Genomic DNA, 56,962 nt, shown 5'->3' with positions numbered 1-56,962 from the left:
TAGGGGACTAATCGGGGGACAGATTTCACGTTCCGCGTCGCGGATCGCTCGTTCCCCGACGGGCTGCGTCTGCGAGTCCGCTCAGCCGGAGAAGGAGCGCCACGCTCCGGGTGCCGGCCGGAGCGGCCTGCGGACCGCCGCGGCGCGGTCGTTCCAGCCCCCGCTGAGCTCCTGCGGGGTCTCCGGCTCGGCCTCGGTGCGCGAGGTCAGTGCGGTGACGACGGCCGTGACGGCGGCGATCTCGGCGGCGTCGAGGCCGGGGGTGGAGATGACGACGGCGGGTGCGGAGTCGGAGGCGGTCATCCCGTGACGCTATCGCATGCCGTTCACGGCGCCGGTCGGCGGGGCATGGCTATGCTGACGCCGGATGCCGCCGGAGCGTCGTCCGTCCGTTGCGAACAGGAGCGTCCCCGCATGCCGACGTGGTTCCCGAGGAGCGGTGCCGCGGCGCTGCGCCCCCTGCGTCTGCTGGTCCGGAGGTCGCCCGCGGCCGTCTCGGTCGTCCTGGTCCTCCTGGCCGCGAGCGCGATCACGGGGACGCTCGTCGCCCCCGCGGGAGCCGAGACGACGTCCTGGTGGGCGGCGGGCCCGATGACGACCCTCGACGGCCGTCCGTGGACAGCGGTGACCGCCCTCCTGATCGCGGCGGACCCGCTGCAGCTGCTCCTGGACGTCGTGCTGGTGCTCCCGATGCTCCTCGCCGCGGAGCGCCGCCTCGGCTCGGCCCGCACCCTCCTCGCCTTCCTCGTGACCGGCGCCGTCGGGATCGTCGTCGGGTCCTCCGTGCAGTCGATCGGCGCTCTCGTCGGGGAGTGGTGGGCGGGCGACACCGTCGGCGACCACACCTTCGACCCGCTGATCGGCGCGGTCGGCGCCCTCATCGCCTCGACCGCCTTCATGGGCGCTCTGTGGCGTCGCAGGCTCCGGGTGACCGTCTTCGCCGTCGTGCTGATGTTCGTGCTCTACGCGGGCGACTCCGCCGACGCGTACCGGCTCCTCGCGGGCGGCGCGGGGCTCGTGCTCGGCGCGGTGCTCGCGCGGGGAGCGTCGGGGCTGCGTCCGCAGCGTCCGGCGCCGAGCTCGCACCGCGAGTCCCGGGGGCTGCTGGCGGCGGTCGTCGTCGTCACCGCGATCGGTCCGCTCGTCGCCGTCCTCTCGGACTCGGGCTACGGTCCGTTCTCGTTCCTCGGCCGATTGCTGCAGAGCGCCTTCACGGGGACGACGGACCTCGAGGACCCGTGCAGCCGCGCCCTCCGGCACTGCGCGCACCACGTGAAGCTGAGCCTGGTCGCCCCCGGGCCGATCCTGCTGACGTTCGTCCCGCTCCTCCTCCTGCTCGTCGCCGCCTACGGTTTGCGCTCCGGGCGCCGCCTGGGCCTGCTGCTGGCGGTCGGGGTGAACATCGCGATCGCGATCCTGGAGGTCTTCTCCCTCCAGCGCGCCGCCCGTCACCCCGAGTTCCTTTACTACGCCGAGTACCTGCTCTGGGTGGCGACGACGGTGCTGGTGCCGCTGGCCGTCGTGGCGATGCTCGTGATCGGGAGGAGGCACTTCCGCATCCGCGCGCCCCGTGCCGCTGCGAGGCTCTGGACGCGGGTCGTCGCCATCGCCTTCGTCGTGTCCCTCGGCGGCTACCTGGCGCTCTCGGCCGGCGTGCGCACGAGCTTCGAGCCGCTCCTGGGCCTCGGAAGGCTCCTCCTGGACGGGCTGCTGCGCTTCGTCCCGGTGAGCTTCCTCGGCGGCGCCGGACTGCTCGCCGTGCCGCGGGAGCCCGTTGCGCGGATCGTCTTCGAGTGGGTCGGCCCGGTGTTCTGGCTCGTGGTCGTCGTGGCGGTGGTCGCTCTGCTCCGGGCCACCGACGTGCAGCGGAACCGCGGCGACGAGGCGCGGTACCGCGCGCTCCTGTCCCTGCACGGCGCCGGCAGCCTCGGCCACCAGGGGACCTGGGAGGGCAACGCGCACTGGATCTCGGCCGACGGAACCGGCGGAGTCGCTTACCGGGTGATCGGCGGCGTGGCGATCACCCTCTCCGACCCCGCCTGCGCTCCCGAGCGGCGGGAGGACGTCGTGGCCGAGTTCGTGCGGTTCTGCGACGAGCGCAGCTGGACGCCCGTGTTCTACAGCATCCACGACGAGCTGCTCCCCGTCTTCGACCGGCTCGGCTGGTCGCGCCTCTCGGTCGGCGAGGAGACGATCATCGAGCTCTCCTCCTTCGAGCTCACCGGCAAGCGGTGGCAGAAGGTGCGCTACCCGCTCACGCGCGGCGTCAAGCTGGGCATCGAGGCGCAGTGGACCAGCTGGCCCGAGCTCTCCCTCGGCATGGCCAACCAGATCGTCGACCTGTCGGAGCGCTGGGTCGCCGAGAAGGCGCTGCCCGAGATGGGCTTCACCCTCGGTGGGATCGACGAGGTCCGCGATCCCGACGTCGCCCTCCTGCTCGCGGTCGGACCGGACGGCGTGCTGCAGGGGGTGACGAGCTGGCTGCCCGTGCACCGGGAGGGGCGCGTGGTCGGCTGGACCCTCGACTTCATGCGCCGCTCCGACGACTCGATGCCCGGCATCATGGAGTTCCTCATCGCCTCCGCGGCGCTGCGCGTCAAGGAGGAGGGCGCCGAGTTCCTCTCGCTCTCGGGCGCACCGCTCGCCACCGCACCGGTCGAGGAGGGGGAGGAGCCTCCGGAGCCGACGGTCCTCTCGCGCCTGCTCGAGTTCCTCTCGCGGACGCTCGAGCCGGCCTACGGCTTCACGTCGCTGTTCCGCTTCAAGGCCAAGTTCCACCCGCGCTACGCGGGCCTCTGGATGACCTACCCCGACGCGCTGCAGCTGCCCCGGATCGGAGCCGCGCTGGGTCGCGCCTATCTGCCCGACCTCTCCGCCGCGCAGGCGCTGGCGTTCGCGCGGGTGGTCGGGGCGAAGCCGGAGGAGAAGCCGTCCGAGGCGTCCGCGGCGAAGCCGGATGCTCCGGCCGCCAGGGCAGGCGCTCCTGCGGCGAAGGCGGATGCTCCGACAGCCGAGCCGGACGGTCCTGTGGTGAAGGCGGGTGGTCCTGCGGTGAAGGCGGGTGCTCCGGCTGCGAGGGCGGATGCCCGGGAAGCGGAGCCCGATTCCGCGACAGGGGAGCCGGGTGCTCCGGCCGCGGAGCCGGCCGCTCCCGTCGTGCGGCCCGATGCTCCCGCGGAGTCCGCTGCCCGACGGACCGGCCCCGGCTCCTCCGACTGATCGTTCCGCCCCTCCGCCCCGTGAGGAGGCGGTCGCAGCGGAACGCCGCGGCACGGACGGTCTCCCGTCTCCTGCCGCGGCGTCCGAGCGAGTCGGGTCAGAGCGGGATGTTGCCGTGCTTCTTCGCGGGCAGATTGGCGCGCTTGGTGCGCAGCGCCCGCAGCGCCTTGATGACGGAGACACGCGTCGCCGAGGGCTCGATCACGCCGTCGAGCTCGCCGCGCTCGGCCGCGAGGAACGGGCTCGCGACGTTGTAGGTGTACTCGTTCGCCAGGCGCGTCCGGACGGCTGCGACGTCCTCGCCGGCCTCCTCCGCCTTGCGGATCTCGTTGCGGTAGAGGATGTTCACCGCGCCCTGGCCGCCCATGACGGCGATCTCGGCGGTCGGCCACGCGAGGTTGATGTCGGCTCCCAGCTGCTTGGACCCCATCACGATGTACGCGCCGCCGTAGGCCTTGCGCAGGATGACCGTGACCAGCGGCACGGTCGCCTCGGCGTAGGCGTAGAGCAGCTTCGCGCCGCGGCGGATGACGCCGGTCCACTCCTGGTCGGTGCCGGGCAGATAGCCCGGGACGTCGACCAGGGTCAGGATCGGCAGCGAGAACGCGTCGCAGAAGCGGACGAAGCGGGACGCCTTCTCGCCCGCCTCGATGTTCAGCGTGCCCGCCATGGCGCTCGGCTGGTTCGCGATGATGCCGACGGAGCGGCCCTCGACGCGGCCGAAGCCGATCACGATGTTCGGCGCGAACAGCGGCTGCACTTCGAGGAAGTCGCCCTCGTCGACGATGTGCTCGATGACGGCGTGCATGTCGTACGGCTGGTTCGGGCTGTCCGGGATGACCGTGTCGAGGAAGCGGTCCGCGTCGGTCGTCTCGAGGTCGACCTCGGTCTCGAAGACGGGGACAGGCGACAGGTTGTTGTCCGGGAGGAAGGACAGGAGCGTCCGCGCGTAGTCGAGCGCGTCGTTCTCGTCGCTCGCGAGGTAGTGCGAGACGCCCGAGATCTTGTTGTGGGTCAGCGCGCCGCCGAGCTCCTCCATGCCGACGTCCTCGCCGGTGACGGTCTTGATCACGTCGGGCCCGGTGACGAACATCTGGCTGGTCTTGTCGACCATGATCACGAAGTCGGTCAGGGCGGGGGAGTAGACCGCCCCTCCCGCGGCAGGGCCGCAGATGATCGAGATCTGGGGGATCACGCCGCTCGCCGCGGTGTTGCGGCGGAAGATCTCGCCGTACTTGCCGAGGGCGACCACGCCCTCCTGGATCCGTGCTCCGCCGGAGTCGAGGATGCCGATGATCGGGACGCCGGTCTTCAGGGCGAGGTCCATCACCTTGATGATCTTCTCGCCGGCCACCTCGCCGAGCGAGCCGCCGAAGATCGTGAAGTCCTGCGAGTACACGGCGACCTGGCGGCCGTGGATGGTGCCGGTCCCGGTGACGACGGCGTCGCCGTAGGGGCGCTTCTTCTCCATGCCGAAGGCGTGGGTGCGGTGGCGCACGAACTCGTCCAGCTCGACGAACGAGCCCGGGTCGAGGAGGGTGTCGATCCGCTCCCGTGCGGTCATCTTGCCCTTGGCGTGCTGCTTCTCGATCGCCGCCTCGCCACTGGCCGTGACGGCCTCGTGGTAGCGGTTCCTGAGGTCCGCGATCTTCCCCGCGGTCGTGTACAGATCGGGCGCGGGACGTTCGGTGTTCGCGGTCACCCGCTCACCCTACCGGCGGGGCGGACGCCTCCTCTTGTCGCACTCGCACAGGGAGGGCCGCTCCCGACGGGAGGATCCGTACAAGGGCGGGACGTCGCGAGCGGCGCTCGGAGCGGCCTCGCGGGAGCCGCCGCTACCGTGGCGGCATGCTCCTCCCGCTCTCCTCCGCCGTCTCCCCCCGCGTCCTCGCGCTCGAGTCGGCGGGGTCGACGAACGACGAGCTCCGCGAGCGGGCGGCCGCCGACCCCGCCGCGTGGCCGCACCTCTCCGTCGTCGCCACCGGCGACCAGCGCGCCGGGCGCGGCCGGCTGGGGCGCGTCTGGCAGGCGCCCGCGGGCCGCACGCTCGCGGCCTCGACTCTGGTCGACGCCTCCGCCCTCGGCGCCGAGGCCTCCGGCTGGCTGCCGCTCGTGGCCGGCGCCGCTCTCGCCCGGGCCCTCGCACCCCTCGTCGACGGGGACGTCGCCGTCAAGTGGCCCAACGACGTCCTGATCGACGGCCGGAAGGTCGCGGGGATCCTCGCCGAGCGCCTGCCGGACGGGCGGGTCGTCGTCGGCACCGGCGTGAACCTGCTGCTGACGGAGGCGGAGCTGCCGGTCCCGACCGCCACCTCGCTCGCCCTCGCCGGAGCACGGACGACGAGCGCCGACGAGGTGCTCGCCGCGTTCCTGACCGGATTCCAGGGGCTGCTGGCTCCGCTGCTCGCCCAGGGCGACGCCGAGGCCTCCGGAGCGGCCGCCGCCGTCCGCGCCTCCTGCGGCACCCTCGGCACGCGCGTCCGGCTCGAGCTGCCCGACGGCACGCAGGAGGAGGGGACCGCCGCCGCACTCGCCCCGGACGGCTCGCTCCTGCTCGAGCAGGGCGGCGCGCTGCGCTCGTTCCCGGCCGGCGACGTCACGCATCTGCGCTCCTGATGGCCAGGACCGACCCCGCCGACCGCGAGCTGGCGCGGCTGACCCCGCGCGCCCGCCGGGCGGTCGCACCGGTCGTCGGCCTCCTCCTGCTCACCTGGACGGGCTTCTACTTCGCCGCGCAGTTCGAGCTCGCCCTGCAGCGCTGGATCATCGGGCTCGGCACCGCACTTCTGGTGCTGCTCCTCTGCGCTCCCGGGATCGCGGGCTGGGCGAGCGTGCGCTACCGCGTCACCGCCTCCGGCCTCAGCGCGCGCCGGGGCGTGGCGTCGATCCGGCGGGCCGAGGTGGTCTTCGATCGGAGGATGGAGGTCGTGGTCGAGCGCTCCCTCGGCCAGCGCCTCGCCCGGTGCGGTGACGTCCGGATCCTGCAGGCGGAAGCCGAGGTGTTCGTGCTGCGGGACCTGCCGGATCCGGAGCTCACGGCCGACCTGCTGCGGGAGGCGATCGGCGCGGCTCCCGCTCTCGAGCCGGAGTGGCCGCCGCCCGCGTGAGCGCGTCGGGGCCTCGGTAGCATGGAGCCGCCCCGCGCCAGCGGGCGGAGACGGAGGAGCGCCATGCGCGTCGGCGTGATCGGGGGCGGCCAGCTCGCACGGATGATGATCCCCGCGGCGGTGGAGCTCGGCATCGAGATCGCCGTGCTCGCCGAGAGCGAGGGCGCCCCGGCGGGGCTCGCCGCGACACGGGTCGGCGACCACCGCGACGAGGCGACCGTGCTCGCCTTCGCCGAGACCGTGGACGTGGTGACGTTCGACCACGAGCACGTTCCCCAGCCGATCCTCCGCGAGCTCGTCGCCCGCGGCGTCGCCGTGCACCCCGGCCCCGACGCTCTGCTGTTCGCCCAGGACAAGCTGATGATGCGGCGCCGCCTGACCGAGCTCGGCGTGCCCGTGCCCGAGTGGGCCGAGGTCTCCTCCGCCGAGGAGCTGGGGGAGTTCCTGGCCGAGCACGGCGGCAGCGCCGTGGTGAAGACCGCGCGCGGCGGCTACGACGGCAAGGGCGTGCGCGTGGTGCGCGGCGCCCACGAGGCGGACGACTGGTTCACCGCCCTCGCCGAGGACGGCCGGGGCGGCTCGCTCCTGGTCGAGGAGCTGGTGGGCTTCCGCCGCGAGCTCGCGCAGCTCGTCGCCCGGCGTCCCTCCGGCGAGAGCATCCTCTGGCCGGTGGTGGAGTCGGTGCAGCGCGACGGCGTCTGCGCCGAGGTGATCGCTCCGGCCCCCGCGTCCGCCGGCCGGCTCGCATCAGCCGCGGCCGAGATCGCGCAGACGATCGCCGACAGCCTCGGGGTCACCGGCGTCCTGGCCGTCGAGCTGTTCGAGACGACGGACGACCGGATCCTGGTCAACGAGCTGGCCATGCGCCCGCACAACAGTGGCCACTGGACGATGGACGGATCGACCACGTCGCAGTTCGAGCAGCACCTGCGCGCGGTCCTCGACCTGCCGCTCGGCGCGACGGGCTGCCGCGATCCGTGGACCGTGATGGTCAACGTGCTCGGCGGCCCGGTGGGGGAGTCGCTGACCGACCGCTATCCGCGGGTGCTCGCCGATCACCCGGGCGTGAAGGTGCACAACTACGGCAAGGAGCCGCGACCGGGCCGCAAGGTCGGGCACGTGAACGCCACCGGCGACGACCTCGACCTCGTGGTCTACGAGGCTCGCGCGGCGGCGGCCGTTCTCACGGACTGACCCGTACGATGGTCGCCGTGACGAGCCTGCCGACCTCCCCGACCCCTGCCGGAGCCCTCTCGTGAGCGCGGACGCGCTCGTGAACGGGCCCGCGCCGCTCGTCGGCGTCGTGATGGGCTCGGACTCGGACTGGTCCGTCATGCAGGCGGCGTCCACCGTCCTCGCCGAGTTCGGCGTGGCGCACGAGGTCCGGGTCGTCTCCGCGCACCGCACCCCGGAGGCGATGATCGCGTACGGCCGCGAGGCCCGCGGCCGCGGCCTGAAGGTCGTCATCGCCGGAGCGGGCGGAGCCGCCCACCTCCCCGGCATGCTCGCCGCCGTGACCTCGCTCCCCGTCGTCGGAGTGCCGGTCCCGCTCGCCCGACTCGACGGGCTCGACTCCCTCCTCTCGATCGTGCAGATGCCGGCGGGCGTCCCCGTCGCCACCGTCTCCATCGGCGGAGCGCGGAACGCCGGACTGCTCGCGGTGAAGATCCTCGCGACGGCGGACGACGCCCTCTCCGCAGCGCTCGACGACTTCGCCGCCGACCTCGAGGTGCAGGTCGCCGCGAAGAACGACGCCCTGGTGGCGGGCCTGTGACGGCCGTCGCCCTGCCGCTGCGGCACCCGGACGTCGCCTCCCGCGCCTTCATGACGCGGCGGGCGTGGTGGCTGCTGATCGTCAACCTGCTGGTGCCCGGGTCCGCTCAGGTCCTCGCGGGCAACCGCCGGCTCGGGCGCCTGGGGCTCGGCTTCACCCTCGGGCTCTGGGTCGCCCTCCTGGTCGCGGTGCTCCTCTACTTCGTCTTCCCGACCGGCCTCTACACGCTCGCGACCTTCGACCTCTCGATGCTCGCGCTCCAGGCCGCGCTCGTCGTCTACGGGGTGGTCTGGGCCGTGCTGACGCTCGACACCCTCCGCCTGATCCGCGTCGTCCGGGTGCGCCCGCGGATGCGCGGAGTGCTCGCGTTCGCGACGATCGCGCTGATGGCGGTCTCGGTCGGCACCACCGCCTACGGCACCTACCTGCTCGGCGTGACCCGGGGGACGCTGTCGTCGATCTTCGGCGGTGGAGCGATCGAGCAGCCGATCGACGGCCGCTACAACGTGATGCTCCTCGGCGGCGACGCGGGAGAGGACCGCGACGGTCTGCGCCCCGACAGCATCTCGGTGGTCAGCATCGACGCGTCGAGCGGCAAGGCCTCGATCATCGGCGTCTCGCGCGAGTTCGTCGACTTCCCGTTCCCCGAGACCAGCCCGATGCACGAGCTCTACCCCGACGGCTACGACACCGACAACTGCGCCGTCGACGTCTGCAAGCTCAACTCGGTCTACACCGAGGTCGAGCTGAAGCACCCGGAGCTCTACCCCGACGCCGTCGACCACGGCAGCGAGCCCGGCATCGAGGCGATGCGCGACGCGGTCGAGGGCATCCTCGACCTGAGGATCCAGTACTACGCGCTGATCGACATGGAGGGCTTCGCCCAGCTGATCGATGCGCTCGGCGGCATCGACATCGACTACGTGGCCGACGAGCCGCTGCCCCTGGGCGGGCTGCCCGACTCCGACGGCGTGATGCAGGGCGTCAACCAGTGGATCGATCCCGGGCACTGGCACTTCAACGGCGAGCAGGCCCTCGCCTACGCCCGGTCTCGCTACACCACGAGCGACTACGACCGGATGGCGCGCCAGCGGCAGGTGCAGGAGGCGCTGCTCGCCCAGTTCGAGCCGGGCAACGTCCTCGCCAAGTTCCAGGACGTCGCGTCCGCCGGGTCCCAGGTCATCAAGACGGACGTCCCGCAGGGGATGCTCGGCTACTTCGTGCAGCTGGGGCTCAAGACGAAGTCGCAGCCGGTGGATCCGATCGAGCTGGTCCCGCCGGCCGTCGACCCGGAGGACCCGGACTACGACGTCGTGCACTCGCTGGTGAGCGCCGGACTGTCGGGCGACTCCGCGCCGTAGACGGCCGGGTGCCGCACGCCTCAGAGGTCGGCGTGCAGCGCCCAGACGCGCTCGGCGGAGTCGCGCCAGCTGAAGGCGCGGGAGCGGTCGCGGCCGGCCACCGACATCCGCTCGCGCAGCCCGGTGTCGGCGAGCACGCTGCTCATGGCGAGGGCGAGGCGGTCCGGGTAGTCCTTCGCGTCGCCGCGCTCGACGGCGACGCCGGCGTCCGCGGCGACCTCCATCAGCGCGGGGTCGTCGGAGTGCACCACCGGCACTCCGAAGTGCATCGCCTCGAGCACGGGCAGGCCGAAGCCCTCGGCGATGCTCGGGTAGACGAAGAGGGTGGCCCGCGAGAGGACGACGGCGAGGTCGGCGTCGCTGAGGACTCCCAGGGCGCGCACGCGCGTCTCGTCGAGGCCCTGCTCGTCGGCGACGGAGGCCACGTCGAGGTCGCCCCAGCCGGTCGGGCCGACCAGGAGCAGCGGGATCGCCGGGGCGGACGCTCCTCCGAAGGCCGCGATCAGCGAGACCAGGCCCTTGCGCGGCTCCAGCGTGCCGACGCTCAGCACGTACTCCGGGGGGAGGCCCAGCGCCGTGGCGCGCTCGTCGGCGTCCTCCGGGACGACCAGGCCGGAGCCGACGGCTCCGCCGATCACGCGCAGTCGATCGCCGAAGTCCATCAGCTGGGAGAGCTGGTGGGCGACCGCGTGAGTGGGGACGACGACGGCGTCCGCGTGCTTGCGGGCGCGCTTGGCCATCGCCCGGTGCCACTTCGCGCCGTGCGGGGTGAGGGTCTCGGGATGCGTCCACGGCACCGTGTCGTGGATCGTGACGGCGATCTGCTCGCCCTCGCTCCCGTCGTGGCTGCGCAGCGGGGCGAAGAGGCTCGGGGCGTGGATCATGCCGCCGCCGGCCGGGATGGCGATCCCGTACTGCCAGGCGCGCGAGAGCTCGCGGCGCCCGAGCGGCAGCCGGTGGATGCGCGCGAGGCCGGGCAGGCGCAGGCGCAGCTCCTCCTCCTTCTCGGGCGGGTGGGCGGAGACGACGGCCTCCACCTCGCAGTCGCGGGGAGCCGTCGCGATCAGCTCGCGGGTGAGCTCCTCGGTGTAGCGGCCGATGCCGCCGGGCACGCGGGCGAGCATCTGGTCGACGACGACGCGGAGAGTGGTGGTCACGGGGTCACCGCCTCGAGGGGTGCGGCGGCGAGCGCGTCCTGCCAGGAGCGCAGCGGCGGCAGGCCCGCCCGGCTCCAGCCGTCGTGTCCGAGGACCGAGTAGGCCGGACGCGGAGCGGGGCGGACGAACGAGCCGCTGTCGGTCGGGCGCAGGCGCTCGGGATCCAGGCCCGCCTTGGCGAAGACGGCACGGGCGAAGCCGAGCCAGGTCGTCTCGCCGGAGCTGGTGCCGTGGTAGACGCCGGCCGGGGCCTCCGCGTCGACCAGCTCGATCAGGCGCGCGGCGAGGTCGGCGGTCCAGGTGGGCTGGCCGTGCTGGTCGTCGACCACGGTCAGCGTCTCGTGCGCGCCCGCCAGTCGCACCATCGTCTTAGCGAAGTTGCCGCCGTGCTCGCCGTAGAGCCAGGCCGTGCGGACGACGTACCCGCGGTCCGGGTTGGCCTCGAGCACCAGGCGCTCGCCCTCGGCCTTCGTGCGGCCGTAGGCCGAGATCGGGTTCCGGGGGTGGTCCTCGGAGTAGGGGGTCGTCGCGGAGCCGTCGAAGACGTAGTCGGTGGAGACCTGCACGAGTGCGGCTCCCGTCTCGGCGGTGGCGAGGGCGAGGTTGCGCGCTCCGACGGCGTTGACGCGGTGCGCCTCCTCCTCGTCGGTCTCGGCGTCGTCGACGCAGGTGTACGCGGCGCAGTTCACCACGGCGTCGTGTCCCGCGACGGCGGCGCGCACGGCGTCGAGGTCGGTCACGTCGAGGTCGGAGCGGCCGAGGGCGGTGCTGGGGCGGGAGCCGAGGGCCGCGCGCAGGTCGGTGCCGAGCATGCCGGAGGCGCCCGTGAGGAGGAAGGTCACCTCCTCATCATGCCCGAGCGGTCCGTCGGCCGACGGTCGGCGCTCCGGCACGCCGCCGGGTGGCGCAGAGAGGCGTCGCGGGCCCGTGACACGCCGTCGTTAAACTGGCGACCGTGCAGATCCGAGAGCTCGACATCCCCGACGTCTACGAAGTGACTCCGCGCCAGTTCCCCGACGATCGCGGGGTCTTCTACGAGTTCTACCGCTTCGACCGCCTGGCCGAGAAGGTCGGGCACCCGCTCTCGCTGCGGCAGGGCAACACCTCCGTCTCGCGGCGCGGCACCGTCCGCGGCATCCACTTCGCGCAGATCCCGCCGTCGCAGGCCAAGTACGTCTCGTGCTTCTCCGGCGCGGTCCTCGACTACGTGATCGACGTGCGCGTCGGGTCGCCGACCTTCGGGCGCTGGGAGTCGATCCTGCTCGACGACGTCGACCGCCGCTCCGTCTACATCGCCGAGGGCGTCGCGCACGCCTTCGTGGCGCTGACCGAGGGCGCCGTGGTCTCGTACCTCGTGAACGCCACCTTCGACCCGGTGCGGGAGAAGGGGATCGACCCGCTCGACGAGCAGATCGGCCTGCGCTTCCCGGAGGAGGCCGGCGAGCTGCTCCTCTCACCGAAGGACACCGACGCACCGACGCTGGCCGAGGCCGAGGCGCAGGGCCTGCTGCCGACCTGGGACGAGGCGCGGGCCTTCTACGCGGAGCTCGACTCCGCGTCCTGACCGCCGATCCGGCGGACGGGCCGCCCGGCGCCGGCCAGGCGGCACGCCCGACCGGACCGGATCAGCTCTTCGAGCGCAGGCGCATCAGCGCGACCCGGGCGCCCAGCCCGGCGCGCACCGCCGCACGGATCGGCGCCTGGTACCAGGCCCCGTACTTCTGCGCGAGGTAGAGGTAGGCGCTGCGGTGGTGGACCGCGAGCATCCGCGCCGAGGCCAGGCGGGTGGAGTGCCCGCCGAGGTGGGAGACGACCGCGTCGGCGAGGTAGACGTTGGTCCAGCCGCGCTGTCCGAGCGAGTCGCCCAGCTGGACGTCCTCGAAGTACATGAAGTAGCGGTCGTCGAACCCGCCGATCTCCTCGAAGGCCGTGCGGCGCACCATCACGCAGGCGCCGGAGAGCCAGCCCGCCTCCATCCGGCCGTGGCGGAGGGTCTCGACCGCGCGCGAGCGCCGGTAGGTCGCCGACCAGGGGTTGCCGGGCCAGACGTGGGCGAAGACGGCGTGCCCGACGCCCGTGCCGAGCGAGGGCAGAGCGCGGGCGGAGGGGTAGATCGTGCCGTCGGAGTCGAGGATCCGGGGCCCGATCGAGCCGATCCGGTCGTCCGCCGTCGCGGCGGCGTAGAGGGCGTCGATCGAGCCGGGGAGGAAGACCGTGTCCGGGTTGGTCACCAGGATCCACTCCACTTCGGGCCCGAGGCGGTCGACCGCGTAGTTGACGGCCCGGCCGTAGCCGAGGTTCTGCCCGGTCTCGTGGAACTCGACGTGGGGCAGGCGCTCGACGACGCTGCGGACGGAGTCGTCCGTGGTCAGGTTGTCGACCACCACGATGCGCACGTCGTGCTCCGTCGCCTCCGGCACGGACTCGAGGCACGCGCGGAGGACCTCACCCGAGAAGTGGGTGACGACGACGACCGCGATGGGCAACGTCGAGCGGGCGATGGGAGCCTCCGGGTGGTGCGGCGTCGACGGGAGGAGTGCCCCGTCGGAAGAACTCGACGAGGCTAGCACGCGGCTCGAGCGGGGCCCGGGAGCCTGCGGCCCTCAGCGGACGATGTCGACGGGCTCGGTGCTGACGGCCACGGCGGCGGGGGAGACCGTCTCGATCGCGGGCAGCGCATCGTGCGCCGGACGGCGGAAGACGACGAACTTGTACATGCAGAAGTTCCACACCAGTCCCACGAGGACGGCGACGGCCTTGGCGATGTTGATCGCGAGGAAGGCGTTCTCGCCGGAGCTGGGGAGGAAGAGCAGCGAGTTGCCGAAGCGGGTGTCGAAGAAGCCCTCGAAGCCGTAGATGATCGCCGACTGCAGGACCAGCGAGCTGAACCCGGTGACGAGGAAGAACTTCGCGAACGTGGCGACCGAGACCCTGCCCGGGTGGCGGAAGACGAAGAAGTGGTTCAGCGCGTACGAGATCGTGATGCCGACCAGGACGGAGAAGACGTTGGCGACGAGGGTCGGCAGACCGAGCAGGAGCACGAGCGTGTTGAGGATGAGGAAGTCGATCGCCGTGTTGGTGCAGCCCGCGATGAGGAAGCGGACCTTCTGCGATTCGAGGAGTCTCTTCATCTGCGGTGCTCTTTCCCGTCCCCCTCTGGCGTCGATGCCCGACCGTCGGGCTCCGACGGGCGTCCATCGGGGCAGGCGAACAAGGGGTGAACCGCCGTGCACTGTCGTCCATCGTAACCGCGGACCCCTGCCGGGCGGTCGAACGGCCGGTGCCATGTTCCTGAGAGAGTGCGCGGGCGGGGCGGCGGGCCGCGGGGCGCGCTCGGAGGCTCGCGAGCACCGCCTCGTTATACTCGCAGGGCTCTCACCGGTCAGCCGGTGCACCGGAAGAACGGATCCTCCCCGCCTCATGCGCTCCCTCGCCGTCGTCGTCCCCACCTACAACGAAGTCGCGAACATCGCGACGGCGCTGCCGCGGGTCGCGCTCGCGGCGTCCCGCAACCCCGACTTCCACGTGACCGTCGCCGTCATCGACGACAGCTCCCCCGACGGCACCGCGGACCGCGCGCGCGAGCTCGCGGCCGAGCTCGGATCCGACACCTTCGAGGTCCTCGTGCTCTCGCGCGAGAAGAAGGAGGGGCTCGGCGCGGCGTACATCTGGGCCTTCCAGCACCTCCTCGCGGCCGAGCGCCGCTACGACTACCTGCTGCAGATGGACGCCGACCTCTCGCACGACCCGGACTACATCGACGCCTTCCTCCTCGAGGTGCGCGCGGGCGCCGACTTCGTGGTCGCCTCCCGCTACATCGCCGGCGGGGGCACTCCCGACTGGACGCTCGACCGCAAGCTGCTGAGCGGTGGCGGCAACCTCTACACGCGCCTCTTCCTCGGCTCGAAGATCACCGACTGGACCGGCGGCTTCAACCTCTTCAGCGCGGACCTCCTGCGCACCCTCCACCTCGAGACGATCCGCGCAGCCGGCTACGGCTTCCAGATCGTGCTCAAGTATCGGGCGCTGCGCCGGGCCCGCGGAGTGAAGGAGATCCCGATCGTCTTCCTCGACCGCACGGTCGGCAACTCCAAGATCCCGAGCGACACCCTCCTGAAGAACCTCCTGCTCGTCCTGGCCATCCGGTTCGGCGGGAAGCACCGGTGACGGCGGGTCCGACGGGATCCCCTCGGACCCGGAGGGCCCTCCTCGAGCTCGCCGCCCTCGCCGTCGTCGTCAGCGGGACCCTGCTCGTGCTCGGATTCATGGTCGGCACGCCGTGGCGGCCGCTGCTCTTCCGCGACGGCGACTCGCTGGCGCTGCCGCTGATCCTGCAGTCCTTCGCCGAGGGCCGCCCCGCGGCGTGGGTGATGACGAGCCAGCTCTTCCTCTTCCCCGAGCTCCCCGTCTTCGGCGTCGCGTGGCTGCTGACCGGTGGCGATCCCGCGGCGGCGCTCGCGGTCAACGCCGTGCTCAACGTCGTCCTCCTCTACGGCGTGCTCCGGATGCTCGCGCGACGGCTCGTCGCGGACCGGCACCGCCGGCTGCGGCCCGCGGCCGCGCTCGCCGGCATCGCCGTGCTGCTGGTGCTCTGCTTGACGGAGGGCCGCGCGCTCAACAACGAGGGGGCCCTGGCGACCACCTTCCTCCTCACGACCTACTACTACGGCGCGGTGCTCACAGGCCTCGCCGGGCTCGCCGTCGCTCTGGGCGCACTGCGCGAGCGCCGTCCGGCCGCGCGTCCGCTGCTCCTGGTCGGAGCGGCCGTCGCCGCGACGACCCTCTCCGATCCGCTCCTTCTCGTGCAGTTCGTCGGCCCCCTGCTGGTGGTCCTCGTCGTGCTGCTGGTGCTCGCTCTCGCTGCTCCCCGAGCGGTGCTGATCGTCGCGGGAACGGTCCTCGGGGCCGCCGCGCTCGGGGCCGCGCTGCGGATACCGCTCGGCTTCCTGATCGGGACCGACGCCGGCGGGTACCTCCGGCTGCCGCTCGCCGGGACGGCCCTGGACGACCTGATCGTGCAGTTCCTGGTGCTGAAGGCGCCGCTGATCGGCAAGCTCGAGGTGGCGCTGCTGGGTCTGCTGCTGCTGGCGGCCCTCGCCGTCGTCGTGGCCGGTGTCGCCCGACTGGCGCGGGGAGCCGCCCTCGACGAGGCGGCCCGTGCGCGCTTCGCGGTATGCGCGTTCCTGCCGGCGCAGACGGCGGTGCTCCTGGTGGTGCAGGTCTTCACCGGCAGCTCGGTCAGCCGCTACCTGATGCCGATCCCGGTGACCGCGACCGTGGTCGTGATCGCCCTGATCGGCCCCGCGGCGGCGCACCGGCGTGCTGCGGGCGCGCGGCTGGCACCGGTCGTCCGCGTCGTCGCTCCGCTGGCCGCCGCAGGCCTCGTCGTCGCCGCCGTGCCGGCCACAACGGCGGTCGCCTCCGCGGCGGCCGAGGCGCGATCGGACCCGGACGCCGACTGCCTGGAGCGCTGGATCGACGGCCGCGAGCTCGCGGGCGTCGGCTCGTTCTGGTCCACGCGGCCGCTGGACCTCTACGGGCCGGCCTCGCTGCACGTCCAGCAGGTCAACTTCGACTTCACGGTGCAGCTGTGGATGAACAACCTGAGCGACTACCGCGACCGGCAGTACAGCTTCGTCCTGGCCGACCGCTCGCCCGACTGGGCGGGGCTCGCGCGCGGGACGCTCGGCGCTCCCTCCGATATCGTCGCCTGCGGGGGGTTCGACATCTACGACTACGCGGGCACCGACGGCGAGACCGAGCTGAACCGGATCGTCCAGACCAGCGTGGAGGAGCAGCGCCGTGAGCGCGGCTACTGACGTGCGCGGCCCGCGGACGGCGAGTCGGCGGCGCCGGACGCTCGTCGAGCTCGGATGGGCCCTCGTCGCCGCCCTCGTCTCGGTCGTCGCCGCCGTGCTCGCGCTCGGGATCGGGCCGCAGGACCTGACGGCCCGCTGGACCGTGGGCGGCGACGACCAGATCCTGCACTACACGCTCTTCACCAGCGCCACGCAGGCGTTCCCGTTCGACGGCAACGCAGCGCTCGGCTTCCCCGACGGGTTCAACGCCTTCTTCAGCGCGCAGTTCGACGTCGCCTCCGCCCTCGCCGTGTCGGTCCTGGCCCTCGTGGTGCGCGACGGGACGACGCTCCTGAACGTCTTCTACCTGGGCACGTTCGCGACGGTCGCCGTCACCGGCTACGTGTTCTTCCGCGCCCTCCGCACGCGGCCCTGGGTCGCGGCGTTCTCCGCGGTCCTGCTGTCGCTGCTGCCGTACCACTTCCTCCGGATCGGATTCGGCCACGCGTTCCTCGCCAACTACTGGGCGATCCCGCTCCTGGGCGTGATGGTGCTGATGGTCGCCGGACCGCGCACCGATCCTCTCCGAGCCTGGGCCGAGCGGGGCGCGACGCGGAGGAGCCGCGTACTGCGCTCCGTCGTCCCGGGAGTCGTGCTCGGGCTCCTGGTGGCGAGCACGGGCGGCTACTACTACGTCTTCGCGGTCCTGGTCCTCGGAGCGACCTGGGCGGTGAGCACGGCCGCCGGGCTCCTCTCCCGCGAGCGGCTGCGCGTGCTCGCGGTCTCGTCGGTGCCGATCCTCGCGCTCGGCGTGTTCGTCGGGCTCTCGCTGCTGCTGCTCTCGCTCGACTTCGGGGAGCGCTACAGCCCGTACTTCACGTCGCGGACCGTGGGGGAGTCGGAGGCCTACGCCGGCAAGCTCGTGCTGCTGGGCCTGCCCTGGTCGGGGACCGGGCTGCCGCAGGGGTACGGCCTGCTGAACACCTACGCGGGCCAGTCCGGCGTGGCGCCGACGACGGAGCCGCCCGGGTTCTCGATCCTCGCCAGCGTCGCGCTCCTGATCACGCTCGTGGCGCTCCCGATCTCCGCGCTCGGCGGCGGACGGGCGCTCCGTGCGACCGCGGTCGGCCGGTTCTTCTCGGACGCCCGCGTGCGCGTCCTCGCCGTGGCGACACTGGCCGCGCTCCTCTTCTACACGGTGACGGGCCTGGGCGTCGTGGTCTCGCTGGTGGCGGGGCCGACGATCCGTGCGTGGGCGCGGATGTCGATCGTCATCGCGGTCCTCGTCCTCGGCGTGCTCGCGCTCCTGCTCGATCGGATCACGGCCCGTGGCGGTGTCCGGATCCTCGTGGCGGCGCTGCTCGCCGCCGTCGCCGTCATCGATCAGCTGGCCGGAGTATCGGCCGCGGTGCCGATCGCTCCGACCGACGACTCCGAGATGCGCTCGTTCGTGTCGGAGGCCGACGCGCAGCTGGACGACGGCTGCGGAGTAGTGGAGCTCCCCCTGAAGAGCTTCCCCGACAGCGGGCGGATCGGAGCGCTCTCCGACTACGACGAGGCGCTGCCCTACCTCGCGACCGAGGAGGGACGCCTCCGCTGGAGCTACGGGGCGGTGGAGGGCACCTACGGCTGGGACGTCTGGGGCGACGTCGACGACCCCGCGGAGTTCGCCGACGCCGTGGCGGGCAGCGGCGCCTGCGCCGTCTACGTGGACACCGCCGGCTACACCGACGACCCCGACGGCTGGCGGGCCTACGTCGAGGCGGCGACGGGGGACGTCGAGCCCGAGGTCGCCTCCGTCTCCGGGCGCTGGCTGCTGTTCACGACCCGGCGCTGATCAGCGGTCGTCGAAGGCCAGCTCGAGCAGGCGCCGGGCGGTGCGGTCCCACCCCGGGATGGGCTCCGGTGCGAGTCGCCGGGGACGGCGCAGCGCCTCTCCGATCGCGGCCGACCACCCGGTGCGGTCCGCCGGGTCGATGAAGACGGCGGTGGACTCCCGCCCGGCGAGCGCGTCGCGGAGGCCGGGGATGTCTGCCGCGAGCACCGGAGTGCCGCAGGCGACGGCCTCGAGGGCGGGCAGGCCGAAGCCCTCGTGCCAGGAGGGCATGGCGACGGCGTCGGCCCCCGTGAGCAGGGCCGGCAGATCCTCGTCGGCGACGTAGGAGGAGGCGAAGCGCACGTCGGCTCCTGCGGCCACCGCGCGGGCGACGGCGGAGTGGACGTCCTCGTTGTCCCAGCCGTCCCCGCCCACCAGGAGCAGGGTGTGGTTCTCCGGCCGCTCGGCCTGCCGGTACGCGTCCACCAGGGTGACGAGGTTCTTGCGGCGCTCGATCGATCCGACGAAGAGCAGGTAGGACCCGAGCCCGTGCTGCGCGCGGACCCGCGACACCTCCTCCTCCCCACGGGCATGGAAGAGGTCGGCGTCGATCGTGGTCGGCAGCACGCGGACGCGCGCCGGATCGACGCCCAGAGCGCTCTCGACCTCGGCCGCGGAGGACGGGGTGCCGGTCAGGACCAGGTCGCTGCGCCGGATCCACCGGGGCACGGACCGCGACAGCAGCTCTCGGCGCTCGCGCGGAACGAGCTCGGGCATCACAGCGAAGCAGACGTCGTGCACGAAGGTGAGCGAGCGGGAGCGGGCGAGCGGCCAGCTCCGGAAGTTCGGGAAGAAGTAGGCGCCGCGGCCGAGCAGGAGGTCGATCCCCGGCGCGGGCACTCGGGTCAGTGCGCTCCACACCGGCCGGGGCAGCGGCACCGGTCGGACGCGCAGCGTACGGAAGCCGAAGCGCTCGATCGAGCCCGCCTCGCTCGCCGGCACGACGAGGAGCACCTCGACCTCTGCGGCGGTCGCGTCGGTGTCCAGCGCGTGCAGCAGGCCGAGCAGGACGCGGCCGACCCCGGTCAGGCGCGGCGCCGCGAGGGCGGTCGCGTCGACCAGGAGGCGGCGGCGCCGCGCGGTCACGGCCTGCTGAGGCGGACGGTGGAGTCGATGTCGACGACGCCGTCGTGCACGGAGGCCCGCTCGACCGTGAAGGTCGCGGCGACCGGGATCCGCATGGTCTCGCCCTGCGAGAAGGTGGCCGAGGAGGCGTGCACGGCGTAGTTGCCGGCGCCGAGGTGCAGGTCGGGGAGGGTGAACGTGACCGTCATCTCTCCGTCGACCGCGCTCAGCGGCGTGCCGATGCGCTCGGTGTTCGTCCCGAAGACGCGCTGGCCGAGGGGGGTGTCGATGCCCATGCCGATGTTCCAGTCGTCGACCGGGCGGCTGGTGCGCACCGTGACGTCGAACTCGAGGGTCTCGCCGCTGCGGACGACCGTGCCGCCGTGCTCGATCGATCCGCCGCGCAGTCGGCAGCCCAGGATCTCGATGAGCTGGGGGGCGGGCTCGTCCGCGGCCTCGGCGGCCTCGGCCTCGCGCTCCTGGCGGGCGGCCCGACGGTCCTCGAAGCTCTCGCGGAGGACCTGGAGTCCCTCGGAGGTCTCGCCGTCGAAGACGACGGTGCCCTTCTCGAGGACGATGGTGCGGTCGCAGAGCTCGCCGACCTGCTCGAGCGAGTGGGTGACCAGCACGATGGTCTTCCCCGCGCGCTGGAAGGCGCGGATGCGGTCCATGCACTTGCGCTGGAACGGCTCGTCGCCGACGGCGAGCACCTCGTCGACCAGCAGCAGGTCGGGATCGGTGTGGATCGCGATAGCGAAGGCGAGCCGCACGTACATGCCCGACGAGTAGAACTTGACCTGGGTGTCGATGAACTCGGCGATCTCGGAGAAGTCGACGATCGAGTCGAACTTGCTGTCCAGCTCGCTGCGCGAGAGTCCGAGGATCGCGCCGTTGAGGTAGACGTTCTCGCGCCCGGTGAGGTCGGGGTGGAAGCCCGCTCCGAGCTCGAGGAGCGCGGCGAGGCGTCCGCGGCGCTCCACGGTGCCGGTCGTCGGCTGCACGATGCCGCCGATGAGCTTGAGGAGCGTGCTCTTGCCCGATCCGTTCGCGCCGATGAGGCCGACGGTCGAGCCCAATGGGATCTCGAGGTCGACGTCGCGGAGTGCCCAGAACTCGTCGCGGTGCTTGCGCCCGCGGCCGAAGTTGACGATCCGCTCCTTGAACGACTTGTCCTTGCGGATGACGAAGCGCTTGGAGGCGTTGCGCACCCGGACGACGGTCGGGGTGCCGGAGGAGGCGGGCACGGACTCCTGCTTGCTGGTGAGGGTCACGATCAGATCTCCTGGGCGAAGTTGCCCTCGAGGCGGCGGAAGATCCGGTGGCCGATCCACACGAACACCAGCCCGACGACGAGGACGATGAGAAGGCGCAGCTCCATGTCCGGCGGCCACACCTGGGGGGCGATCTCCTTGCCGTCGATGATGCTGACGCGCGAGCCGTCTCCCCAGATCGCGCGCTGGAAGGCGAGGATCGCGTTAGAGATCGGGTTGATGAGGTAGAGCTGCTCGGCCCAGCCGTGGCCCGCTCCGGTCGAGGCGGCGACGACGAAGTTCCACGCGTAGACGATGGGGGAGAGCCAGAAGAAGATCTGCAGCCCGACCTCGACGAGGAACTGGACGTCGCGGAGGTAGACGTTGAGGGCCGAGAGGGCCAGGGCCAGCGCGAGGCCGTACACGAGCACGATCGCCAGCGCGGGCACGATGTAGAGGAGCTGGACGCCGAAGATCAGCGAGCCCGTGAGGACGGCTCCCGCGATCAGGACGACGAACTGCACACCGAAGTTGAAGAGGGCCGAGCCGATGGCCGCCACCGGGAAGATCTCCCGCGGCAGGTACACCTTCTTGATCAGTCCGCCGTTGCCGAGGATCGACGTGGTGCCCGCGGTCACGATCTCGCTGAACAGGCCCCAGAGGGTGAGCCCCGAGAAGACGAAGATCGCGAAGTTCGGGACGCCGCGAGAGGCCCCGAGGATCTGGCCGATCGCCACGTAGTAGATGAGGAGCATGATCAGCGGCCGGACGAGGCTCCAGACGAAGCCCAGGCTGCTGTCCTTGTAGCGCGACTTCAGCTCGCGCCCCACGAGCAGGCGGAGCAGCTCGCGGTGCCGCAGGATCTCGGCGAGGGAGGCGACGAAGCCGCCCGAGCCGCCGCCGACGGCCGACGTGGTGCCGGCGATCTGGAACGGCTCGTCGGCGATCGCGCGCGCGCGATCCACAGCTTTGCTGGGCATGGAACTCCAAGCTCTCGGCCTCCGCCGGGCGACGGACCGCATCATTATACGTGCGGCCCACCCTGGAGCCCCCTGGCTGGCGTGCCGGTGCGCGGCGCATGGCGGGTAGTCTTGCTCCCGCTCGCCGACTGAACGACACGAACGAGGTGTTCGCCATGCCCACGCAGCCTTCCGACGTCCCCCTGGACCCGGCGCCGCAGAGCGCTGGGGACCCCGCCCCCGTCCTCGGCGGCACGGGCGAGGACGCTCCTCCCGCTCCCGACCCGAGCCTCGAGTCGGCCGTCGGCGACGCCGCTCCCGCAGCCGTCCCGGCGGAGCCCGCGCGCACGTCCGGGGTTCCGGTGGAGCCCCGTCTCGCCGAGCCCGAGTCCCCGGACGAGGAGCTCGCCCGCCTGCGCGCGCAGGTCGACTCCCTCCTCAACGACCCCTTCGACGAGTGGGTCGAGCGGATCCAGGTGGGCGGAGTGACCGCCTCCGGCTTCGAGCGCACCCTCTCCTGGCGGGTGACGAAGCCGCTCCGCCTGGTGCGCACCTTCCAGATCCGCGTCGAGCAGCTCGGGCTGTCGGGCGCCGTCGGCCACAGCGCGCGCTTCGTGAAGCGCCGCCTGTCCGGTCGGGCGCGATGAGCGACCGGTCGCAGGTCTCGGCCGCCGGCTCGGCCGCCGCGCGCGCCCACCGCACGGAGGCGATGCTGCAGCGCCTGGAGCAGATCGGCGCGCTCCTCTTCGACGAGGAGCGCCGCGCCTCGCTGCGCACCCGCGGGCCCGGCCCGTACCTCGACGAGGTGGCCCGAGAGATCCGCTCGCGCCAGGACGACGAGCTGACCTGGGTCGCGCTGGTGTCGTTCACGGCCGCGTACCCGACGAGCGAGCTGTTCGACTGGTTCCGCCGCGCCCTCGAGCTCGCCCCCGAGGAGGCGGCGCTGCGCATCTTCCTCGAGGCGGGCTCCCGCACCGCGACCGGGTTCGCCGATCTGGACGCCCGTGTCGAGGTCGTCACCGGGGCCGTCCTGATCGACGTCGACTTCCCCGCCCGCCACGGTCACAACACCGGCGTCCAGCGGGTCGTGCGCCAGACCGTGTCCCGCTGGGACGCCGAGCACGAGATCGTCCCGGTCGCCTGGGTTCACGGATCGATGTCCTTCCGGCGCCTGAGCGCGATCGAGCACGAGCGCGTCGTCGACTGGTCCTCCGCCGGGCGGCGCGACTGGGAGCACGGCGATCCGGAGCGCATCGAGTTCGTCGTGCCCTACCGCAGCGTCGTCGTCATCCCCTCGGTGCCCGACTACAACCAGTGCGGGCCGCTCGCGGCCCTCGCCGAGTACTCCGGCAACGAGGTCGTCGTCCTCGGCCACGACGCCATCCCCGTCGTCAGCGCCGACACGGTGCCGCCGGAGGAGACGGTGCGCTTCGTCAACTTCCTCTCCGTGGTCAAGCATGCCGAGCGCGTCGCCACGGTGAGCGCCGCGGCTGCGCTGGAGTTCGAGGGCTTCGTGCGAGCGCTCCCCGCTCAGGGCCTCACCGGCCCGACCGTCGTCCCGGTCCCGCTGCCCGTGGAGCTCCCGGACGGCCTGCGCTCCGAGGGCCGGAGCGCGTCCGGCCTGCCGCTCGTGCTCTGCGTCGGCAGCCAGGAGCCCCGCAAGAACCATCTCGCGGTGCTGCACGCCGCCGAGGTCCTCTGGCGCGAGGGCCTGCGCTTCCGCGTCCGCTTCATCGGCGGGGCCAACCCCTGGGCGCACCAGGTCTTCGATCCCCGCGTGCGCGAGCTGGTCGCCGCCGGACGCCCGGTCGAGGTGCTCCGCGGAGCCGACGACGACGTCCTGATCGCGAGCTACCGGGAGGCGCTGTTCCTGGCGTTCCCGTCGCTGCACGAGGGGTACGGCCTGCCGGTCGCCGAGGCGCTGTCGATCGGGCTCCCCGTGCTGACCTCGCGCTACGGCAGCACGGCGCAGATCGCCGAGCACGGCGGATGCGTCCTGATCGACCCGGAGTCCGACGAGGAGATCACCGACGGCATGCGCCGCCTGCTGACGTCGCTGGAGCTCGTCGACGAGCTCCGCCTCGAGGCGGCAGAGCGGCCCGAGCGCACCTGGGACGACTACGCCCGGGAGCTGTGGGCCGCCCTGATCGGCCCCTCGGCCCTCATCGAGCACGAGGAGGCGCCCCGTGCGCTCTAAGCAGTACCTGGTCGACCGCCTCGCCACCCTGGTGCGCACCCTGGCCCCCACTGTGGAGCCGCTGGGCAGCGTCGACGCCCTCACCGGACAGCTGAGCGTTCTGCTGCCCGCCCCCACCGACCGCGAGGTCTGGCTGGTGCTCGCCGTCCTCCGCGGCACGCTCCCGCGCCGGGAGGACGTCGTCGACGGCCGCCGCCGGGCCCGGCTGGACGGCACCGCCGGTCTGCTCACCCACGCCGCATCCACCATCGCCTCGAACCGGGTCTTCGCCCGCTTCCACCACCCCGAGGTCGAGGTGGTCGTCGGCGCGGTCGTCGTCGACGTGCACCACACCGCGCGCACGGGGCTGGCCACGGGCATCCAGCGCGTGGTGCGCCAGAGCCTCGTCCGCTGGACGCGCGACCACGAGATCCTGCTCGCCGGCTGGGACTCGACCCACGAGTCGCTCGTCATGCTCACCCCGGAGCAGAGCCGGAACGCCGTCTCGGGCGACGTGCCCGACGCCGCGGAGGACCGCTCCCGCGTGATCGTCCCGTGGCAGGGCACCTACCTCCTGCCCGAGCTCGCCGTGGAGGACGAGCGGACGTCGCGCGTCTCCGCCCTCGCCGAGTTCAGCGGCAACCGCACGGGCACCATCGGCTTCGACTGCGTGCCGGTCACCACCGCCGAGACGGCGAGCACCGGCATCAGCGCCGCCTTCTCGCGCACGCTCGTCGCTGTGTCGCACATGGACCGCATCGCGACCATCTCCGAGGCGGCCGCGACCGAGTACTCCGGCTGGCGCCACATGCTCGGCAGCGTCGGGATGCAGGGGCCGGACATCCGGCCGATCCTGCTGCCCTCGCAGCCGGAGAGCGTCTCGGACGAGGAGCTGGCCACCGCCGCGCGCTCGCTGGTGACCGGTGACCTCCCGCTCGTCGTCTGCGTCGGCAGCCACGAGCCGCGGAAGAACCACCTGGCGGTGCTCCAGGCCGCCGAGCTGCTCTGGCGCCGGGGCGTTCGCTTCAGCCTGGTCTTCATCGGCGGCAACGCCTGGAGCAGCGCCGAGTTCGAGTACCGACTCGAGGTCCTCGAGGGCCAGGGCCGTCCGGTCCGCTCGCTCTCCAAGATCACCGACGCGCTGCTCTGGAGCGCCTACCGCCTGGCCCGGTGCACCGTGTTCCCCTCGATCAACGAGGGCTACGGTCTCCCGATCGTGGAGTCGATCTCGGTCGGCACCCCGGTCGTGACCTCCGGATTCGGCAGCATGCACGAGGTCTCCGCCTCGGGCGGCGCGCTGTTCGTCGATCCGCACGACGACCACGACATCGCCGCGGCCCTCGAGCGGCTGCTGACCGACGACGAGCTGCACGCGCGGCTCTCGGCGGAGGCGCTCGCGATCGACGGCGGCACCTGGGACGAGTACGCCGCCCGCGTCTGGTCGTACCTCGTCGAGGGCGAGGGCGTCGACGAGCGGGCCCGGGCCGAGCAGTCGGACGCGACCGCCTAGGCGTCCTCGATCCACCGCGTGCAGAAGGCCCCCGCTCCAGGAGCGAGGGCCTTCTGCACGCGGTGCGCGCGGCTCAGCGGGAGCGGCGCGCCAGCTCGAGGTCGTTCTCGACCATGCGGGCGACGATCTCCTCGAAGCCGACGGTCGGCGCCCAGCCGAGCACCTCGCGGGCCCGGGAGGCGTCCCCGCGCATCTCGGGGGTGTCCACGGGGCGCGCGAACCGCGGGTCGATCGTGACCCGCTGCTCCCAGTCGTCGATGCCGGCCGCGGTGAAGGCGGCACGGACGAAGTCGCGGACCGAGTGCGCGACTCCGGTCGCCACGACGTAGTCGCCCGCCTCCTCGGCGCGCGAGGCGCGCACGAGGGCGTCCACGTAGTCGGGGGCCCAGCCCCAGTCGCGGCGCGCGTCGAGATTGCCGAGCGAGAGCTCCGACTCGGCGCCCGTCGCGATCGCCGCGACTCCGGCGGTGATCTTGCGGGTGACGAAGCCGAGCGGCCGACGCGGCGACTCGTGGTTGTAGAGGATGCCGGACGAGGCGTGCAGCCCGCGGCCGCGGTAGACCGCGACGAGGTGGTGCGCGAACGCCTTCGCGGCTCCGTAGGGCGAGACCGGGCGGATCGGGGTCCGCTCGGTCTGCGGGTTCTCGGTCGCGGCCCCGAAGATCTCGGAAGAGGAGGCCTGGACGAAGCGGACCTCCCGGCCCGCCGACTCCTGGAGCGCCAGCGAGCCCTCCAGGAGCGCGGCGACCGCGGTGCCGGTCACTTCGGCCGTGAGCACGGGCTCCTTCCACGAGAGCGCGACGGAGGAGAGGCCGGCGAGGTGGAAGACCGTGTCCGGCTGCGCCTCCGCGACGATACGGCCGAGGCCGGAGGCGTCGCGGAGGTCGCCCTCGAAGGGGCGGACGGCGGCGGGAAGAGCGGCGTCGTCGGTCCCGCGCACGAGCGCGGAGACCTCCCAGCCGTCGGCGAGCAGGCGCTCGACGAGGTAGCCCCCGTCCTGACCGCTCGCTCCGGTGACGAGAGCGGCAGGCATGACTACTTGATCAGCGCGGACTGCTCGGCGAGGTCGTTCTCGACCATCATCGCCACGAGCTCGGGGAACGAGACCTTCGGTTCCCAGCCGAGGACGTCGCGCGCCTTCGCCGGGTCGCCGATCAGCAGGTCCACCTCGGCGGGACGCATGAACGCGGGGTTCTGGGTCACGTACGGGGTCCAGTCCTCGATGCCGACGTGGTTGAAGGCGATGTCGAGGTACTCGCGGATCTCGTGGGTCTCGCCGGTCGCGACCACGTAGTCGTCGCCCTCGGGCTGCTGCAGCATGCGCCACATCGCGTCGACGTAGTCGCCGGCGAAGCCCCAGTCGCGCTTCGCGTCGAGGTTGCCGAGCTCCAGCGTCTCCTGGAGGCCGAGCTTGATGCGGGCGACCGCGAGGCTGATCTTGCGCGTGACGAACTCCGGTCCGCGGCGGGGCGACTCGTGGTTGAAGAGGATGCCGGAGGAGGCGTGCATGCCGTACGACTCGCGGTAGTTGATGGTCATGTAGTGGCCGAAGACCTTGGCCACGCCGTAGGGCGAGCGCGGCCAGAGCAGCGTCTCCTCGCTCTGCGGGACCTGCTGGACCTTGCCGAACATCTCGGAGGAGGAGGCCTGGTAGAACTTCACGCGCGACATGTCGGAGCCGGCGTAGAGGCGGGTCGCCTCGAGGATGTTGAGCACGCCCTTGCCGGTCACATCGGTGGTGAGCGACGCGTTCTCCCACGAGTAGGCGACGAACGAGATCGCACCGAGGTTGTAGACCTCGTCGGGCTGGGCGGCGGCGAGCACGCGCACGAGGCTCGACACGTCGGTCAGGTCGCCGGTGAGCAGGGTCACCTCGGGCACGGTGCGGCGGACCAGCTCGTACTTGGGGTTGTTCTGCCCGCGGACGAGCCCGAAGACCTCGTAGCCCTTCGAGAGGAGGAGCTCGGCGAGGTAGAGGCCGTCCTGGCCGGTGATTCCGGTGATCAAAGCGCGGGGCACGTGGTGGTCCAATTCGTCGGGGTCGATGACAGCGGGACACATACTACCCACGGGCACGGCCGGGCGCCGGGAGCGGTGCGGCCCGCCGGTATCCTGGCCGGGCTTCGGACCGATTGGACGCCATGCCGGAACTCCGCCCCGTCACGCTCGCCGTGCTCACCGTCGACCCGGGCGGGATGGGCGGCGGCGAGACCTACGCGCGCGCGCTCACGCGCCTCCTGGCGCCGCGGCCGGGGGAGGAGGGGCCCGACGTGCAGGTGCTCGTCCCCGAGAACGCGCGCGGCTTCAGCGAGGGCGTGCCCGAGGTCGTGGCCGAGGGGGTCGTCAGCGGGGCGGGCCACCGCCGCCGGGCCGTGGGGATGCTCCAGGCGCTCCTGCGCACGCCGCGCCTGCGCCGGCGCCTGGGCCGGGACGCGGTGCTCTACTTCCCGTTCACGGTCCCGCTCCCGTGGCCGTCGCGGCGGCAGGGGCACGTGCAGATGCTGTTCGATCTGCAGCACCGCGACCTCCCGCACCTCTTCCCCCGCGTCGAGCGCGTCTTCCGCCGGCTCGCCTACGAGGCGACCGCTCGCCGCGCCGACGCGGTCATCACGATCAGCGCCTTCACCAAGGGGCGGATCGTCGAGCTGCTGGGCATCCCGGAGGAGCGGATCCACGTGTCGCATCTCGGCGTGGACACCCGGCGCTTCGTCGCGAATCTGGGCACACGCGAGGACTTCGTCTTCTACCCGGCGCGCGCCTGGCCGCACAAGAACCACGCCCGCCTGTTCGAGGCGGTGCGCCTGCTTCGGGAGGAGGGGCACGCCCTCCGCCTCGTGCTGACAGGAGGGGATCTGGACCGCCTCGGCCCGCTGCCGGACTTCGTCGAGTGGCGCGGCCACGTCACTCCGGAGGAGCTCGCCGACCTCTACCGCCGAGCCGCGGTGCTGGCGTTCCCGAGCCTCTACGAGGGCTTCGGCCTCCCTCCCATCGAGGCGATGGCGTCGGGATGCCCGGTCGCCGCGTCCGACGCGGGCTCGCTCCCGGAGATCTGCGGGGACGCCGCGGTCTACGTCGATCCGCTCGAGCCGCGCTCGATCGCGGACGGGATCCTCGAGGCGATCGAGCGGACCGGCGAGCTCGGCCCGCTCGGCGTCGAGCGTGCCCGGTCCTTCAGCTGGGAGCGCTGCCGGGAGGAGCACCTCGCCGTGCTCCGCCAGGTGGCGCGGCGGCGCGGGCGCTGAGGAGCCCGGTCAGTCCCGCGGGTGCAGGAGCCGACGCCAGCTCAGTCCCTGGGCCGCGCGCATCGCGCAGAGCACCACGAGCAGCCAGCCGGCGTCGAGCAGGATCGAGCTCTCGGCCAGCGCGGTGACCATCAGCACGGTCAGCACCAGCACCGGCCAGACGTGCACGACCGCCTTGCGCTCGGAGGCGATCAGCCAGGAGCGCCAGAGCGCGAGGCCGATCAGCACGACGAAGAGGACCACCCCGACCGCGCCGACCTGCAGGGCCACGTCGAAGAGCGCGTTGAGGCTCGACGAGTGCGGGCGGCCCGAGAGGTAGTCGATGGCGGTGAAGGGGTAGAGGTCGGGCCGCCAGTAGCCCACCCAGCCCCAGCCGACGATCGGAGCGAGGTCCGTGAAGCGCCAGACCTGCTGCCAGAGCCGCAGCCGGAACTCGAACTCGCTGCCCGCGTTCAGCAGCTCGATCACCCGGTAGCGCAGGAGCCACACGGTGAGGGCGGCCGCTGCGGCGACGCCGAGCACCGCGACCTGCCGCCGCCGACGGTGGGTGCCGTCGCCGTGGCGCACCCAGCGCAGAGCGAGGGCGACGACGACGGCCACGGCGAGCACGCCCGCGCTCACGGCCGAGCGCGTGAAGAGGAGGGTGACCGCGGCGAGGGCGATCGAGGCGACGGCCGGCCCGCGGGCGACGGAGCGGGTCATCAGCTCCACCGAGAACGTCACGATCGCCAGCAGGCAGACCAGCCCGAGCTGGTTGCGCGTGCCGACCAGTCCCTGGATCGGCCCGCCGACCGCGAGCAGTCCCTCCACGCCGAGGAAGCGCAGCGGCTGGTCGATCAGCACCCCCGAGAGCACCTCCACGGCAAGCGAGGCGATCAGCACGACCCGCAGCACGTCGCCGACCGAGCGGATGATCTGGATGATGTCGCGCGTGAGGCCGATCGCGATCGCCAGGAACGCCAGGGCGAACTGGTAGACGACGCTCGAGACCGTGGCCCAGGTGTAGTCGCTCCACAGCACGCTGAGCGCGATCCAGCCGAGGAACACCAGGATGCTCGTGGGCAGCAGGCCCTCCCAGTCGAGCCGCCCGCGCCGCAGGACGAGCATGACCGCGGCGAGGGCGGTGAGCGTGGCGACGGCGGCGATGTAGCCGGGCCAGCCGATGAGCCCGCGGACAGCCGGGGCGCAGAGGACGGTGACGAGAGTGGTCTGCGCGAGGGCCGCCGCGAACTGCGGGGACGCCGTCGCGTCGGCGACGGAGGCGGGGAGCGAGGGGCGGCGGGGCCTCATCGCCTCGGGGAGGCGTCGGCGAGGGGGAGCGGGGTCGCGGCGAGGACCTCGGGCGTCTCGCTCGCCGGCCGCTTGGTCTGCACTGCGAAGAGGACGAGGAGCAGCCAGCCTCCCTCGATGAGGATCCGGCTCTCGAACAGCGACTGCGCCAGGAGGGCGACCACGATCAGCAGCGGAGCGAGGCTGACGGCCGTGTAGGGGAGGGTCGAGGTCGCGTCGCGCCGCGGGCGGTCGACCGCGCGGAACCAGGAGCGCCACAGCGTCGAGACGGCGAGCGCCGCGAAGAGGACGAGGCCGACCGCTCCGAGCTGGAGGGCGACGTCGAGCCAGGCGTCGTGGGCCTGCAGGTAGAGCACGCCCTTGCGCTCGGCGAGGGTGTCGAACGGGGCGGCCCAGGGAGCCCAGTAGCTGACCCAGCCCCAGCCGAGGACCGGGCGCTGCAGCGTGAGCGCGATCACCGAGTCCCAGATGTCGAGGCGGCCCGTGGCGTCCTCGCTCTTGCCGAGCAGGCCGAGGAGGGCGCCCCAGCCCGCGGCGCCTCCGGCGACGGCGGCCACCGCCAGCCCCGCGGCGGTCAGGTAGACGGGACGGCGGCGGGACTCGCCCCTCCGGCGAGCCCAGAGCGCGAACGCGGCCGCGAGGACGACGGCGACGAGGCAGAGCAGGACGGTCGCCGAGCGGGTGAGCAGGAGGGTCGCGACGTACAGGGCGACCCAGACCGCCCCCCAGCGGCGCCGGATCGAGTGGGCCGCCAGCTCGATCGCGATCACGATCAGGCCGAGCAGGGCGAGGAAGCCGAGGAGGTTGCGGTTGCCGACGATCCCCTGGACGGGCTCGCCGGTGAAGAGGGCGGCCTGCGACCAGTAGAAGGCGTCGGGCGTCGGTCCGTCGGCGGGAGGCTCGACGCCGAACGGCAGGACGGGCTGCTGCACGACGACCGCGATCACGAGCTCGAAGAGGAGCGAGAGGCCGACGGAGAGGCGCAGGGCCCGTCCGAGAGCCGTGAGCAGTTCCCGGCTGCTCAGCGTGACGGCGAGGACGACGCCGCCGAGCGTCGTCGCGAGCTGCGCCGTGACTCCGATCGCGCTCGCTCCCGGATAGGCGGACCACAGCAGCGAGAGCACCGCGAGCCCGAGGAAGAGGACCAGCGACTTCGGCGTGCGGGCCCAGCGCGGGCGGGGGCGGGCGCGGACGAGCACGGCGATCGAGGCGCCCAGGAGCAGCGCGACGACGACGCCCCAGCCCCACCATCCGGCGAGGTTCCGCAGCGACTGGCCGGCCAGCAGCACGGCCAGCACCGCCACCGCGAGCGCTCGGGGAGCGGCGGGGGCGGCGCGTCGGATCATGGCGACCAGTCTAGGGAGCGGGGGCGGCGCGGCGGCGTGCCGGGCGCGCCGCCGCTCGCTCCCCGGCCGGGGAGGCTCAGACGAACGCGGCGGTGCCGGTGATCGAGCGGCCGACGATCAGCGTGTTCATCTCGCGGGTGCCCTCGTAGGAGTAGAGGGCCTCCGCGTCGGCGAAGAAGCGGGCGACGCCGTAGTCGAGGACGATGCCGTTGCCGCCCATCACCTCGCGGCACCAGGCGACGGTCTCGCGCATCCGGGCCGTCGCGTAGGCCTTCGCGAGGGCGGAGTGCTCGTCGCGCTGCTCGCCGGCGTCGAGCATCTCGGACACGCGGGTCGCCAGGGCGATGCTGGCCGTGATGTTGCCGATGCTCTTGACCAGGAGGTCCTGCACCAGCTGGTGCCCGACGAGCGGCTTGCCGAACTGCACGCGCTCCTTCGCGTAGCGCAGCGCCGCGTCGTAGGCGCCGATCGCGACGCCGATGGCCTGCCAGGCGACCTCGGCGCGGGTGAGCCGGAGCACCTTCGCGGTGTCGCGGAACGAGTTCGCGCCCTGCAGGCGCAGCGACTCCGGGACGCGGACGCCCTCGAGCACGATGTCGGCGTTCTGCACCGTGCGCAGGCTCTGCTTGCGCGCGATGGCGGTGGCGCGGTAGCCCGGCGTCGAGGTGGGGACGAGGAAGCCCTTCACCTGGCCGTCCTCCGCGTCCTTCGCCCAGATCACGGTCACGTCGCTGAAGGTCGCGTTGCCGATCCAGCGCTTCTCGCCGTCGAGGATCCAGTCGTCGCCGTCCCGGCGGGCGGTGGTGCGCAGGCCCTGGGCGGAGTCGGAGCCGGAGTGCGGCTCGGTGAGGCCGAAGGCGCCGACGACCTCGCCCGAGGCGAGCTTCGGCAGCCACTCGGCGCGCTGCTCCTCGGAGCCGGCGACGCCGACCGTTCCCATCACCAGGCCGTTCTGCACGCCCACGTAGGTCGCGATGCCCGCGTCCACCCGGCCCAGCTCGAGCGCCACCCAGCCGCGGAACACGGCGGAGTTCTCGATCGCGCGGGTCTCGGGCCAGGAGAGGCCGATGACGCCGGTGGCGTGGATCGCGGGGATCAGCTGCCGCGGGAACTCCGCGCGCTCCCAGTACTCGTCGGCGATCGGCCGCACCTGCTCCTCGAGGAACGCGCGGACGCCGACCAGCAGCTCCTTCTCGGCGGGCGTGAGCGCCGCCTCGAACCCGTAGAAGTCGGCCCCCAGGGTCTCGAAGGTCGTGCTGTCCATGCTCTGTGCTCCCTCGCTCGTCGGATGCGGCACGGCGACCGCTCCGACGGCGACAGTGCTGCGACTCCCAGCGTACGAAGCGCGCCTGCGAGTGCCGCGTCCTCTGGCGGAGAGCACCAACAGGCGGGCCCTCCTCCCGGGCCCGCGTTGTGGATCCTGCTAGCGTCGCAGCGGAGCGGCCCCGGCGCGTCCGGCTGAGCGGCTCGGACCCACCCCTCGGACGGAAGGCCAGCGCTCCCGTGTTCATCCCGATCGGCAACACCCCCCGCGACTACGCCTGGGGCTCGCTCACCGGCATCTCGGAGGCCCTCGGCACCGCGCCCTCCGGCGCCCCCGAGGCCGAGCTCTGGCTCGGCGCGCACCCGGGCTCGCCCGCGCGCATCCTCGACCCCGCCTCGGTCGGCGCCGGCACGCTCGCCGAGTGGATCGGCGAGCACCCCGAGGCGGCGCTCGCCGGAGTGGAGGGGTCGGTCGATCCGGTCTCGGGCGCTCCCCGTCTGCCGTTCCTGCTCAAGATCCTCGCCGCGGGCGGGCCGCTGTCGCTCCAGGCCCACCCCTCGTCCGAGCGGGCCCGGCGCCGGTTCGTCGAGGAGGAGGAGGCCGGCATCCCCCGCGACGCCGCCGATCGCAACTACAAGGACCCGTTCCACAAGCCCGAGCTGATCTACGCGCTCAGCGAGACCTTCGACGCGCTCTGCGGCTTCCGTGAGCCGGCGGACGCCCGGGCGCTGCTCGCCGAGCTGGCCGGGCGCGCCCCGGCGGAGGAGGCGGCCGCGATCGCGCGGTTCGCCCGGACGCTCGAGGGCGAGCCCTCGGAGGTCCTCCGCGGCGCCGTGTCGTGGCTGCTCGCCGACGGCGACCGTGCGGAGGTCGCCGCGCTGGTGTCCGCGGTCGTCGCGGCGTCCGCGGGCGACGACCGCCTCGAGACGACCACGGTCCGGGACCTGGCCGAGAGCTACCCGGGCGACCCCGGAATCGTGCTCTCGCTCCTGCTCAACCGCGTCCGCCTCGCCCGCGGCGAGGTGCTCTACCTGCCCGCAGGCAACATCCACGCCTACCTCGCGGGCACGGGCGTGGAGCTGATGGCCGCCTCCGACAACGTGCTGCGCGGGGGCCTCACGCCCAAGCACATCGACGTGCCCGAGCTGGTGAGCGTCCTCGAGTTCTCGCCGCTGCCCGTGCCCTACCTCCCGGCCGAGCAGGCCGGATCGGGCGTGCGCGTCTACCGTCCGGACGTCCCCGACTTCGTGCTCGCCGTCGTGGAGCCGGAGTCGGAGACGCCGGCCCGCGTCGCCCTGCACGGACCCGCCATCGCGATCGCGACCGAGGGCTCGTTCTCGCTCGAGGGCGCCGAGGGCTCGGTCCGCGTCGAGCGCGGCGGCAGTGTGTTCGTGACGCCGTCGGAGGGCGCCCTCGCCGTCACCGGACGGGGCAGGCTCTTCGTCGCGACGGTCTGACTCCTCCAGCGATCCCGGTGCCGCCCGCTCAGGCGGCGAACGTGCGGCGGTAGGCCGCCGGCGTGGTCCGCAGGACGCGCGTGAAGTGGTGGCGCATCACCGCAGCCGTGCCGAAGCCGACCCGCGCGGCGATCGCCTCGAGGGTCAGCTCCGTCTCCTCCAGCAGCACCTGCGCCCGGAGGAGGCGCTGGCGGGTGAGCCAGGCGAGCGGAGTCGTGCCGAGGTCGGCCCGGAAGCGGCGCGCGAAGGTGCGGGGGGCCATCACGGCGCGACGGGCCAGCGCCTCGATCGAGAGGTCCTCGTCGAGGTGCTCCAGCATCCACTCGGTGACCTCGGCCAGCGAGTCCGCGCGCGCCTCGGGAACGGGGGTCCGCAGGTACTGCGCCTGCCCGCCGTGGCGCTGCGGGGGCACGACCATCCGCCGGGCGACGACGCTCGCCGCCGTCGCGCCCAGCTCCTCGCGCACCACGTGCAGCGCCGCGTCGATGCCGGCCGCGGTGCCCGCGCTCGTCACGATGCGCCCCTCCTGCACGTAGAGGACCTCGGGGTCCACCGTGACGGAGGGGAAGCGCCGGGCGAGCTCGGCGGCGTGCATCCAGTGGGTGGTCGCGCGCCGGCCGTCGAGCAGGCCCGCCTGCGCCAGGGTGAAGGCCCCGCTGCAGACGCTGAGGATCCACGCGCCGCGCTCGTGAGCCTCGCGGAGGAGGTCGAGGACCCGCTCGTCGGCGGGCCCGCGGCCGTGGGCGGGGACGGCGATCAGGTCCGCGTCCCGGGCCGCGTCGAGACCATCGGCGATCAGCAGGTCGAATCCGAGGCTCGTGCGGACGGGGCCCGGGTCGGGAGTGGCGATCCGGAAGTCGAGGGCGGGACCTCCGTCGGCGCCGCGGTCGATCCCGAACACCTCGCAGACGACCCCGAACTCGAACGGCGCGAGGCCGGGCAGGGCGAGGAGGGCGACGGAGCGGAGCACGGCGGCAGGATATCGCGCCCCGTCGTCATCCGGCCGATCCGCGCCGTCGATCCCCGCCGCTAGGGTGTCTTCCGGCGCGCGGAGTCGCGGGCCCGCACCGAGGAGGATCCACATGGCATGGCTGGTCACCGGGGGAGCCGGATACATCGGGGCGCACGTGGTGCGCGCGTTCTCTGAGCAGGGCATCGACCCCGTCGTCCTCGACGACCTCTCCTCGGGGCACGCGTCGTTCGTGCCCGAGGGCGTCCCGTTCCACCAGGGCTCGATCCTCGACGAGGCCCTGCTCGACCGCGTGCTCGCCGAGCACGACATCGAGGGCGTCGTCCACGTCGCCGGGTTCAAGTACGCCGGAGTCTCGGTGCAGCGCCCCCTGCACACGTACGAGCAGAACGTCACCGGCACCATGCGCGTGCTGGCGGCGATGGAGCGCGCCGGGGTCTCCTCGATCGTCTTCTCCTCGAGCGCTGCCGTCTACGGCGCGGTCGACGTCGAGATCGTCACCGAGGACACCCCCAAGAGCCCGGAGTCGCCCTACGGCGAGTCGAAGCTGATCGGCGAGTGGCTGCTCGCGGACGCGGGGCGGGCGCACGGCGTCCGGCACGCCTCCCTGCGCTACTTCAACGTCGTCGGGTCCGGCTACCCGGACATCTACGACACCAGCCCCCACAACCTCTTCCCCCTCGTCTTCGAGGCTCTGCTGGACGGCCGCACGCCCCGGATCAACGGCGACGACTACCCGACGCCGGACGGCACCTGCGTCCGCGACTACATCCACGTCGCCGACCTGGCGCTCGCGCACGTCGCCGCGGCGCGCCGCCTGGCCGCCGGCGAGCCGATCGACCCGGTCTACAACTTGGGCAGCGGATCCGGGGCCTCCGTCGGGGAGATCATGCGCGCGATCGCCGACAGCACCGGCATCGCCTTCACGCCCGAGGTCGCCCCGCGGCGGCCGGGCGACCCGCCCCGCATCGTCGCCTCCGGCGCGACAGCGGCCCGCGACCTGGGCTGGGAGATGCGGCACACGGTCGCCGAGATGGTGGAGAGCGCCTGGCGCGCACGGAGCGCCGCGACCGCCTGATCGGATCTCACGTTCGCGACACGCCGGCGTGTCATGAACCCTCCACGGCGGGTTGAGGGTTTATGGTCCGCGACTTGACCTGAGCGAATGACACCGCTGTAATTACCTAGGCAGCGGCTCCGGGAGGAGCGGCCGCCGATCATCGGTTCGCAGGCGGGGTAGGAGACGGCATGACGCTTCCGGAACAGCACTCCGGAGTCCCCGAGGACTGGTTCGTCGATCCGGTCCGTCTGGGCGTGCCCGGGGTCCGACCCGGGATCGACACCGCGACCGAGGCGCCGGGGGGCGCGCTCTCCTGGCAGGTCGACTCGCTGTGCGCGCAGACCGATCCCGAGGCCTTCTTCCCCGAGAAGGGCGGCTCGACCCGCGACGCCAAGAAGATCTGCACCTCGTGCGAGGTCCGGGCCCAGTGCCTCGAGTACGCGCTCGAGAACGACGAGCGGTTCGGCATCTGGGGCGGCCTCTCCGAGCGCGAGCGCCGGAAGCTGCGCCGCCGGGCCTAGTGCCCTCCTCGCCGCGACCCGACCGACGGGGCGGCGAGCCGCAGGCGGGCGGCGCGGCGGCATCGCTTAGGGTGGTCCGCGATGTATCCACGAGTCACCGCCGTCCTCGTCGCGCGCAACGGCGCGGCCTATCTGGAACGAACCCTCGCGGCCCTGCGGGCGCAGACCCGTCAGCCCGACGCGACGGTGTTCGTCGACGGAGGCTCGAAGGACACGACCGACGAGCTCCTCGCGTCCTGGGGTCCGACGCAGCTCGTGCAGGTCGCCGAGCACCTCCCCTTCGGCCAGGCCGTGGCCCGCGCTGTCCGCGTGATGCAGCCGCCGGCCGGAGAGGACGAGTGGCTGTGGCTGCTCGCGCAGGACTCCGCCCCCGAGCCCGGCGCCCTCGCGGCGCTGCTGGGAGCCGTCGAGGTCGCCCCCTCCGTCGCGGTCGCCGGTCCCAAGATCATGGACTGGACGCGCTCCGGCTACATCCGCAGCTACGGCGAGTCGATCACCAAGCACGGCACGACCGTCCACCTCGTCGAGGACGAGCTCGACCAGGGCCAGCACGACTCCACGCCCGACGTCCTGGCCGTCGCCGCCGGCGGCATGCTCGTGCGCCACTCCCTCTGGGAGGAGCTCGGCGGCTTCGACCCCGGCCTGCCGGTCGTCGACGACGCGCTCGACTTCTCGATCCGCACCCGGCTCGCCGGACACCGGGTCAGCCGCGTGCCGGACGCCCGCGTCACCACCGCCCGCATCGGGCTGCAGCGCCCCGACGGCCGCCGCATCGACAGCGGCGAGCGGCGCCGGGCGCGCCAGCACCGCACCGCGCAGCTGCACCGCCGGCTCGCCTACGCGCCCGTCGCGCTCCTCCTCCTGCACTGGCTCTCGCTCGTCCCCCTGGCGATCGGCCGCGCGGTCGTGCGCCTGCTGCGCAAGCAGCCCGGGCTGGTCGGAGGGGAGCTGCTGGCGGCCCTCGTCGTCGCCTTCGGGGGGACGAAGGTGCTGCGGGCCCGCACCGTTCTCCGCTCGTCGAAGAACGTGGGCTGGAAGGCGATCGCGCCGCTGCGCATCCCGCTGGACGTGGTGCGGCAGCTGCGCTCGGTGCGCCACGACGCCGTGCGCGTGCAGGCCGGGCGGGACCGTCATCCGCTGCACTTCTTCCAGGGCGGGGGAGTGTGGGTCGTCCTCGTCGCCGCGCTCGCCGGCCTGGTGATCTACACGCCGCTCCTCGCTGCTCCCGCGCTCAGCGGCGGTGGTCTGCTGACGCTCTCGCCGACCGTCGGCGAGCTGTGGCGCAACGCGGCCTACGGCTGGCGCGACCTCGGCTCGGGGTTCATCGGCGCGGCGGACCCGTTCGCCTCCGTCCTCGCCGTGCTCGGCTCGCTGACCTTCTGGTCGCCCAGCTACTCGATGGTGCTGCTCTACCTCGTCGCGCTCCCCGCTGCCGCCCTCGGCGCCTGGCTGATGATCGCCCGGCTCACCCCGCGCGCGACCGCCCGCGCCGCCGGAGCCCTCGTCTACATCCTCGCTCCCGCCTTCTTCGCCGCGCAGGCCGACGGGCGCCCCGCCCCGCTGCTGGTGCACGTGCTGCTGCCCTGGCTCTTCTTCGCCGGGTTCAGCGCGTACCGCTCCTGGTCCGCCTCCGCGAGCGCCTCGATCCTGGCCGCGGCCGTCGTGGCGTGCGCGCCGGTGCTGGCCGTGCCGCTCCTGGTGATCTGGCTCGTCGTCGTCGCCACCTCGGGGCGGCGGATCGGCCGCTTCCTCGGCCTGCCGATCCCCGCGGCCGTCCTGCTCTTCCCGCTGGTGGTCGCCCGCGCACCGCGGGGCGACTGGCTCGGCGTCCTCGCGGATCCGGGCGTCCCGCTGCCCTCCGCGCAGTCGGACCTCGTCGCGCTGCTCGCCGGCTTCCCGGCCGGTCTGCCCGACGGATGGCTCGCGTTCCTCGGCGGTCTGGGGATCGGCGCCTCCGCCGCCCCGCTGGTCACGGCCGTGCTCGTCGTGCCGCTGATCGTCGCGGCGCTGGCCGCCCTCCTCCTCCCGAACAACCTCTCGGCCCTCGGCGGAGTCGGCGTGGCGGCGGCGGGTCTCGTGACCGCCTCGCTCGCCCAGGGCGTGCAGGTCGCGACCACCGGCTCCGAGGCGGTCTCCGTCTGGAGCGGTACCGGTCTCAGCCTCTACTGGCTCGGCCTGGTGATCGGCGCGTCGCTCTCGCTCGCCGCCGTGCGCTCCGTGCGCGTGGTGCCGGCGCTCGTCGTCACGGCCGCGGCAGCAGCACTGGTCGGTCCGCTCGCGGTGGCCTTCCCGTCCGGCGCCGGCACGTCCGTGTCGACCACGTCGGACCGCTCGCTCCCCGCCTACGTGGCGGCCGAGGCCCGGAACGACCCGCGGGTGGGCACGATCGTGCTCGTCCCGCAGGCGGACGGCGGCGTCCTCGCCCGGCTGGAGCGCGGAGCGGGCGCGACCCTCGACCAGCAGTCGACCCTCGCGAACACCGGCGCCGAGAGCACGGACGCGATCGACGAGCTGGCGGGCAACCTCGTCTCGCGGACGGGCTACGACGTCCCCTCCGCGCTCGAGAGCCTCGGCGTGCGCTTCGTCGTGCTGACCGAGCCGGCCGGCACCCAGGTCGGCGACGCGGCCGCCGCCGTGCGCGCGCGGGCGGCCGTCTCCCTCGACGGCAACGCGGCGTTCTCGGCCGTCGGCGACACCCGCTACGGGCTCCTCTGGACGGCCGTCGACACCGAGGGGACCCGCACCGAGGCCGCTCCGTCCGGCGTGGTCGGGCCCTTCGGGATCGCCTACACGATCGCCCTCCTCCTCGTCTTCGTCGTCGCCCTCCTGCTGGCGGTGCCCACCGGGCTCTCGCTCGAGCGGGGCCGCTCCAGCGGCGCGGTCGCCGGGATCGACGACGAGCCGGGCGAGGCCACCGGCCAGTTCGACGACGGGAACGACGATGTCTGACCCCGCCGACCAGGAGAAGCAGATGCCCGAGTCCTCCGCCCGCCGCTCCCGCGCGGAGCGCCGCGCCGATCGCGCCGCGGCCTCGACGCCCGATCGCGCACCCTCGGCCGCCCGTCGGCGCCGGACGGCCCTGCGCGGTGCGGTGGGCGCGGCCGGAGTCGTGATCGCCGCGGCCGCCGTGGTCGTGCCCCAGCTCCTCCCGTCCCCCCTGGTCTCGAGCGCCGCGGAGGGCGTCGTCGTGACGCCCGTCGCGGCCGACAGTTCGCTGGTCTGCGGCGGCGATCTGATCGACGCCGGAGAGCCGGAGCAGCTGCGCGCCCTCGACGGCGCGGCGACCGCGGTCCGGCCCGAGGGCTCCACCTCGGACCCCACGGTCCTCGACGAGGACGATGTCGCCGCACCGGGCACCGGCATCACCGGTCTGAGCGTGCCCGCGGGCTCCGACCCCGCTCCCGGTGGAGCCACCGTCCAGGCCATCGGCACGGACACCCTCTCCGGACTGTCCGCCCGCGCCTGCGCCGAGCCCTCGGCCGACAGCTGGCTCGTGGCCGGCTCGACCGACGTCGGGCGCACCTCCGTGCTGATCCTGGCGAACCCGAGCGAGGTCGCCTCCACCGTCGACCTCACGCTCTTCTCCGAGACCGGCACCGTCCAGGCCACCGGCGCCACGGGCATCGTCGTTCCGGCCGGAGCGGTCCGCGCGCTCCCGCTCGCGGGGCTCGCCCCCGGGGTCGTCCAGCCCGTCGTGCACGTGACCGCACGGGGCGGCGAGGTCGCCGCGAGCATGCAGAGCAGCGCCATCTCCGGCCTCACCCCGGAGGGCGTCGAGACCACCGGCCCCTCCGCCGGCCCGGACACGCTCGCCGTGATCGCCGGCTTCACCGTCACGTCGCCTCCGACCGAGACCGCGAGCGACGACGGCAGCGGTGGCGCGGGCAGCCCCGTGCTGCGCATCCTCACCCCCGGCGACGCCGACAGCACGGTCTCGGTCGAGGTCACCAACGAGGACCCGAGCGGGTCGGGCGCCTCCACCCAGGTCGTCGTCCCCGCCGGCCTCGTCGGCGAGGTCCCGCTCACGGGCCTGGCGGACGGCTCCTACCGCATCGTCCTGCGGGCCGATCAGCCGATCGTCGCGGCGGGGCGGACGACCTCGACCGGCTCGGCCGGCACGGACTTCGCCTGGTTCGCCTCCGGCACCGCGACCACGACGCCCTTCGGCGTCGCCGGCACGAGCGAGGGCGACGCGCGGCTGCACCTGGTCAACGGCAGCGACTCGACCGCCTCGGTCGAGATCGAGGCCCCGGGCGGCACCCGCACGCTCGAGCTCGGCCCGTTCGCGGCTCTCGCGACCCCGCTGGACGGCGACGGCGCGGTCGTCAGCAGCACCCAGCCCGTGCAGGCCTCGGTCTCGATCGCGCGCGACGGGCGGATCGCCTCGTACACCATCGTCCCGCCGGGACCGCTCTCCTCGCCGATCACGGTCTACTCGCACTGAGACGCGGGGCGGCGGCGCCTCGGCGGTGCCGGCGCCTCAGAGCTGCCGGCGCCTCAGGGGTGCCGGTAGCGGTCCGGGGAGATGTCCCACGGGTCGCGGCCGAGCAGCTCCGCGACGGCGCGGAACACGTAGCTCTCGATCAGCATGCGCTGGTGCCACTCGTCGCGGCGGTGCAGCTTCGCCAGGCGCTCGATCGGCACGCGGTAGAGCGTGATGCGGCGCGCGGCGTGGTCGACGCGCCACCGAGCGATGCCCGTGCCCTGCAGCCGGTCGGGGTCGACGTCGGGAGTCGCCGCGACGTCGACGCGGATGCCGGCGAGCTCCTCCGGCCAGGTGCCGCGCAGGTAGTCGAAGGCCGAGCCGATCGTCGCCTCGAAGAAGTCGGAGCGGGTCTGCAGCAGGGGGAGGTGCGGACCGGTGATCGGCCCTCGTGCGCCGCGGCCGTGCCGGTCGCGGGAGCCTCCGCGCGACCCGCTCGTCGGGCGAGCGGCGGAACGACGAGCACGGGGCATGGCTCCAGCCTATTGCTACTGTGGGCGGCGATGACCGGACGGCACTGCTCGCGGACGGGCTGCCGCGCGCCGGCCGTCGTCACGCTGACCTACGACTACCGCGACTCGCTGGTGGCGGTCGGGCCGCTGAGTCCTGCGCCGGATCCGCACGGCTACGACCTCTGCGCCGAGCACGACCGGCGGCTCCTCGTCCCGCGCGGCTGGCAGACCGTCCGCTACGGCGCGGGGCCCGCCTAGGCCGCTGCCGCGCGCGTCAGGGCCGCTCGGGGAAGCCGCGCGGCGTGCTCGAGAGCACGGGGGCCAGCCGCTCGAGGCGCTGGTCGGACAGCAGAAGTGCGCGCTCCTCCCGCGCCCGGCGGAGTGCGGCCACGGCGAGGAGGAAGTCCTCCGCGGGCGCGGCGGGCAGCGGGGAGACGTGGACCGCGGTCTCGTCGGCCAGCGCGGCGGCGAGCTGCGAGCGCGAAGGCTCCGTCATGCCGTGGCGCTGACGGAGGAACTGCGCCAGTCGGCGCGCCAGGGCGTCGGGGAGGCGCGCGGTGTCCGCGGTGACGGCCCAGCCCCGCAGCGGCTCCGGGATCTCGACGACCAGCGGCTCCGCGCGGGGAACGCGCTCGAGCTGGCTGTGCGTGCCCGCGAGGACGTCGCCGAGACGGCGCGATCGGCGCGAGAGGAGGCCGACGACCGCGGCGAGCCCGCCGAAGGTCATCAGGATCTCGAGGACGCCGGTGAGGCCGCGCACGAGGGCGTGCCGGAAGCCGATGGAACCGCCGTCGTCGCGGACGACGCGAGCGCCGACGGTGAGCTTCCCGAGCGAGCGGCCGCGACTGGCCGTCTCGACGGTGACCGGCACGATCACCACGGCGATGACGAGGGCCGCGATCGCCACGGCGGCCGAGGCGGCGGGGTCCAGGCCGCCGTCCCCGGAGAGGGAGGAGACCAGCAGGAACAGGCCCAGCGCGAGCAGGAGCTCCGCGATCAGGTCGATGATCGCGCCGACCGCGCGGAGCACGAAGGAGGTGACGGGCACCTCGAGCGCGATCGCCTCGCCGGTGACCAGGTCGGCGTCGTCGAACTCGGTCCGCTGCTCCTCCACGGTGCTCCTCCCGGATGCTCGGCCTCGGCGGCGTGCCTGGCTATCCTGTCAGGAGATGGACATCGACGCTCTCTCGGCCGCCCGCGCTGCGCAGTGGACCCGCCTCGACGAGCTCTCGCGCAGGCGCCGCCTGACCGGAGCCGAGGCGGACGAGCTGATCGAGCGCTACCAGGCGGCATCCGCGGACCTCGCCACGATCTCCTCCACCGCCGGATCGACGGCCGTCGGCACGCGGCTCGCCGTCTCGCTCTCGCGGGCTCGGGGACGCCTGACCGGCACGCGAGACGAGCCGCTCGCCGCGGTCTCCCGCTTCGTCGTCCTCTCGCTCCCGGCCGCTCTGCACCGGCTGCGCTGGCTGACGCTCGCCGTCGCCCTCGCGACCGCGGTGGTGGCGACGCTCTACGCGCTCTGGATCCTCGGCGACCCGCGCCTGCTCGCCGCGCTGGGCGACGACGAGGAGCTGCGGCGCTTCGCCCGAGGCGACTTCATCGACTACTACTCCGAGAACCCCGCCGCCTCGTTCGCCGGGCAGGTCTGGACCAACAACGCCTGGATCGCGGCGCAGTGCGTGGCCTTCGGGATCGTCGGCGTCTACGTGCCGTACATCCTGCTGCAGAACGCGCAGAACCTTGGCACGTCGATCGCGGTGATGTTCCATGTGGGGGAGGGCGACACGTTCTTCCTCTACATCGCGCCGCACGGCCAGCTCGAGCTGACGGCCGTGTTCGTCGCCGCGGCCGCGGGACTGCGGATCTTCTGGGCCTGGATCGCTCCCGGCGCGCGCACCCGCGGCCAGGCGCTCGCCGAGGACGCGCGGAGCCTGTTCACGGTGGCGATCGGCCTGGTCTTCGTGCTGCTCGTCTCGGGCGTGATCGAGGGGTTCGTCACTCCGGCGCCCTGGCCCTGGTGGCTCAAGATCGGGATCGGGGCGCTCGCCCTCGGCGCGTTCCTCTTCTACATGATCGTCGTCGGCGGGCGCGCGGTGCGGGCGGGGGAGACGGGCGACCTCGACCGGTTCGAGGCCGGGTCGCGGAGCATCGCGGCCGGCTGAGCCGAGCCGGACGAGCACGGCCGTCGAGTCGCGCTCCCGGGAGCGGCGACGGCCCCTCTCGCAGGTCAGAGCCGTCCGGCCGCCTTGAGGGCGAGGTAGCGGTCCGCGAGCGCCGGCGGGAGCGCGGAGGGGCTGCCGAGCACGACGTCCCCGCCGAGACGGCGGACGGCGGCCGAGAGCCGGTCGACGTCCGCGAGCGAGCGCTCCGCGGCGGCGGCGGAGTAGACCGCGGCCCGGTCGCTCCGGTCCTCCGCCATCCGCTGCAGCTCGGGGTCGAGCGCGCAGGCGACCACGACCGTGTGCACGCGGGTGAGCTGCGGGAGCACCGCGAGGAGCCCCTCCGCCGAGCCGACCGAGTCGAGCGCGGTGAGGAGCACCACCAGCGAGCGCTGGGAGACCAGGGTGCGCACCTGCGCGGGGACCGCCGCCCAGTCGGTCTCGATGAGCTGGGGCTGCACGGGGGCGAGGGCGTCCACGACGCGGGTCAGCACCTCCGTGCCGGTGGCGCCGTGCACGCGGGCTCGCCGGGTGCGGTCGAACGCGAGCACGTCGACCCGGTCGCCGGCCGAGGCCGCGAGGGCCGCCAGAAGGAGTGATGCCTCGATCGCCGTGTCCAGGCGCGGCTCGTCCTCGATCCGTGCGGCGGACGTGCGGCCCGTGTCGAGCACGACGATCACGCGCCGGTCGCGCTCCGGGCGCCAGGTGCGGACGACCGGCTCCCGGCGCCGCGCGGTCGCCCGCCAGTCGAGCGAGCGGACGTCGTCGCCGCGGACGTACTCGCGCAGGCTGTCGAACTCGGTCCCCTGGCCGCGGATCATCACGCTGGTCCGCCCCTCCAGCTCACGCAGCCGCGCCAGGCGCGAGGGCAGGTGGCGGCGGGAGCGGAAGGCGGGCAGCACCCGCACGACGGCCGGCGCGGCCCGCGTCGCCTGGCGGCCGGCCATCCCGAGCGGCCCGCGGGAGCGGATGGTGACGTGGAGTGCCCGGCGCTCGCCGCGGCGCAGCGGCTCCAGGACCGTGGTCACCGCGCGGCGCTCGCCCGGCGGCAGACGCAGGGGCGACCGGGTCTCGAGGGCACCGGCCGAGGGCTCCCAGGCGTCGCGGAGGACCCCCGTGATCCTCCTGCGGCCGGTGCTCGTGACCAGGAGGGTCGCCTCGGCCCTCTCGCCGAGCCGCACCCGGTCCGGCACCCGCCGCTCGAGCACCACGGCCCGGGGCGAGCCCGCGACCGCGACGTCGATCCCGACGAGGACCGCCCAGGCCAGGAGCCAGAGGCCGAGCACGGCGAAGGCGACCTCGGGGCGGCCGCCCAGGAGGACGACCGGCACCAGGCCGACGAGGAGGACGAGGACACTGCGTCCGGTGAGGTGCACGGCTCAGACCGGGACGCGGACCTGCTGCAGGATCCCGCCCAGGACGGCCTCGGTGCGGACGCCCTCGAGCTCCGCCTCCGGCTCCAGCTGGATGCGGTGGCGCAGCACGGGCAGAACCATCGCCTGCACGTGGTCGGGGGTGATCGAGCCGTAGCCGTTGAGCCAGGCCCAGGCGCGGGACGCCGCGAGCAGGGCGGTCGAGCCGCGGGGGCTGGTGCCGAGCTTGACGCTCGGGCTCTCGCGGGTGGCGCGGGCGAGGTCGACGATGTAGCCGAGGACGTCGGGACCGGCTCCGACTCGCCGGGCCGAGGCCTGGGCGGCGCGCAGACGAGCGGCGTCGAGCACGGGGCGCACGCCCGCGGCGTCGAGGTCGCGCGGGTCGAAGCCCGCGGCGTGGCGCGAGAGCACCTCCACCTCGACGTCGCGCGGCGGGATGTCGAGCACGAGCTTGAGCAGGAACCGGTCCAGCTGGGCCTCCGGGAGCACGTAGGTCCCCTCGTACTCGACCGGGTTCTGGGTGGCGGCGACGAGGAACGGGTCCGGCAGAGGCAGGGTGCGCCCGTCGACGCTGACCTGGCGCTCCTCCATCGCCTCGAGGAGCGCGGCCTGGGTCTTCGGCGGCGTGCGGTTGATCTCGTCCGCCAGCAGGAGGTTCGTGAAGACCGGGCCCTCGCGGAAGGCGAAGCCGGAGGTGGAGGCGTCGTAGACGAGGGAGCCGGTGATGTCGCCGGGCATCAGGTCCGGCGTGAACTGCACCCGGCGGGTGTCGAGGCCGAGCGAGACGGACAGGGCGCGCACGAGCAGCGTCTTCGCGACTCCGGGGACGCCCTCGAGCAGGACGTGGCCGCCCGCGAGGAGGGCGATCAGGAGCCCGGAGACGGCGCCGTCCTGGCCGACGACCGCGCGGCCGACCTCGGAGCGGACCCGGTCGAGCTCGGCGCGCAGGTCGTCGTCGGAGACCGGCGCTCCGTCGCGGGCGGAGGGGGTGGTGTCGCTCATCGGGAGGGGCCTTCCGGTCGTCGGGCGGTCGTCGGGGAGAGGGCGGCGCGGAGCGCGCTCTCGAAGCGGAGGAGCTCGTCGGAGGCGGCGACGAGGGCGGCGTCGTCGCCCGGCAGGTCGTCGACGAGCAGACGGCGCAGCGCGGCCTGACCGCGGCCGAGGCGCTCGGCGGCGACGGCGACGATCTCGTCGACCCCGGTCGCCGGAGCGAGTCCCAGGAGCGCGGCCGTCCGCCGGAGGGTGCCGATGCGCAGTGCGTCGAGGGCGCGGGGCCGGAGGGCTCCGCGCGCGTAGAGCCGCGCGCGGCCGCGGGCCGTCTCGCTCGCATGCACGACGACCGGCAGCGGCTCGACCGCGAGCGGGCCGAGCCGGCGGCCGCGCCAGACGGCGGAGGCGACGAACACGGCCACCAGCAGCAGGAGAGCCGGAGTCACCCAGCCGGGGGCGAGATCGGCGGGTGCAGGGGTGGTGCTCGCCGAGTCGGCGGCTCCGGCGCGGTACCAGACCAGCCGGTCCTCACCGCCGAGCAGTCCGAGTGCGAGAGCGGCGCGGCCGTCCTGGCCGATGGTGCCGTTGCGGAGGAGGTCGGCGTCGCCGATCGCGGTGACGTCGGCGCCCTGCGGGAACCCGGTGCTCACGAGCAGGAAGCCGTCGTCGCCTGAGGGGAAGCAGCCGACCGCGTCGCCGTCGTCGAGGATCCGATACGTGCTCCCTCCCGCGGGGAGCGTCCCGGCGCGCTCGGCCGCCGGGAGCGGGCACTCGGCGCGGAAGGGGCCGTCGCCGGCCGGGGAGCCGGCGAAGCGGACGTCCGGCAGCAGGGCGTCGAGCGCGGCTCCTCCCGGGGTCACCAGGACGAGCGAGGCCGAGGCGCGGGCGAGCCGGCGGTACTGGGCCTCGTCGAGGGCCACGTCCGGGTCGTCGACGAGCAGTGTCGCGTCCGGGGAGGAGGCGGCGAGAGCGGAGTCCAGGTCGTCGGCGCGGACGACCTCGACGCCCTGATCGCGCAGCACCTGGGCGAGCGCGCGGGCGCCGTCCGGGGTCGCGCTGTCGACGTCGAGGTCCGGGGCGGCCACCCGGGTCCCGGTCGCGACGGTGAGCAGCAGAGTGCCGACCGCGACGATCACGAGCAGGAGCACCCACACCCGTCCGCGGCGCAGCAGCGCGCCGAGGGTCGGGCTGGAGACCGTGTCGGCGCTCACCGGGGCGCCGCCAGGGCGTCCAGGACCGGCGAGGCCGCGGCGAGCCCGCGGTCCAGAGCCGCGACCCGCTCGTACTCGGCCGGGCCGCAGGGCTGCCCGAGGTAGCGCACGCGGTCGAAGTCGTCGGCCGTGCGGCGCAGCGCGGCGGCGGAGGAGGGGAAGGCCGCAGAGGCGCGCGACGCCAGGCCGAGCGCGGTCGTGCCGGGCGAGACCCGCAGGACGGTCCGCTCGTCGAGGGAGCGCACCAGGGCGCGGAAGCGCTCGACGAGCGCCTCGTCCCAGTCCCCGCGGGCGGCCGCGGCCTCGGCGAGCGAGCGGAGGGTCGCGGCCGAGCGGGTGTCGTCGTCGGCGAGAACCGCTCCCGTGACGGTGCTGCGGCGACCGGCGCGGGGCCGTCCCGCGATGACGAGCGCGGCGACCACGAGCGCCACCAGCACCAGCACGCCGATCACGGCGGCGATCGGCACCGGCGGGCCGTCGCCCTGCAGCGTGAGGGAGGCGAACCAGTCGCGCACCGCCTGCACCACCCGGTCGAAGAGGGTCGGCTCGGCCGCCCGGTAGCGCGGGTCGGCGAGCTCCTCGAGGAGGAGTCGGCGCGCCTGCTCCGCGTCGGGCTCGAGAGGGGCCGCGGCGAGGATCACGGGCGCTCCGGCACGGGGAAGGGATCGGGGGAGGGGCGGCCCGCCGCGCGCTCCTCGACGTGGCGCATCAGCACCAGGTCGAAGCCCTCGCGGCGCATCCGTCGGTCGAGGTAGACGAGGCCCGTCACGGCCGACTGGAGCACGGTGCCGACGGCGCCGATCACGAAGCCCACGGCGACGGAGGCGATCGTCACCACGAGCGAGGTGACGAGCTGCGCGTCCGGGTCGGTCGGGGCGATCAGGGCGCCGGCGATCGGGATGAGCAGGCTGAACGGCGTGGCCACGATCTGGCCGGCGACCTGGATGATCACGGTCATCAGCGCGAGCGCGCCGAAGGTGCGCCAGAAGCCGCCCGCCACCAGCCGCCAGGAGCGCGCCACCGCACGGCGCAGCGGCAGCCGCTCGACGACGATCAGGCTCGGAACCAGGGCGAGCTTCGTCGACAGCCAGACCCCCAGCCCGAGGGCGACCAGGCCGGAGCCGACGAGCACCAGGATCCCGCCGACGATCGCGCTCGACGTCCCGTCCATCGCTCCGATGACGAACAGCGGCACGGCGAGCGCCACGGCGAGGAGCACCAGGAGGAGGTAGCCGACGCCCTGCAGGACCGTCCAGCCGATCAGCGCCCAGAAGCGGCCCCGCAGCCGGGCGAGCAGCTGTCGGAAGGTCGCCCGCTCGCCGAGGACGCCGCGGGTGACCTCGAGCACGACCACGCCCTGCACGAGGGCACCGCTGGCGAGCGAGACGGCGAGGGGGATGAGGGCGGCCAGGACCACGACCGCGAGGGAGCCCGCGCCGACGGCGTCGCGGTCGGCGGACTCCGCCTGCGCGATGCGCCCGACGGCGAGCACCGCGATCAAGCCGTAGACCGCCAGGGCGAGCACCGACCCGAGGCCCTGCACCAGCAGGGCGACGCCCAGGGTCGTGCGGGGGCTGCGGCGGAGGACCTGGAACGGGGCGCCGAGCAGGGTGCCGAAGCCGAGCGGGCGCAGCGGCACGAGACCGGGCTTGGGCGGGGGAGTCCAGCCGGGCGCTGGGCGTCCGGGCGACCAGGGGCCGGCGCCGGCGGGCGACCAGGAGCCCCCGGCGGGACCGGGTGGTACGGGGCCTGCGCTCGGCGGCGCGGGCGACCAGGCCGGGGCGACGGGAGCGGGCAGCGGCCTGCGCCGGTCGTCGTCCTGCGCCGGGACGGCCGCGTCGTCCGGACGCCCTGCGGGCGGGGGCCACTGAGCTGCGTCGGTCATCCCCTCAATGCTGTCACAGGCGTGCGGGCGGGGTCCTCCCCCGAGCGGACCCCCTTCGCCCGCAGAGCCCGCTCCCCGCCCACGGAGAGGTGCGTCGGTTAGCCTGGGTCGGGTCACCGTGCGCGCCGTGGGCGGGCGCGACCCGAGACGAGGAAGAGCAGACCGATGAGCGCGCGCATTCTGGTGGTCGACGACGACGCCGCCCTGGCCGAGATGATCGGCATCGTCCTGCGCGCCGACGGGTACGACGTCTCCTTCTGCGCGGACGGCTCAGGCGCCCTCGAGGCCTTCCGGCGGGCCCGGCCGGACCTGGTCCTGCTCGACCTGATGCTGCCCGGGATCGACGGGATCGAGGTGTGCCGCGCGATCCGCGCCGAGTCCGGCGTCCCCGTCATCATGCTGACGGCCAAGTCCGACACCTCCGACGTCGTGCAGGGCCTCGAGTCCGGCGCCGACGACTACATGGTCAAGCCGTTCGACCCCAAGGAGCTCGTCGCGCGGATCAGGACGCGCCTGCGTCCCGCCACCGCCGCCGCGAACGCGGTGCTGCAGGTCGGGGACCTGAGCCTCGACGTCGCCGGCCACGAGGTCCGCCGCGGCGAGACGCGCATCGGCCTGACCCCGCTCGAGTTCGACCTCCTCCTCGCCCTCGCCTCCAAGCCCCAGCAGGTCTTCACCCGCGAGATGCTGCTCGAGCAGGTCTGGGGCTACCACTACAAGGCCGACACCCGCCTCGTGAACGTGCACGTCCAGCGCCTGCGCGCCAAGGTCGAGAAGGACCCGGACGACCCCCGCATCGTGATGACCGTGCGCGGCGTCGGCTACCGCGCCGGCGCCGTCCTCCCGGGCTGACCGTGCCGCGCCTCGCCGCTCCCGACGTGCGCCGGTGGCCCCGCCGCGTGCTCGGGGTGTGGCGCACGTCGCTGCAGTTCCGCGCGGTCGCGATCACGGTCCTGCTCAGCGGCATCGCCATCGGCTCGACCGGCGTCTACCTCTCGTACAGCATCAGCGACAACCTGTTCCAGTCGCGGCTGACGCAGGTCACGGGCGACACGTCGCGCGCGACCCGGGCCGCGCAGGGCTACCTCGACGCCGCCACCGTCTCCACCCGCCAGGACATGGAGGAGGTGATGAGCTCGGTGCGCACCGCCGTCCGGGACGCCTCCTCCTCCGCGCTGATCGCCGTCGTGCGCTCGCCCGACCAGGAGGCGTCCTCGCTGGCGCCTCAGGACATCTACAACCGCGAGCTGCAGAACGGCGTGATCAGCGACGCGCTGCGCGAGCGGGTGCAGGCGGGCTCCGACGGGCAGTACTGGCAGTCGGTGACGCTCGACGCCTCCGGTCAGCAGCAGCCCGGCATCCTCGTCGGCTCGACCCTCGAGCTGCCGAGCTCGGCCGGGCGCTACGAGCTGTACATCGGCTACTCCCTCGCGGACGCGGAGCGCACGCTCCAGTTCGTGCAGCAGGTGCTCAACGTGGCGGGGATCCTGCTCATCCTGCTGATCGGAGCGGTCAGCTGGGTCGTCGTGCGGATCGTCGTCGCCCCGGTCCGGGTCGCGGCCGAGACGAGCCAGCGCCTCGCCGCCGGCGACTTCGACGTGCGGATCCCCGAGCGGGGCCAGGACGTGATCGCGACCCTCGCCCGGTCCTTCAACGGCATGGCCGACAGCCTGCAGGACCGGATCAGCGAGCTCGCGACGCTCAGCCAGGTCCAGCAGCGGTTCGTCTCGGACGTCTCGCACGAGCTCCGGACGCCGCTGACGACGATGAAGCTGGCCGGGGACGTGCTCTACGACCAGCGCGAGGACTTCGCCCCGGTCGCCGAGCGCACGGTCGAGCTGCTGCACAGCCAGATCGACCGCTTCGAGAGCCTCCTCGCCGACCTGCTCGAGATCTCCCGCCACGACGCGGGGTCGGCCGAGCTCGAGCTCGAGCCGGTCAACCTGGTGAAGCTGGCCGGCGACGAGATCGAGGCGATGCGGGGGATCGCGGAGGCGAACGGCTCCCGGCTCACTCTCTCCGCCCCGGGCGGCTACTTCGACGCCGACCTCGATCCGCGCCGCATCCGTCGGATCGTCCGCAACCTGCTGGGCAACGCGATCGAGCACGGCGACGGCCGCGAGGTCGTCGTCACCGTCGACAGCAACGCCAGCGCGGTCGCCCTCGCCGTGCGCGACTACGGGCACGGCATGAGCAGCGAGGAGGTGGTGCGCGTCTTCGACCGCTTCTGGCGCGCCGATCCGTCCCGCCGCCGCACGCTCGGCGGCACCGGCCTCGGCCTCTCCATCGCGCAGGAGGACACCGCCCTGCACCACGGCTGGCTGCAGGTCTGGTCCGTGCCCGATCGCGGCGCCTGCTTCCGCCTGACCGTGCCCCGGCACCGCGGCGAGCGGATCGAGGCCTCGCCGCTCCCGCTGCCCCCGGTCGACGCGGGCGAGCAGGCCTACAGCGGCCCGATCGTCCTCCCGCCGCTGCAGGCTCCTCCGGTCGGGGCCGCGGGGGTGCTCCCGTGAGGCGCGGCGTCCTCCGCGCCGTCGCGGCCGCCGCGCTGCTCGCGTTCGGGCTGGCCGGGTGCGCCGGCATCCCGCGGGACGGCGACGTCGGAGTCGGACGGCCCGACACCGCGCCGCAGGACCTCCAGTACGACTTCCTCCCGTCGGGACCCGCCGTCGGTGCGTCGCAGCGCGACATCCTGACCGGCTTCATCGACGCCGCGTCGAGCCCGCAGAACAACTACAAGATCGCCCGCGAGTTCCTCTCCACCGGAGCCGACTGGACGCCGGGCGAGCACGTGACGGTCGACGAGGGCCAGCGCTCCGCCTCGCCGCAGTCGGGATCCACGCTCTCGCTGACGATCACGCCCGTCGCCGAGGTCGACGCGACCGGCGTCTACACCGACGTCGCCACCACGGCCGGCCTGACCCTCGACTACGGCTTCGTCCAGGAGAACGGCGAGTGGCGCATCAGCGCGCCGCCGAGCGGCGTGGTGATCGACCGCACCACCTTCGAGCAGGTCTTCTCGACGCACGCGCTCTACTTCTTCGACCCCGGATACCAGTACCTCGTGCCGGACCTGCGCTGGTTCGCCTCGCGCGCCGACAGCTCCACCAGCACCACGATCGTCACCGAGCTGCTGCGCGGCCCCACGCCGTGGCTGCGGGACTCCGCCGCCGTCGTGTCGGCCTTCCCGACCGGGACGACGCTGGCGGCCGAGACCGTCCCGGTCGAGTCGCAGCGCGCCGTGGTCGACCTGAACCCGGCCGCTCTCGAGGCCGATCCGGCGCAGTGGCGGCTGATGGCCCTGCAGCTGAACCGGAGCCTTGCGAACGTCTCGAACGTCACCGGAGTCGCGCTCTCGGTCGAGCAGAACCCGATCGACGTCCCCTCCGAGGTCACCGGCCTGCCGACCTCGCCCCGCGTCGACACCCGGCCGCTCGTGCTGACCGACGACGCCTTCGGATTCCTCGGCTCCTCCGGGCTGGCCGGCCTCGGGATCTCGGATCGGATCGAGGCGCTGCAGCCGCGGGCCGCGGTCCTCGGCGAGCAGCGCGGGGCCGACTCGGACGCATCGGCCGCCGTGCTCACCGCCGCGGGCGTGAGCCTCGTGGAGCCCGACGGTGCCGACGTCCTCCTCGACGCGCGGTCGGGCCTCGTCGCGCCGTCCATCGATCCGCTCGGGTACGTCTGGTCGGTGCCGTCGGCCTCGCCCGGGCAGCTGGTGGCGTACTCCGCGGACGGCTCGCGCTCGATGCAGGTCGCGACGGCCTGGAGCGAGGTCGAGTCGCTCGCCTCGATCGCCGTGTCGCGCGACGGCACCCGGATGCTGGCGCTCGCCCAGGACGGGCAGCAGGCCACGGTGCTGGTGGCCGGCATCACCCGCTCACGGGACGGCGACCCGGTGGCGGTCGGCGAGCCGGTCGTCCTCCGCTCGACCCTGGGGACCGCGGTCGCCGCGGCCTGGACGGACGAGCTCGACGTGGTGTCGGTCGTGCGCGGCTCGACGGGAGAGGACGCCGTCACGATGAACCTGCTCGGCGGAGGCGCCACGGCGCTCGGCACGACGACGGGCACGGTCCAGATCGCCGCGGGCAACACCTCGACCCAGGTCCGCATCCTCGCCGAGGGCGGGGAGCTCCGGCAGCAACGGGGCTCGGCCTGGCAGACGACCGCGACGGACATCCGGCTGCTCGTGACGCAGACCGGCATGGGGTCCTGACGGGTCCTGTCGGCGACGACGAGCCCTGTCGACGACGGCGCTCCCCGGATGCTCCTCCCCAGGCGCGTCGGGCGGGCGGATCGTCCCGATCCGACGGATCCACCCACCGCGCCGCGGCCCGGACGGCGAACGTGGAGGCATGCTCTCCGATCACCTGCTCGACGCCCTCGCCGTCCTCCTCCCGCTGGAGTGCCCCGCCTGCGGAGAGCCGACGAGCCGGGCGCCCTGTCCGGACTGCTCGGCCGACGCGGCCGCCTCGGCCTGCCTGCTGACCCGCGTCGTCGGACCGCCGGACGATCCGCTCCTCGTCGTCACCGGTGCCCCGTACGAGGGCACGGTGCGCCGCCTCGTCGTCGCGCTGAAGGAGGAGGGCCGCACGGCCAGCCTCGCCCCGCTCGGCGCGCTGCTGCGTCCCGCTCTCGGCGCGGCGCTCGCCGGCAGCCCCGCGATCCTGGTCGTCCCGCCCGGCTCCTGGCTCGGCCGCGTGCGGCGGGGCGCCGATCCCGTCGCGCAGCTGGTCGCCGCGGCGGGAGGGCGGGCGGCGCGTCCTCTCCGGCGGTCGCGGATGGTCCGCGACCAGGTCGGGCTCGGCCGCGTCGAGCGGCGCGGCAACCTCGACGGGGCGTTCCGCGCCCGCCGTCCGCTCTCGTCGTGGCCGCCGGTGGTCCTCGTCGACGACGTGGTCACCTCCGGCGCGACCCTGCTCGAGCTCCGGCGCGCCGTGCGTGCGGCCGGCGGGACGGTCCGGGCAGCGGCGGCCCTGGCCGGCACCGCGCAACGAGGAGGGAACGTAGCAGCAGAATCCGGACGAACTCCCGGTGACGATCCGGTGGCCGGGGTCTACGGTGGGGGCACGGCGTGAACGGTCCGCCCCGGAGAAAGGCGGCACGCCGTACTCGACTGGGAGGTTGTCATGGACATCGACATCACAGGACGCAACATCGACATCACCGATCGCTTCCGCGCGTACGCGACGGAGAAGTCGGACAAGGTGGCGCACCTCGCCGATCGTGCTCTCGCACTCGAGATCAAGGCGAGCAGGCACGCCGAGGGCAAGGGCTCGGCCGGCGGCGACCGCGTGGAGCTGACGCTGATCGGCAAGGGGCCCGTGGTCCGGGCCGAGGCGAGCGGAGCCGACAAGTACGCGGCGTTCGACGTCGCCATCGGCCGGCTGCTCGAACGGGTGAGACGCGCCAAGGACCGGAAGAAGGTCCATCGGGGCCAGCATCGGCCGACCTCGCTCCGCGACGCGGCCGCCGACGACTTCAGCGTCGTCGCCATCCAGCCGGCCGACGCGGCGGTGCTGGAGCAGCTGAGCACGGGCGTCATCCCCGTGCAGGAGGCGCCGGAGCCGGTGGAGGACGAGGTCGAGGAGCCGTACTGCCCCGTCGTCATCCGCAAGAAGGTCTTCGCCTCCGTCTCGATGACCGTCGACGACGCCGTCGACTACATGGAGCTGGTCGGACACGACTTCTACCTCTTCATCGACTCCGACACGAACCGCCCGAGCGTGGTCTACCGCCGCAAGGGCTGGGACTACGGCGTCATCGGCCTCGGCGACGAGGCCGACGAGCTCGCCGAGCAGGCCGCCGGCTGAGATCCGACCCCGGGCCCCGGAGCATCCGCTCCGGGGCCCTCCCCGTGCCCAGGCAGGGAGTCCGCCCAGGGCGGACGCGTCGCCCCGACCGCTCGCCGCCCGCCCCGGCTAGGCTGGTCGCGGTCCGCGCTCCGGCGCGCGACTCCTGTCTTCTACTTTTTTGGAGTACCCCGTGGCCTCTGTCCTCGAAAAGGTCCTTCGCGTCGGGGAGGGGCGGGTCATCCGCCGCCTCGAGAACTACGCGAAGGCCGTCAACGCCCTCGAAGAGGACTTCACGCACCTCAGCGACGAGGAGCTGAAGAACGAGACCGTCGAGCTGCGCGAGCGCTACTCGAACGGCGAGTCCCTCGACGACCTGCTGCCGGAGGCGTTCGCCGCCGTCCGCGAGGCCTCGCGCCGGACGCTCGGCCTCCGCCACTTCGACGTGCAGCTCATGGGCGGCGCCGCCCTGCACCTGGGCAACATCGCCGAGATGAAGACCGGAGAGGGCAAGACGCTCGTCGCGACCCTCCCGGCCTACCTCAACGCGATCGCCAGCCGCGGCGTGCACATCGTCACGGTCAACGACTTCCTCGCGTCGTACCAGTCCGAGCTGATGGGGCGCGTGTTCCGCGCCCTCGGCATGACGACCGGAGTGATCCTCTCGGGCCAGACCCCGGAGCAGCGCCGCGAGCAGTACTCGGCCGACATCACCTACGGCACGAACAACGAGTTCGGCTTCGACTACCTCCGCGACAACATGGCGTGGCAGGCGCAGGACATGGTCCAGCGCGGCCACTTCTACGCCATCGTCGACGAGGTCGACTCGATCCTCATCGACGAGGCCCGCACCCCGCTTATCATCTCCGGACCGGCGTCGGGCGAGGCGAACCGCTGGTTCGCGGAGTTCGCCAACCTCGCCAAGCGCCTCGACGAGGGCGAGGACTTCGAGGTCGACGAGAAGAAGCGCACCGTCGGCGTCCTCGAGCCCGGCATCGAGAAGGTCGAGGACTACCTCGGCATCGACAACCTCTACGAGTCGGCGAACACCCCGCTGATCTCGTTCCTCAACAACGCCATCAAGGCGCGCGCGCTGTTCAAGAAGGACAAGGACTACGTCGTGCTGAACGGCGAGGTCCTGATCGTCGACGAGCACACCGGCCGCATCCTGGCCGGACGCCGCTACAACGAGGGCATCCACCAGGCCATCGAGGCGAAGGAGGGCGTGCAGGTCAAGGCCGAGAACCAGACCCTGGCCACCGTCACGCTCCAGAACTACTTCCGCCTCTACGCGAAGCTCTCCGGCATGACCGGAACGGCCGAGACCGAGGCCGCCGAGTTCATGTCGACCTACAAGCTCGGCGTCGTCCCGATCCCGACGAACCGCAAGATGCAGCGGATCGACAACGCCGACCTCGTCTACAAGAACGAGCAGGTCAAGTTCGCCCAGGTCGTCGAGGACATCGCGGAGCGCCACGCGGCCGGGCAGCCGGTCCTCGTCGGCACGACCAGCGTCGAGAAGAGCGAGTACCTCTCGCGCCTGCTCGCCAAGAAGGGCGTGCGCCACGAGGTCCTGAACGCCAAGAACCACGCGCGGGAGGCGGCCATCGTCGCCCAGGCCGGCCGCCTCGGCGCCGTCACCGTCGCGACCAACATGGCCGGTCGAGGCACCGACATCATGCTCGGCGGCAACGCCGAGTTCCTCGCGGTCTCCGAGATGACGGCCAAGGGCCTGAACCCCTCCGAGACTCCGGAGGAGTACGAGGCCGCGTGGGACGAGGTCTTCGCCGCCGTCAAGGAGAAGGTGGGCGAGGAGGCCGAGAAGGTCCAGGCCGCCGGCGGCCTCTACGTGCTCGGCACCGAGCGCCACGAGTCGCGCCGCATCGACAACCAGCTCCGCGGACGCTCGGGGCGCCAGGGCGACCCGGGGGAGAGCCGCTTCTACCTCTCGCTCACCGACGACCTCATGCGCCTGTTCAACTCCGGCGCCGCCGAGGCGCTCATGGGCCGCGGCAACGTCCCGGACGACATCGCCATCGAGTCGAAGGTCGTCTCGCGCGCCATCCGCAGCGCCCAGTCGCAGGTCGAGGCCCGCAACGCCGAGATCCGCAAGAACGTCCTCAAGTACGACGACGTCCTCAACCGCCAGCGCGAGGCGATCTACTCGGACCGCCGCCACATCCTCGAGGGCGACGACCTGCACGAGCGCACC

Annotated in this window: 49 protein-coding genes (1 of these 49 running past the window's edge); 27 read left to right on the top strand and 22 right to left on the bottom strand. The window is 73.4% G+C overall.

The window, feature by feature from the left end; genetic code table 11:
* Window positions 1-81 precede the first annotated feature (81 nt).
* On the bottom strand, window positions 82-303 hold the full coding sequence (locus tag C5C95_RS07260) for an acyl-CoA carboxylase subunit epsilon (protein ID WP_104225462.1): 222 nt from the start codon (window positions 301-303) through the stop codon (window positions 82-84).
* Window positions 304-414: 111 nt separating this feature from the next.
* Here C5C95_RS07260 and C5C95_RS07255 point away from each other — a divergent pair, with 111 nt between their 5' ends.
* Window positions 415-3,219 (top strand): DUF2156 domain-containing protein, encoded by a 2,805-nt coding sequence (locus tag C5C95_RS07255; protein ID WP_181125598.1) that lies wholly within the window; start codon window positions 415-417, stop codon window positions 3,217-3,219.
* Between the two features lie 97 nt (window positions 3,220-3,316).
* On the opposite strand, the gene C5C95_RS07250 is transcribed toward C5C95_RS07255, so the two are convergent.
* Window positions 3,317-4,921, bottom strand: coding sequence for an acyl-CoA carboxylase subunit beta (locus tag C5C95_RS07250; protein WP_104324143.1), 1,605 nt, complete (start codon window positions 4,919-4,921; stop codon window positions 3,317-3,319).
* 146 nt (window positions 4,922-5,067) lie between these two features.
* Between C5C95_RS07250 and C5C95_RS07245 the strand changes: the two genes are divergently transcribed.
* The 5 genes from C5C95_RS07245 (at window position 5,068) to C5C95_RS07225 (ending at window position 9,461) form a co-directional block, all read left to right on the top strand.
* A complete protein-coding gene (locus C5C95_RS07245; RefSeq protein WP_104272570.1) occupies window positions 5,068-5,835 on the top strand; it encodes a biotin--[acetyl-CoA-carboxylase] ligase in 768 nt (255 codons plus the stop codon).
* The gene (locus C5C95_RS07240) at window positions 5,835-6,326 is read left to right on the top strand and encodes a PH domain-containing protein (RefSeq protein WP_104324142.1); all 492 of its coding nucleotides are present in this window, start codon (window positions 5,835-5,837) and stop codon (window positions 6,324-6,326) included. Before C5C95_RS07245 ends, C5C95_RS07240 begins: the two co-directional genes overlap by 1 nt.
* A 63-nt stretch (window positions 6,327-6,389) precedes the next feature.
* Complete coding sequence (locus tag C5C95_RS07235; RefSeq protein ID WP_104246679.1) at window positions 6,390-7,520, top strand: 5-(carboxyamino)imidazole ribonucleotide synthase; 1,131 nt, start codon at window positions 6,390-6,392, stop codon at window positions 7,518-7,520.
* A gap of 112 nt (window positions 7,521-7,632) precedes the next feature.
* On the top strand, window positions 7,633-8,100 hold the full coding sequence (purE, locus tag C5C95_RS07230) for a 5-(carboxyamino)imidazole ribonucleotide mutase (RefSeq protein WP_104246749.1): 468 nt from the start codon (window positions 7,633-7,635) through the stop codon (window positions 8,098-8,100).
* Complete coding sequence (locus tag C5C95_RS07225; RefSeq protein WP_258062765.1) at window positions 8,097-9,461, top strand: LCP family protein; 1,365 nt, start codon at window positions 8,097-8,099, stop codon at window positions 9,459-9,461. Before purE ends, C5C95_RS07225 begins: the two co-directional genes overlap by 4 nt.
* 20 nt (window positions 9,462-9,481) lie before the next feature.
* Here the strand turns inward: C5C95_RS07225 and C5C95_RS07220 are convergent, their stop codons facing one another.
* Entirely contained in the window at window positions 9,482-10,618 is a 1,137-nt protein-coding gene (locus tag C5C95_RS07220; protein ID WP_244229467.1) for a glycosyltransferase family 1 protein, read from the bottom strand.
* Complete coding sequence (gene rfbD / locus C5C95_RS07215; protein WP_104324141.1) at window positions 10,615-11,460, bottom strand: dTDP-4-dehydrorhamnose reductase; 846 nt, start codon at window positions 11,458-11,460, stop codon at window positions 10,615-10,617. The genes C5C95_RS07220 and rfbD overlap by 4 nt, the downstream gene beginning before the upstream one ends.
* 113 nt (window positions 11,461-11,573) lie before the next feature.
* On the opposite strand from rfbD, the gene C5C95_RS07210 reads away from it, so the two are divergent.
* The gene (locus C5C95_RS07210) at window positions 11,574-12,182 is read left to right on the top strand and encodes a dTDP-4-dehydrorhamnose 3,5-epimerase family protein (RefSeq protein ID WP_104225468.1); all 609 of its coding nucleotides are present in this window, start codon (window positions 11,574-11,576) and stop codon (window positions 12,180-12,182) included.
* Window positions 12,183-12,243: 61 nt separating this feature from the next.
* On the opposite strand, the gene C5C95_RS07205 is transcribed toward C5C95_RS07210, so the two are convergent.
* Both C5C95_RS07205 and C5C95_RS07200 read right to left on the bottom strand, forming a co-directional pair.
* A complete protein-coding gene (locus C5C95_RS07205) occupies window positions 12,244-13,104 on the bottom strand; it encodes a glycosyltransferase family 2 protein (protein ID WP_258061235.1) in 861 nt (286 codons plus the stop codon).
* A 117-nt stretch (window positions 13,105-13,221) separates the two neighbouring features.
* On the bottom strand, window positions 13,222-13,749 hold the full coding sequence (locus tag C5C95_RS07200; RefSeq protein ID WP_104324140.1) for a GtrA family protein: 528 nt from the start codon (window positions 13,747-13,749) through the stop codon (window positions 13,222-13,224).
* Window positions 13,750-14,038: 289 nt separating this feature from the next.
* Here C5C95_RS07200 and C5C95_RS07195 point away from each other — a divergent pair, with 289 nt between their 5' ends.
* Genes C5C95_RS07195 through C5C95_RS07185 form a run of 3 tightly spaced genes read left to right on the top strand, consistent with a single transcriptional unit; the run spans window position 14,039 to window position 18,253 of the window.
* Window positions 14,039-14,785 carry a polyprenol monophosphomannose synthase gene (locus C5C95_RS07195; RefSeq protein WP_104324139.1) on the top strand — a complete coding sequence of 249 codons (747 nt, stop codon included), beginning with the start codon at window positions 14,039-14,041 and terminating at the stop codon, window positions 14,783-14,785.
* On the top strand, window positions 14,782-16,437 hold the full coding sequence (locus C5C95_RS07190; RefSeq protein ID WP_104324138.1) for a hypothetical protein: 1,656 nt from the start codon (window positions 14,782-14,784) through the stop codon (window positions 16,435-16,437). The genes C5C95_RS07195 and C5C95_RS07190 overlap by 4 nt, the downstream gene beginning before the upstream one ends.
* A complete protein-coding gene (locus C5C95_RS07185; RefSeq protein WP_146082230.1) occupies window positions 16,421-18,253 on the top strand; it encodes a hypothetical protein in 1,833 nt (610 codons plus the stop codon). Before C5C95_RS07190 ends, C5C95_RS07185 begins: the two co-directional genes overlap by 17 nt.
* Here C5C95_RS07185 and C5C95_RS07180 read toward each other — a convergent pair whose 3' ends face one another.
* The 3 genes from C5C95_RS07180 to C5C95_RS07170 are packed head-to-tail and all read right to left on the bottom strand — an operon-like array spanning window position 18,254 to window position 21,587.
* Window positions 18,254-19,378 (bottom strand): glycosyltransferase family 1 protein, encoded by a 1,125-nt coding sequence (locus C5C95_RS07180; protein WP_104324137.1) that lies wholly within the window; start codon window positions 19,376-19,378, stop codon window positions 18,254-18,256. It lies immediately after the preceding gene.
* Entirely contained in the window at window positions 19,375-20,628 is a 1,254-nt protein-coding gene (locus tag C5C95_RS07175) for an ABC transporter ATP-binding protein (RefSeq protein WP_244229465.1), read from the bottom strand. The genes C5C95_RS07180 and C5C95_RS07175 overlap by 4 nt, the downstream gene beginning before the upstream one ends.
* Window positions 20,629-20,630: 2 nt before the next feature.
* Window positions 20,631-21,587 (bottom strand): ABC transporter permease, encoded by a 957-nt coding sequence (locus tag C5C95_RS07170; protein WP_104262429.1) that lies wholly within the window; start codon window positions 21,585-21,587, stop codon window positions 20,631-20,633.
* A 155-nt stretch (window positions 21,588-21,742) separates the two neighbouring features.
* Here C5C95_RS07170 and C5C95_RS07165 point away from each other — a divergent pair, with 155 nt between their 5' ends.
* The 3 genes from C5C95_RS07165 to C5C95_RS07155 are packed head-to-tail and all read left to right on the top strand — an operon-like array spanning window position 21,743 to window position 25,252.
* Window positions 21,743-22,213, top strand: a complete 471-nt coding sequence (locus tag C5C95_RS07165; protein WP_104283350.1) for a hypothetical protein — start codon at window positions 21,743-21,745, stop codon at window positions 22,211-22,213.
* A complete protein-coding gene (locus tag C5C95_RS07160; protein ID WP_104249495.1) occupies window positions 22,210-23,763 on the top strand; it encodes a glycosyltransferase in 1,554 nt (517 codons plus the stop codon). Before C5C95_RS07165 ends, C5C95_RS07160 begins: the two co-directional genes overlap by 4 nt.
* Window positions 23,753-25,252, top strand: coding sequence for a glycosyltransferase family 1 protein (locus C5C95_RS07155; RefSeq protein ID WP_104249496.1), 1,500 nt, complete (start codon window positions 23,753-23,755; stop codon window positions 25,250-25,252). Before C5C95_RS07160 ends, C5C95_RS07155 begins: the two co-directional genes overlap by 11 nt.
* Before the next feature lie 73 nt (window positions 25,253-25,325).
* Here the strand turns inward: C5C95_RS07155 and C5C95_RS07150 are convergent, their stop codons facing one another.
* A complete protein-coding gene (locus C5C95_RS07150) occupies window positions 25,326-26,285 on the bottom strand; it encodes a GDP-mannose 4,6-dehydratase (RefSeq protein WP_104249497.1) in 960 nt (319 codons plus the stop codon).
* Window positions 26,286-26,287: 2 nt separating this feature from the next.
* Window positions 26,288-27,271: a GDP-mannose 4,6-dehydratase gene (locus C5C95_RS07145; protein ID WP_104275317.1), complete on the bottom strand. Its 984-nt coding sequence runs from the start codon at window positions 27,269-27,271 to the stop codon at window positions 26,288-26,290.
* Between the two features lie 122 nt (window positions 27,272-27,393).
* On the opposite strand from C5C95_RS07145, the gene C5C95_RS07140 reads away from it, so the two are divergent.
* Complete coding sequence (locus tag C5C95_RS07140; RefSeq protein WP_104324136.1) at window positions 27,394-28,494, top strand: glycosyltransferase family 1 protein; 1,101 nt, start codon at window positions 27,394-27,396, stop codon at window positions 28,492-28,494.
* Window positions 28,495-28,503: 9 nt separating this feature from the next.
* Here the strand turns inward: C5C95_RS07140 and C5C95_RS07135 are convergent, their stop codons facing one another.
* From C5C95_RS07135 to C5C95_RS07125, 3 genes are all read right to left on the bottom strand, one after another.
* A complete protein-coding gene (locus tag C5C95_RS07135) occupies window positions 28,504-29,784 on the bottom strand; it encodes an O-antigen ligase (protein ID WP_104324135.1) in 1,281 nt (426 codons plus the stop codon).
* Window positions 29,781-31,130: an O-antigen ligase gene (locus tag C5C95_RS07130; RefSeq protein WP_104324134.1), complete on the bottom strand. Its 1,350-nt coding sequence runs from the start codon at window positions 31,128-31,130 to the stop codon at window positions 29,781-29,783. Before C5C95_RS07130 ends, C5C95_RS07135 begins: the two co-directional genes overlap by 4 nt.
* Window positions 31,131-31,206: 76 nt before the next feature.
* Entirely contained in the window at window positions 31,207-32,394 is a 1,188-nt protein-coding gene (locus tag C5C95_RS07125; RefSeq protein ID WP_104324133.1) for an acyl-CoA dehydrogenase family protein, read from the bottom strand.
* A 239-nt stretch (window positions 32,395-32,633) separates the two neighbouring features.
* Between C5C95_RS07125 and manA the strand changes: the two genes are divergently transcribed.
* Window positions 32,634-33,851, top strand: a complete 1,218-nt coding sequence (gene manA / locus C5C95_RS07120) for a mannose-6-phosphate isomerase, class I (protein WP_104324132.1) — start codon at window positions 32,634-32,636, stop codon at window positions 33,849-33,851.
* A gap of 28 nt (window positions 33,852-33,879) precedes the next feature.
* Here manA and C5C95_RS07115 read toward each other — a convergent pair whose 3' ends face one another.
* A complete protein-coding gene (locus C5C95_RS07115; protein WP_104324131.1) occupies window positions 33,880-34,821 on the bottom strand; it encodes a GlxA family transcriptional regulator in 942 nt (313 codons plus the stop codon).
* A 112-nt stretch (window positions 34,822-34,933) separates the two neighbouring features.
* On the opposite strand from C5C95_RS07115, the gene galE reads away from it, so the two are divergent.
* From galE to C5C95_RS07095, 4 genes are all read left to right on the top strand, one after another.
* A complete protein-coding gene (galE, locus tag C5C95_RS07110; protein WP_104324130.1) occupies window positions 34,934-35,899 on the top strand; it encodes a UDP-glucose 4-epimerase GalE in 966 nt (321 codons plus the stop codon).
* A 170-nt stretch (window positions 35,900-36,069) separates the two neighbouring features.
* Window positions 36,070-36,402: a WhiB family transcriptional regulator gene (locus C5C95_RS07105; RefSeq protein WP_104224145.1), complete on the top strand. Its 333-nt coding sequence runs from the start codon at window positions 36,070-36,072 to the stop codon at window positions 36,400-36,402.
* An 81-nt stretch (window positions 36,403-36,483) separates the two neighbouring features.
* Window positions 36,484-39,351: a glycosyltransferase family 2 protein gene (locus C5C95_RS07100; protein ID WP_104324129.1), complete on the top strand. Its 2,868-nt coding sequence runs from the start codon at window positions 36,484-36,486 to the stop codon at window positions 39,349-39,351.
* The gene (locus tag C5C95_RS07095; protein ID WP_146087065.1) at window positions 39,344-40,846 is read left to right on the top strand and encodes a DUF5719 family protein; all 1,503 of its coding nucleotides are present in this window, start codon (window positions 39,344-39,346) and stop codon (window positions 40,844-40,846) included. The genes C5C95_RS07100 and C5C95_RS07095 overlap by 8 nt, the downstream gene beginning before the upstream one ends.
* 53 nt (window positions 40,847-40,899) lie before the next feature.
* Here C5C95_RS07095 and C5C95_RS07090 read toward each other — a convergent pair whose 3' ends face one another.
* Window positions 40,900-41,358, bottom strand: a complete 459-nt coding sequence (locus C5C95_RS07090; protein WP_104224142.1) for a metallopeptidase family protein — start codon at window positions 41,356-41,358, stop codon at window positions 40,900-40,902.
* A gap of 30 nt (window positions 41,359-41,388) precedes the next feature.
* Here C5C95_RS07090 and C5C95_RS07085 point away from each other — a divergent pair, with 30 nt between their 5' ends.
* A complete protein-coding gene (locus C5C95_RS07085) occupies window positions 41,389-41,595 on the top strand; it encodes a DUF3499 family protein (protein WP_104324127.1) in 207 nt (68 codons plus the stop codon).
* Between the two features lie 16 nt (window positions 41,596-41,611).
* Here C5C95_RS07085 and C5C95_RS07080 read toward each other — a convergent pair whose 3' ends face one another.
* Window positions 41,612-42,451: an RDD family protein gene (locus C5C95_RS07080; protein WP_104224140.1), complete on the bottom strand. Its 840-nt coding sequence runs from the start codon at window positions 42,449-42,451 to the stop codon at window positions 41,612-41,614.
* Between the two features lie 55 nt (window positions 42,452-42,506).
* On the opposite strand from C5C95_RS07080, the gene C5C95_RS07075 reads away from it, so the two are divergent.
* On the top strand, window positions 42,507-43,502 hold the full coding sequence (locus C5C95_RS07075) for a stage II sporulation protein M (protein WP_104232803.1): 996 nt from the start codon (window positions 42,507-42,509) through the stop codon (window positions 43,500-43,502).
* 65 nt (window positions 43,503-43,567) lie between these two features.
* On the opposite strand, the gene C5C95_RS07070 is transcribed toward C5C95_RS07075, so the two are convergent.
* Genes C5C95_RS07070 through C5C95_RS07050 form a run of 5 tightly spaced genes read right to left on the bottom strand, consistent with a single transcriptional unit; the run spans window position 43,568 to window position 48,958 of the window.
* Entirely contained in the window at window positions 43,568-44,875 is a 1,308-nt protein-coding gene (locus C5C95_RS07070; protein ID WP_104324126.1) for a DUF58 domain-containing protein, read from the bottom strand.
* A gap of 3 nt (window positions 44,876-44,878) precedes the next feature.
* Window positions 44,879-45,874, bottom strand: coding sequence for a MoxR family ATPase (locus C5C95_RS07065; protein WP_104224137.1), 996 nt, complete (start codon window positions 45,872-45,874; stop codon window positions 44,879-44,881).
* Entirely contained in the window at window positions 45,871-47,073 is a 1,203-nt protein-coding gene (locus C5C95_RS07060) for a DUF4350 domain-containing protein (protein WP_104324125.1), read from the bottom strand. The genes C5C95_RS07065 and C5C95_RS07060 overlap by 4 nt, the downstream gene beginning before the upstream one ends.
* The gene (locus C5C95_RS07055) at window positions 47,070-47,714 is read right to left on the bottom strand and encodes a DUF4129 domain-containing protein (RefSeq protein ID WP_104324124.1); all 645 of its coding nucleotides are present in this window, start codon (window positions 47,712-47,714) and stop codon (window positions 47,070-47,072) included. The genes C5C95_RS07060 and C5C95_RS07055 overlap by 4 nt, the downstream gene beginning before the upstream one ends.
* A complete protein-coding gene (locus C5C95_RS07050; RefSeq protein WP_146087064.1) occupies window positions 47,711-48,958 on the bottom strand; it encodes a hypothetical protein in 1,248 nt (415 codons plus the stop codon). Before C5C95_RS07050 ends, C5C95_RS07055 begins: the two co-directional genes overlap by 4 nt.
* A 165-nt stretch (window positions 48,959-49,123) precedes the next feature.
* Here C5C95_RS07050 and mtrA point away from each other — a divergent pair, with 165 nt between their 5' ends.
* From mtrA to secA, 6 genes are all read left to right on the top strand, one after another.
* Entirely contained in the window at window positions 49,124-49,810 is a 687-nt protein-coding gene (mtrA, locus tag C5C95_RS07045; RefSeq protein WP_104224133.1) for an MtrAB system response regulator MtrA, read from the top strand.
* 26 nt (window positions 49,811-49,836) lie between these two features.
* Complete coding sequence (mtrB, locus tag C5C95_RS07040; RefSeq protein WP_244230606.1) at window positions 49,837-51,471, top strand: MtrAB system histidine kinase MtrB; 1,635 nt, start codon at window positions 49,837-49,839, stop codon at window positions 51,469-51,471.
* A complete protein-coding gene (locus tag C5C95_RS17405; protein WP_104324123.1) occupies window positions 51,468-53,174 on the top strand; it encodes an LpqB family beta-propeller domain-containing protein in 1,707 nt (568 codons plus the stop codon). Before mtrB ends, C5C95_RS17405 begins: the two co-directional genes overlap by 4 nt.
* Before the next feature lie 139 nt (window positions 53,175-53,313).
* Entirely contained in the window at window positions 53,314-54,036 is a 723-nt protein-coding gene (locus C5C95_RS07030; RefSeq protein ID WP_104255254.1) for a ComF family protein, read from the top strand.
* 51 nt (window positions 54,037-54,087) lie between these two features.
* A complete protein-coding gene (gene hpf, locus C5C95_RS07025; protein WP_104224131.1) occupies window positions 54,088-54,771 on the top strand; it encodes a ribosome hibernation-promoting factor, HPF/YfiA family in 684 nt (227 codons plus the stop codon).
* Window positions 54,772-54,943: 172 nt separating this feature from the next.
* Window positions 54,944-56,962, top strand: the 5' portion of a protein-coding gene (gene secA, locus C5C95_RS07020) for a preprotein translocase subunit SecA (RefSeq protein ID WP_104225488.1). The gene runs 777 nt beyond the window's last position; only the first 2,019 of its 2,796 coding nucleotides appear in the window; it begins with the start codon at window positions 54,944-54,946; the stop codon falls past the right edge of the window.

This window comes from Rathayibacter sp. AY1B7 (assembly GCF_002932735.1).
GTDB lineage: Bacteria > Actinomycetota > Actinomycetes > Actinomycetales > Microbacteriaceae > Rathayibacter.
This window is presented reverse-complemented; position numbering and strand designations above follow the sequence as displayed.

Coding starts and splice junctions, on each gene's coding strand:
- C5C95_RS07260 (WP_104225462.1), bottom strand. CDS start 303: ATGACCGCCTCCGACTCCGCACCCGCCGTCGTCATCTCCACCCCCGGC.
- C5C95_RS07255 (WP_181125598.1), top strand. CDS start 415: ATGCCGACGTGGTTCCCGAGGAGCGGTGCCGCGGCGCTGCGCCCCCTG.
- C5C95_RS07245 (WP_104272570.1), top strand. CDS start 5,068: ATGCTCCTCCCGCTCTCCTCCGCCGTCTCCCCCCGCGTCCTCGCGCTC.
- C5C95_RS07240 (WP_104324142.1), top strand. CDS start 5,835: ATGGCCAGGACCGACCCCGCCGACCGCGAGCTGGCGCGGCTGACCCCG.
- C5C95_RS07235 (WP_104246679.1), top strand. CDS start 6,390: ATGCGCGTCGGCGTGATCGGGGGCGGCCAGCTCGCACGGATGATGATC.
- purE (WP_104246749.1), top strand. CDS start 7,633: ATGGGCTCGGACTCGGACTGGTCCGTCATGCAGGCGGCGTCCACCGTC.
- C5C95_RS07200 (WP_104324140.1), bottom strand. CDS start 13,749: ATGAAGAGACTCCTCGAATCGCAGAAGGTCCGCTTCCTCATCGCGGGC.
- C5C95_RS07195 (WP_104324139.1), top strand. CDS start 14,039: ATGCGCTCCCTCGCCGTCGTCGTCCCCACCTACAACGAAGTCGCGAAC.
- C5C95_RS07170 (WP_104262429.1), bottom strand. CDS start 21,587: ATGCCCAGCAAAGCTGTGGATCGCGCGCGCGCGATCGCCGACGAGCCG.
- C5C95_RS07165 (WP_104283350.1), top strand. CDS start 21,743: ATGCCCACGCAGCCTTCCGACGTCCCCCTGGACCCGGCGCCGCAGAGC.
- C5C95_RS07160 (WP_104249495.1), top strand. CDS start 22,210: ATGAGCGACCGGTCGCAGGTCTCGGCCGCCGGCTCGGCCGCCGCGCGC.
- C5C95_RS07150 (WP_104249497.1), bottom strand. CDS start 26,285: ATGCCTGCCGCTCTCGTCACCGGAGCGAGCGGTCAGGACGGGGGCTAC.
- C5C95_RS07140 (WP_104324136.1), top strand. CDS start 27,394: ATGCCGGAACTCCGCCCCGTCACGCTCGCCGTGCTCACCGTCGACCCG.
- C5C95_RS07135 (WP_104324135.1), bottom strand. CDS start 29,784: ATGAGGCCCCGCCGCCCCTCGCTCCCCGCCTCCGTCGCCGACGCGACG.
- C5C95_RS07130 (WP_104324134.1), bottom strand. CDS start 31,130: ATGATCCGACGCGCCGCCCCCGCCGCTCCCCGAGCGCTCGCGGTGGCG.
- C5C95_RS07125 (WP_104324133.1), bottom strand. CDS start 32,394: ATGGACAGCACGACCTTCGAGACCCTGGGGGCCGACTTCTACGGGTTC.
- galE (WP_104324130.1), top strand. CDS start 34,934: ATGGCATGGCTGGTCACCGGGGGAGCCGGATACATCGGGGCGCACGTG.
- C5C95_RS07105 (WP_104224145.1), top strand. CDS start 36,070: ATGACGCTTCCGGAACAGCACTCCGGAGTCCCCGAGGACTGGTTCGTC.
- C5C95_RS07100 (WP_104324129.1), top strand. CDS start 36,484: ATGTATCCACGAGTCACCGCCGTCCTCGTCGCGCGCAACGGCGCGGCC.
- C5C95_RS07095 (WP_146087065.1), top strand. CDS start 39,344: ATGTCTGACCCCGCCGACCAGGAGAAGCAGATGCCCGAGTCCTCCGCC.
- C5C95_RS07090 (WP_104224142.1), bottom strand. CDS start 41,358: ATGCCCCGTGCTCGTCGTTCCGCCGCTCGCCCGACGAGCGGGTCGCGC.
- C5C95_RS07085 (WP_104324127.1), top strand. CDS start 41,389: ATGACCGGACGGCACTGCTCGCGGACGGGCTGCCGCGCGCCGGCCGTC.
- C5C95_RS07075 (WP_104232803.1), top strand. CDS start 42,507: ATGGACATCGACGCTCTCTCGGCCGCCCGCGCTGCGCAGTGGACCCGC.
- C5C95_RS07065 (WP_104224137.1), bottom strand. CDS start 45,874: ATGAGCGACACCACCCCCTCCGCCCGCGACGGAGCGCCGGTCTCCGAC.
- C5C95_RS07050 (WP_146087064.1), bottom strand. CDS start 48,958: ATGACCGACGCAGCTCAGTGGCCCCCGCCCGCAGGGCGTCCGGACGAC.
- mtrA (WP_104224133.1), top strand. CDS start 49,124: ATGAGCGCGCGCATTCTGGTGGTCGACGACGACGCCGCCCTGGCCGAG.
- C5C95_RS07030 (WP_104255254.1), top strand. CDS start 53,314: ATGCTCTCCGATCACCTGCTCGACGCCCTCGCCGTCCTCCTCCCGCTG.
- hpf (WP_104224131.1), top strand. CDS start 54,088: ATGGACATCGACATCACAGGACGCAACATCGACATCACCGATCGCTTC.